Genomic DNA, 57,671 nt, shown 5'->3' with positions numbered 1-57,671 from the left:
CTGCCGCTTTCGCCTCATCGCCGACTGCCGCAAACTTCGGATGAAATTCCCGGATCTGCTGCTCAAGCAGTGTAATATTACTTCCGGCGCTGATGCCGACCACCTCAAGATCGCCGTTGGCACGCACGACATCGAGGGTCTGGGTTCCGATCGAACCGGTTGAACCAAGAATTGCTATTTTCTTCATATTCCAGTTTCTCCCATCTGCTTCCCGTTTATGCTGTAGGGGAAGCTTTTTTAATGAATCAGAAGCACCGACAGGAAATAGATGATCGGTGCGGTAAAGATCACGCTGTCGAAGCGGTCAAGAATACCGCCGTGGCCCGGAATCAGCTTTCCGTAATCCTTGATGCCCTGATTTCGTTTGATTGCGGATGCCGCAAGGTCTCCGACCATGGAGATCAGCGCGCCGACACCGCAGATGATGGCGTATTCCACCATGCCGCCCTTTGTCGCAGCCGCATAGATGATGCCGAGCAGAATCGCTCCGACGACACCGCCGACAGCTCCTTCTACGGATTTTTTCGGGCTTAAAACCGGCGCCATTTTATGTTTTCCAAAGAGTACGCCGACACAGTATGCACACGTATCGCAGCCCCAGGAGCACAGGAAAATCAGCCATACATGGAATTTTCCGCCGTCCAGCATACGGGTCTGATATACATAGGAAAGCATTACGCCGACATAGACAATCGCAAAGAACGCCGGCATCACCTGATTGGCGTTGTATTTCGGATAAGTAAATACGTATACTGCCATCAGAAGCACGAGATCCAGGATCAGCGCGAGCATCTGGTACATCGGGTCATGAAGCAGCAGGGACAGATAGAAAATCACAACGCCCGCATAGCCCGTAATTTCCAACAGATTCCATTTATCTTCTCTTACCTTCATCACGCGGAACAGCTCTCCTGCACCGATCAGCGACAGGCACAGAACCGTCATATAGAGCACAGTTCCGCCGCTGCAGATCGTAAGCAGCGCCACAAGGACGAGCACGATGCCGCTTAACAGTCTTGTCTTAAACATCTTTTTTATTCCTCCTTCACGCCGCCGTAACGCCGGTCTCTGTTATTATATTGTTCGATGGCTTTTCTCAATTCCTCTTCGTGGAAATCCGGCCACGGAACCTCGGTAAAGTAAAATTCCGTGTAGGCCAGCTGCCACATCAGGTAGTTGGAAAGGCGCTGCTCGCCGCTTGTACGGATCAGAAGATCTGGATCCGGGATTCCGGCGGTGTCGAGGTAGCTCTCAAAACACTGCTCCGTCAGTTTTCCGTTCTCATCAAACGCATTCTCTGCGAGAGTTCCGTTTTTCACATCCTCGATCATGCGGGTCATGCCGCGCAGAATCTCATCGCGGGAACCGTAGTTCATTGCGATCTGGAAGTACATGTGATCGTAATCTTTGGAGCACTCCTCCAGTTCATGAATGCTGTCCTGAATATCCTGCGGGAATGCGCTCGGATCTCCGATGATTTTGACGCGCATCTGATTTTTATGTGCTTTTTTGATGCATCGTTTCAGATACTGGCGGAACAGCTTTAAGAGGCCCTCCACCTCGGCGCGGGAGCGTTTCCAGTTCTCGGTTGAGAACGCATAGACGGTCAGATATTTGACACCCATGTCTTTAATCACGTCACACATTTTTTCCAGATTGTCGCATCCGACGATATGGCCGTAGCCGCGCGGCATATTGCGTTTTTTCGCCCATCTGCCGTTTCCGTCCAGGATGATGGCGATGTGATTCGGCACTTTTAATTCATTATCCATACTTTTTTCCTCCGTAAACGATAACAGGCTGCCTGCAAATGACAGGCAGCCCCTCGTTTTCTTTGTATTACACGGTCATAATTTCTTTGGATTTTACGTCCACCATCTGATCTACTTCTTTGATATATTTGTCTGTTAATTTCTGGGTCTGCTCCTCGAGCTCTTTGATTTCGTCCTCGGAAACGTCCTCTTTGGCAAGTTTCTTGAACGCATCATTGGCATCGCGGCGGATGTTGCGGATGGCTACCTTTGCGCCCTCTGCTTTTTTCTTTACCTCTTTTACCAGCTCTTTACGACGGTCCTCGGTAAGCTCCGGGAATACCAGACGGATGACTCTTCCGTCATCGGACGGGTTGATGCCAAGGTCAGACATCATGATCGCTTTCTCGATCTCTTTTACCAGGGATGCTTCCCACGGCTGGATCTGGATCATACGTGCTTCCGGAACAGAGATGTTTGCCACCTGCTGCAGCGGAGTCGGTGTTCCATAGTAATCTACAGTAATGCGGTCCAGTACGTGCGGGTTTGCACGGCCTGCGCGGATGGTTCCGAATTCGGAATCGAGGCTTGCAATGGATTTGCCCATTTTTACCTCAAACGGTTTTACTCTCTCGTCGATCTGATTTGCCATATTAAATTTGTCCTCCTGCTATCTCTTATACGGTCACAGTTCTGCGAACTGTGACATTCGCAGCTCTCATTTAAAGTTTTGCTTCGCAAAAGGAGAGCTGCTCACACCTGAATCATTTTCTTACGCAGTAAAACAGCAAGTGTTTTACTGCTGAATTTTTATTAATTATACCGTTACTCTTGTGCCGTTAATTTTTCCGTTTGCAGCATTTACAATGCTGTTCTCTTCATTTAAACCAAATACCAGCATCGGCATTTTGTTTTCCTTGCAAAGGATGGATGCGGTCATATCTACCACTTTCAGATCCTTTTCAATGACTTCCTGAATGGAAATCTCGTCAAATTTCTTTGCATCCGGGTTTGTTTTCGGATCGCTGTCGTAGACACCGTCTACTGCTTTTGCAAGCAGAATCTCGTCTGCCTCGATCTCAATCGCGCGAAGTACGGTTGCCGTATCGGTTGAGAAATATGGATGGCCTGTACCGCCGGCAAAGAATACAACCATGTTGTGCTGGAAATATTTGTTTGCACGGTCTTTGGAAAATCCTTTTGTGAACTCTCCGCATGGGAATGGAGTCAGAACTGCGGTCATCATTCCCTGGGAACGGAAGATTTCTGATACATAGATACAGTTCATAACGGTTGCCAGCATACCGATCTGGTCTGCTTTGGTACGGTCGATATTTTCGGAACTGCGTCCTCTCCAGAAGTTTCCTCCTCCGATTACGATGCCGACTTCAATCCCCTGGTCTACCAGAGTTTTTACCTGTTTTGCCACTTTTGTGACGGTCGGCTCGTCAAAACCGGTGTGTTTCTCTCCTGCAAGAGCTTCTCCGCTCAATTTCAGTAATACTCGTCGTTTCATCTTGCATCCTCGTTCCTTTATGATATTTTTTCACAAATGTCTTGCATTTATGAAATGATTATACCATCTGTTCCCAAAAACGACAAGGGCAAAATTCGTTTGTGTTCCGCAGATTGTCTGCCGCTGCGAGAATCCGTCTCCACTGCAGATATTCCATCGGCGTCCGGTGCAGATACGCTTTGAAAATCCGCTGACATTCCCGTGGAGAGAGGTGAACGCTTGCGGCGATTTCTTTTAAAGTGAGCGGCTCCGTCAGATGGCTTTCCACCCAGGACATCATCTCTTTGATGTGCATTTATACTCTTCGCCCTGTTTCTCGTCCCGTCGATCGGATACCGCGCCGTCTGCTTCTGCGAACCGACGACCTGGATCATCTGCTGTGTGGTAATCTGTATTTTTACATTCACCATTCGAAAAGAATCCCGCGATACGGCGGCATAAAAACCATAAAAAAATCTCTGTCGGAAGTTCAGACTCCTGACAGAGATTTTTTATAGATTCATTTTAGATCTGTGCTACGACAAAGATATCATAGATTGCTTTGATTGCCGTCTCAAAATCGCGATTCTCCACGCCGATGATGATGTTAAGCTCACTGGAACCCTGATCGATCATCTTAACGTTGACGTGTGCGTGTGCCAGTGCGGAGAAGATTCTTCCGGCAGTGCCTCTCGTTCTTCTCATGCCGCGGCCTACAACAGCGATCAGCGCCAGATCGGATTCAAGATCAATAGAATCCGGCTGTACGGCACGATGCAGTCCTGCGATAACCTGCTGTTCTTTTGCTGCAAACTCACTCTGATGAACAAATACCGTCATGGTATCGATGCCGGACGGCATATGCTCAAAGGAAAGATTGTTATCCTCAAAGACGCCAAGTACTTTTCTGCCAAAGCCAATCTCGGTATTCATCATGCTCTTCTCAATCGTGATGGATGCGAAGCCTTTCTTTCCTGCGATACCGGTGATTGTAAATTTCGGTTTACTGCAGGTATTCTCCACGATCATGGTTCCCGGATCCTGTGGTGCGTTGGTGTTCAGCACGTGGATCGGGATTCCCTCCTGACGGAGTGGGAAGATGGAGTCCTCATGAAGGACGGTAGCTCCCATGTAGGAAAGCTCACGCAGCTCACGATAGGTAATGGTGGAAATGACTTCCGGATCCTTGACGATACGCGGATCGGTTACCAGGAAACCGGAAACATCGGTCCAGTTCTCGTAGATGTCAGCGTGTACGGCCTTTGCCACGATGGAACCAGTGATATCGGATCCGCCGCGGGAGAAGGTTTTTACGCTTCCGTCCGGTTTTGCGCCGTAGAATCCAGGAACGACTGCGTTATCCAGATCTTTTAAACGCTCGGAGAGCACTTCGTCAGTCTTGTCTGCAAGGAAGTTTCCGTTCTCGTCGAAGCAGATCACTTCTGCAGAATCAATATACGTATATCCCAGATAATTTGCCATCACGATACCGTTCAGGTACTCTCCGCGGGATGCGGCGTAGTCCTCTCCGGCTGCTGCGGCAAAGTTTTCTGCGATTTTTTCAAATTCCGGGGAAAGATCCAGGCTGAGGTTCAGACCGTCGATGATCTCCTGATATCTCGCTTTGATGTTCTGCAGTTTCTTCTTGAAATCTCTTCCGGCAACTGCAGTGCGATAGCAGTCATACAGCATATCGGTTACTTTCGTATCAGCAGAATTTCGTTTTCCAGGAGCGGAAGGTACCACGTATCTTCTTCCCTCATCTGCGCGGATGATGTCTCCGACCTTCTTAAACTGCTCTGCGCTCGCGAGGGAGCTGCCGCCGAATTTTACTACTTTCTTCATAATAATCTCTCCTTGCGTTCTTTTCGGATATCTTTCGAAATCTCGTTTTTCAGCCCGTCACTTTAACGTTAGAAAGCTGTTACGTACTAGATTAGAACAAAATCCCGTATGCGTCAAGAACTTTTTTGGCTGATTCATTCATTCCACAGATAAATTTCCGGTTTTTTCTCCATTTTATAGGAGAATGTCTCTCCAAGCCCGTAAACCGCCTGGCTTAATACGTACTCGCCGTTGTTTGCATAAATTTCGATCATATTCGGATCCACGAAAATCTCAAGAAGATCGCCCTCTTTTAACTGCGGCGTCTCGGCATGAAGCCATCCTTTTGCACCGGATGGATAGACATCCGTGCGGTCTGCGCAGACTTTTCCGCTCTGCCGCCAGATCTTATAGCCGCCGATTTCCAGGCTCTCACCCTCTTTTAATTCGGCGCGGATCATGGCACACTCTCCGCATGCCGAAACGAGGGAATCCGTCTTTTTGCAGAATCCGTCGCGGATCGCAGGCAGAACACGGAAGTAAATATGATCGTTCTGTACATCCACCACACGCGGCAGGCAGAACATGCCTTGCCATATACCATCTACCGGTTCCGGCATCCGAAGCCATGCGATGGAAATCCGGTTTCCGTCCGCATCCGTCATGGTCTGCGGTGCATAGAGGTCACCGCCGCAGTCCAGAAGCTGCCAGTTCTCCGGAAATTTCATTGTGCAGGTTTTTTCATCAAACTCAGGCAGCATACAGATCGCCCGATCCGCATAGCCGTCGGGGTCCTCGATCAGTTCCATCGGGGAGAATACAAAAACGCTGCGTCCGTTTACGTTAAAGAGATCCGGGCACTCCCACATCCAGCCGAGCTTCTGTTTCGTCGTCGCCTGTCCGGCCAGATGCCAGTGGGAAAGATCCTCACTCTTATAGAATAATGCCTCGCCCTTGTGATCCTTCGTCGTGCTTCCAAGCACCATATACCATGCGTCGCTTCCCTTCCAGACTTTCGGGTCACGCGTGTGCGTATTGTCGCCGATTTCCGGATCGGTGAGTGCCGGGATAACAACCTCCTTATCCCCGAAGACATCAAAATGCATACCGTCCTTCGAAGTAAGGTGAAGCTGCGCCGAGGTAAAATCCTGATCAAGGCACTGATGAATATCCTTCGGATTTACCTGATTATAGTGAACACCCGTGTAAAAGAGATGCATCACGCCGTTCTCTTCTACTGCGCTTCCGGAAAAGCAGCCGTTCTGGTCCTCGGAAAGACTCGGGAACAGGGCAACGCCGACATGCTCCCAGTGAATCAGATCCGGACTCACCGCATGGCCCCAGTGCATGGTGCCCCAGCGCGGCGCGTACGGAAAATGCTGATAAAAAAGATGATACTGTCCCTTATAATAAATCATGCCGTTCGGGTCATTCACCCAGTTGCCCGGCGCTTTTACGTGTAATCTGTTTTTCATGTGTTTGATTTCCTTTCTGTCTCTTTCTTGTTGTCTCTGATAAGAAAAGCCGGAAAAAGAAAGCATTTTTAATTCCGCCCTCCTTTGCCCGGCTTGTTCTTGATTTCTATGATTTACTTATTTGACTGCTCCGGCTACGACACCGTTGATGATCTGTTTCTGCAGTGCCACGTACAGAATCAGGATCGGGATGACGCAGAGCAGAAGACCTGCCATGATGGTTCCGTAATCTGCGGAGTAAGTTCCGTAGAAGCTGTAGGTGGAAAGCGGCAGAGTCAGCAGCTTTTTGTCGGTCAGCACCAGGGACGGCAGCAGGAAGTCATTCCAGAATGCCATCGCATTCATGATTACCATGGTGGAAATGATCGGCTTTAACAGCGGGAACACGATGCGGAAGAAGGTCTGGGTGTGGGTACAGCCGTCGATGTAAGCGGCCTCCTCCAGCGCCAGCGGGATACTTCCGCGGATGAATCCGTGGAACATGAACACGGACATCGCCATGGAAAATCCGGTGTGCATGAAGATCAGGGTCAGTCTGTGGTTCAGAATGTTTAAGGTTCCGCCGTATACACTGACAAGCGGGATCATGATTGCCTGGAACGGAATGATCATGGATGCAACCATCAGTGCAAAGATGATATTGGAAAATACGTTGACATTACGCACGATGTAGTAAGCCAGCATGGCTGCGAGTACCGTAACCAGTACGGTTGCTGTTACGGTTACAACCAGAGAGTTCTTGAAGGCATTCAGGAAGTTCATCTGATTGAATGCTTTTACAAAGTTGTCAAACGAAAGACCTTTGATCGTAAACAGCCAGGAGAACGGGCTCTTGATGATATCACGTTTCTGTTTTAAGGAGTTGATGATAACCATGACAAACGGGAACATGAACGCACAGAAAACGATGATCATAAGGAGCATAGCCAGCGCGTCAGTTACTTTTTTCTTTGTTCCGCCAATTTTCTTCTGATTCATTATGCTTCAACCTCCCTCTTCTTGGTGGTGTATACCTGAATACCGCTGATGCAGGCTACAATGATAAACAGGATAAAGGCTTCTGCCTGGCCGACACCGAACTGTCTCGATGTGAATGCTTTCTCATATACGTGCATGGCTGCCATCTCGGTGGTTCCGTACGGAGCACCGCCGGTTAAGGACAGGTTGACATCGTATACCATGAACGCACGGGACAGGGTCAGGAAGAGGCAGATAGTAACGGAGGACATCATCAGCGGAAGGATAATGTTTTTCATTTTTACCCAGCCGGATGCACCGTCGATGCTTGCCGCCTCGAGCACGTCCTCGGAAAGTCCCATAAAGCCGGCAACGTAGATCAGGATCATATAGCCTGCCAGCTGCCATACTGAAACGAGCACCAGCGCTGCAAATGCTTTGTTCGGGGTAGAAAGCCAGGAAATTTCAAACAGGCTCCATCCTGTGGTCTCACCGATGCTGACGAAAACACGGGAGAATACGAACTGCCAGATGTATCCAAGTACGATACCGCCGATCAGGTTCGGGGTGAAAAATCCGGCGCGGAAGAAGTTCTGACCTTTGATGCCGCGGGTCAGGATGTAAGCCAGTAAAAAGGCGATCACATTGACGAGAACAACAACCGCAATGACATATTTAAAGGTTAACAGCAGGGATTTCCAGAACTGCGCGTCGCGCATAACGGCTGCAAAGTTGGAAAGTCCTACAAAGTTTTTCACGCTGGAAACACCGTTCCAGTCGGTTAAGGTCAGGTAAATACCGTAGATAAACGGTACCATGACGACTGCCAGGAAGCAGAACAGGCCCGGCAGCGCAAATACACAGAAATCTTTTCCCTTGTTGCTTGATTTCATTTTCGTTCCTCCTTCATATCCTCCGGCTTACTGCTCATCCCAGTATGCCTGGATGGAATCTATCAGTTCCTCGCGGTCACTTCTTCCGGCCAGATATTTCTGCATTGCCGCACCAAGGACAGACCAGTGATCGTTCGGCACGATCGCAGATGCGTTGAATGCTCCGCCGTTCTGTACTTTTTCGTAAATGTCGCGGCTTAACGGATCGCTTGGCTCGTTCGGGTTGTTTTTAAACGGAGGGATCAGGCTGCAGGTCTTTACAACCATCTGCTGTCCGATCTCACTGTAAACCAGCCAGTTCAGGAACTCTTTTGCTGCTGCTTTCTGCTCGTCGGTAGCCACGATATCATCCAGCATGATCTGTTTGGACGGGGATGCCTGGATTTTGCTGTTGACGAAGTCGTCCGGATCATTGTTCAGGAAGTATGGAAGGAAACCGTACTCGTCGGTCGTCTCGGCTCCTGCCTCCTCAAGGTTCGGCCATGCCCAGTTTCCGTTGAACCAGAAAGCGGTTTTTCCGTCTGCCAGGTCAATTGCCATCTCATCGTAATCTGCGCCGAGTGGATCGCCCTTTGCTACGTTGTACTCTTTTAACAGGTCAAAGGTATTCAGGAACTCGTTCATGCGGGTGTAGTCCGGCAGATATAAGGTTCCGTCCTTCAGCTCGTTGATGACTTCTGCTGCACCGTCGGAGGTTCCGTTGTATGTCTCGTAGATGTACTGCAGCTGGTGTGCTCCAAGGGACCAGTCTTCTTTTGCCATGGAGATCGGATTCTTCATTCCGTTGTCCCGCAGGCTCTGGAGAAGTGCTGCGAAATCGTCCTGGGTTTTGATATCGGATGGATCGAACTCGGTACCTAAGGTATCTTCAATCACGCTCTTGTTGTAGATAATACCGCGGCCCTCGATACAGAGCGGGAAGCTGTAAACCTTTCCGTTGATTTTGGTCAGGTACTCTTCTGCCTCACCGGTCCATGCTTCATTGCTTAAGTCGGCTGCTTTTTCTTCTGCCAGTGCAATGACATCGGTCGTATCCAGAATGGAAAGTGTCGGCGGGTTTCCGGAGTTGTAGAGGCTGACTACTTTGGTATAAGGAGAATCGCCGTCCGTTACCGGCATGATCTCAATATGTACGCCTGCTTTCTCCTCGAACACTTTTGCAATCTCTTCCAGTGCTGTCTGGATTTCTGCTTTTGTGTTCATGATGACGATACTCGTTCCGGAAAGCGACGTATCGTACTGGAAGGTATCGGTGGTCATGTCGATCGGCACTTCTTCTTTTACTGCGTTCGGGTCATCCGGATCGCTTGCGAAGCCGAAGGTGCATCCGGTCAGTGCAGAAGTAAGAAGCACGCCGGACATTCCAAGAGCTGCCGCCCTGGCACTAAATTTCTTTCTCATCACAATTCCTCCTGTTATCTCTGGACAGCTGGTCCTGTCCTTCGTTTTGTGTAACCGGTCAAGTAACCGGTTACTTTCGTTGTCTTTATCATAGCATTGACAGTGGGTTTCGTCAATATTTTCTTTACTTTTCGTGATTTTCCATAATTTTGTTTTTGGCTTTTGTGGAACTTTTACAAAACCGGTTACTTAACCGATTCCCGCTTGTTCCGGCGGGCGAGAAATGTTATACTATCTTCATATATTATTTGTTTTTTTCTGAAAGCTTACATGATTCACGCAACACTTTTGAAGGGAAGGACACTTGAACTTATGGCACGAAAAAAAAATGTAACCTTTAATGATATTGCACAGTACACGCATTTTTCCAAAACAACCATTTCCCGGTATTTCAACAACCCGGATTCCCTGACACCGGAAAATCAGCAGATCATTTCCGATGCACTGGATAAACTGAACTATAAAGAAAACAAAGTGGCAAAAATTCTCGCGAACGGACAGACCGAATTTGTCGGCGTCCTGATCCCGAGTCTCTCCATGAACTACTATTCCGAGATGCTGAATCAGATTCTTGCTTCTTATGAGAAATATGGCTATAAATTCCTCGTCTTCGCCGGAAACGGCCACGATGAGACGGAGCACCGCTACATTCAGGAGCTGATGTCGTACAAAATCGAGGGCCTCATCGTCCTCTCCCATACACTCTCCTCCCGCGAACTCTCCGATCTGCAAATCCCGGTCGTTGCAATTGAGCGCGAAGACCAGTTCGTCAGCAGTGTCAATACAGACAACTACCTCGGCGCGTACGAAGCGACTTCGCTTCTGATTCATAACCACTGTGATGTCCTGATTCATCTGAACTCACCGACCAAAGAAAATGTTCCTGCCTACCGCCGTCTCGCCGGTTTCCAGGATGCCTGTGTAAAGGCCGGTGTACCGCACAAGGTTATCATTCGGGATTTTGGACTCTCCTATCAGGAAGCCGCAGCACCGCTGCAGGAAATCTTTGACAACATCGAACAAAAATATGCCGGTCAGAAAAAGGGCATCTTCCTCTCCAACGATGATCATGCCAATATTCTTTTAAATCTTCTGATCCGCAAGTACCATACCCTGCCGGACGATTACGAACTCATCGGCTTCGACGGTGCGCCGATTTCCGAGCAGGCTATCTATCCGATCAGCACTGTCGGCCAGCAGATTGACCAGATTGCAGACGAGGCTGTTTCCCTTCTGGTCTCCCAGATGCAGGAACGGAAAAAACGCCACCCGGTGCCGCTTGCCGAGCCGGTTCACAAGACCGTTCCGCCGCTTCTGATCCGGCGTCAGACGACCACTTGATTTTAAAAGCAGATTTCTATCATAAAAATGTTTTTATCAAAAAAGTGTCATCCACCTGCGGGCTGTGTGCCCTGCAGCTTGTGGATGACACTTTTCTTATCTTCTTACTCTTTTTTAGTTCTGTCCGTAATAAGCATTTGCACCATGCTTACGGTAATAGTGTTTATCCTGCAGCTCCTGCGGTGCCGGCTGGATTCTCGGGTTGATGGTCTCGGCACGGTATGCCATTTTGGCAACCTCTTCGAGGACAACAGCATTGTGAACAGCCTCATGCGCATCTTTGCCCCAGGTGAACGGTCCGTGGTTCTTGCAAAGAACGGCCGGAACGGCTTTTACATCTTTTCCCATCCGTTTGAACTCATTGACGATCAGATGGCCGGTGTTTTCCTCGTATGCCTCGTCAATCTCTTCTTTTGTCAGGCAGCGCAGGCACGGTACTTCACCGTAGATGTAGTCTGCATGGGTTGTTCCGTAGCACGGAATGCTTCTTCCCGCCTGTGCCCAGCTTGTCGCATAGGAGGAATGGGTGTGAACAATGCCGCCGATCTCCGGAAATGCTTTGTACAGCTCCAGATGGGTCGGGGTGTCAGAAGACGGACGGTAGCGTCCTTCTACTTTGTTTCCGTTCAGATCCATGACAACCATATCGTCCGGTGTCAGCAGGTCGTAATCCACGCCGCTTGGTTTGATGACGAACAGACCGCTTTCCCGGTCAATCTCGCTGACATTCCCCCAGGTAAAGGTAACCAGTCCGTATTTTGGAAGAAGCATGTTGGCTTCGTATACTCTTTTTTTCAGTTCTTCTAACATTGTGTTGTCCTTTCTGTCTTTCCCAAACGATGGTTCATTTTAAGCTCTCTACTGCTGCACGCTCAATCGGCAGGCCTTTTTTGTAGCGCTCGGTGAATACTTCAAATCCAGCGACGTCTGCCGGGTCCGGATCCATCTTGGTTCCGGCATTTCCTGCGAAGACTTTTGCATCGAGGTAATCCTCGAGTGTTTCATTCTCTTCTTTGTTGATCATATAAGAAGCCAGCAGTGCGATGCCCCAGGCTCCGCCCTCTCCTGCTGTCTCCATAACGGAAACCGGTGCGTCGATGGCACCTGCGAGGATCTTCTGGCCGACACCTTTTGTCTTGAAGAGACCGCCGTGGCCGAGAATCTGGTCGACCTGCACATGCTCCTCTTTCATCAGGATATCAAGGCCGACTTTCAGGGCGCCAAGGGAAGTAAACAGGTTGACTCTCATAAAGTTTGCCAGATTGAATTTCGCATCCGGAGTACGTGCGAAGACAGGACGGCCCTCGTTGAAGCCGGTTACGTGCTCGCCGGAGAAGTAGTTGTAGGCAAGGAGTCCGCCGCAGTCTGCGTCGCCCTCCAGGGCTTTGTTGTACAGCTTGCCGAACAGATCATTCGTGCTGATTTCCATGCCGAAGGTCTGCGCAAATTCACGGAAGAGATTGACCCATGCATTCAGATCAGAAGTACAGTTCTGGCAGTGCACCATGGCAACCGGATGACCGGACGGGGTTGTTACCATATCGATCTCCGGGTATACTTTGGAGAGGTTCTTCTCCAGAACGATCATAGCAAAAACGGAAGTTCCGGCAGACACGTTTCCGGTTCTGACGCGGACGCTGTTTGTTGCTGCCATACCTGTTCCGGCATCTCCCTCCGGCGGGCAGAGCGGAATGCCTGCTTCCAGATTTCCGGACATGTCGAGAAGTGCGGCACCTTCTTTTGTCAGAACACCGGCATTGTCACCTGCGGTCAGAACGTGCGGCAGAACATCGAGTGCTTTCCATGAATATGCTTTATCTGCGACTGCCTCGTCAAATTTGGCAATCATGTCGGCAAAGTAAGTGTTGGTTTCAGAATCGATTGGAAAGATTCCAGATGCCTCGCCGACACCAACGACACGCTCGCCGGTCATTTTCCACTGAATGTATCCGGCAAGGGTTGTCACATAGTCGATATCTGCCACATGCGGCTCACCGTTTAAGATTGCCTGATACAGATGGGCGATAGTCCATCTCTGCGGGATGTGGAATCCGAAAAGATCGGTCAGCTTCTCGCTTGCTTCTTCTGTGATATTATTTCTCCAGGTGCGGAACGGCACGAGGAGGTTTCCTGCTTTGTCAAATGCCATATAGCCGTGCATCATGGCACTGAAGCCGATGGCTCCGACGCGGGTCAGGGTGATGTCGTATTTTTCTTTGACATCAGCTGCCATTTTGGTATATGCATCCTGCAGGCCCGTCCAGATGTCCTCGAGGGTGTAGGTCCACACGCCGTTGTCGTAGCGGTTTTCCCACTCGTGATCTCCAGATGCAATCGGGGCGTTGTCTGCGCCGATCAGGACGGCTTTGATTCTGGTTGAGCCGAACTCAATACCAAGTGCTGTTTTCTGTTCGAGGATTGCTGTTTTTGCATCCATTCCCATTGTTTTTTCCTCCCTTGGGTTCTTTTCTATTTTTTCGTCTCTGTTGACAGATTTTTTCCTGCAGTGGATTCTCTTACGATGAGTTCCGGGGAAATCAGGCGTTTGACGCTGCTTTCTTCTTCCGGGACTTTTCTGATTTTTTCGAGAATGAGCTCTGCTGCCATCTCACCGAGTTTTTCCTGCGGATGGGCAATGGTCGTGATCCCGATCGGACTGCTCTGGCCGATCAGCGAGTTGTCGTATCCGGTGACGGCGATGTCTTCCGGCACGGAGATTCCCTTTTCTTCCAGCATGGAGATGACGGCGAGCGCGATCTGGTCGTTGTAGCAGACGGCGGCATCGACGGACTTTTTGCTGTCGAGCAGCATGGAAAGCATCAGGGACGGTTTGGTTTTCCGGTCCTCGGTGTGAAACCAGATGACGTTTTCGGGATCATATGGGATTCCGCTTTCCTGCAGCGCCTGCACGTAGCCTTTATGGCGCTGGGCACCCTGGCTGTCGTCGGCCTTGAAGATGCCGATGATGTTTCGTCGGCCGGTCTCTAAAAGGTGCCGGGTCAGCAGATAGCCGCCTTTGCAGTCATCCATCAGAATGCAGGGCTTGTCTGCCATCTGGGGGTAGCAGCCCTGGATGAAGACATACGGGATCTGGTACTTGTCCAGCATTTCGTACAAGTTGATGTGGCGGCAGAGGATCTGGCTTTTGCTCGGCTCGATGATGAGGCCGTCGATGGGCTTGTCGAGGAGTTCTTTTAAGACTTTTTCTTCTTTGGAGCGGCTGTTGCAGGTGTTCTTTAAGATAATGCTGTAGCCGTTTTCGCTCAGCACTCGATCCATTCCCTGGATGAGGCGGGGGAAGATGTAGTCGGACAGGTAGGTGGTGGTAACGGCGATGTTTTTTGAATTATGACGCTGGATTACGCGCTCGGAGCAGAAGGTTCCTTTGCCGTGCTGGGCGGTGATATAGCCTTCATTTTCGAGAAGAGCGAGGGCCTTTCGGACAGTGTGGCGTGAGAGGGCGTATTCCCGGGTCAGTTCGTTTTCGGAGGGAAGCTTCTGGCCGGGTTTTATGGTTCCGGAGAGAATCTGCTCTTTTAGGGCTTCCATCAGGGTGTAGTATTTGGCTTTGCCGGTGGTTGGTTCCATGTGATTGGTGATTCCCCTTTCTGGAATTTATAATACAACTTGTACGGTTGTTGTAACAAGTTGTATTTTTGTTGTGGGAAAGGGACGCTCAGGAGTATCGGGAGGGCGGGTGGGTCCAATACCTTAATGAGTGGACGGGGACACTTTCTTGCGGATGGCCTCTTCGTAGACGGTGCATTCTTGAGGACAGTGCATTCGCGGGACGGGGTCACCTTTTAGGAAATGGTAGCGGATGTAATAGAGGGTATCGTCTTCGCCGCGTTCCGAGAGCATGCGCAGCAGAAATTCGAGCTGCGAGAGTGTCTCGGGATGGACGAACCAGAGGTGGCCGATTCCTTTTTTGAGATACTGGTACGGCGCCTGATCGGTATAAGCGTCTCCGAGGTAGACGCGGGACGCGCTGATGCGGTCCATAATCATCTCGGCGACGTAACGGCGCGGCATTGGGACGCCTTTGATGATGGTGTCACAATTGATACCGTAATCAATCCAGTATTCAAAATGATGTTTGTTGCGCCCTTTATGGTGCATCCAGGATTTTGACATGCCGGTGTCTTCGCGCTCGGCGTTATTGGGACTCCGGTCGCCCTGATAGTATTTCATGCCGACCAGAAATTCCGTCGGCGAATATTTCGAGAGGTCGTGGGTCAGTCCCTGCCAGTACAGTCCTATTTTGAAGCAGTACCGCATGACCCACATTTTGTGTGTGGTAATGGTTTTAAAGTGCTGCCATGCTTTCATCATTCTGCCTCTTCTCCTGCTTTCCTGTTAAAATTATGATACTGCGCGGCGGCACGATGACCGTTTTTGCGCTGACTTTTTTCTGATTTTCTTCTGTCAGGAAGACTTCCGGTGTGTTGGTGTCGGCCGTCAGATACCAGACCTTCTGCTCCGGGAGGGACGGCAGTGCCAGCTCATGCGGATTCCAGTGCATGTTGTAGGCAATATAGAGGTCGTCGTCCTTGTTGCCGTCTTTATCCTGGAAATAGCTTCCGCAGTACATGACGCCGATAAAACGGCATGTGTTTTCCATCTGGGAGAACCAGGCTCTCTGGCTGTGGAAGGACATATCCGGGCAGCCGTAGGATTTGTAGTCGATGAGGCGCGGCTCGCGTTCGCCGTGCAGCGCCGGATGCGCCTTTCGGAAGGCGATTGCTGCTTTTACAAAGGCGGCAAACTCCGGATTCCGAGCGGCTGCTTTCCAGTCGATCCAGCCGGTTTTGTTGTCCTGGCACCAGGCGTTGTTGTTGCCCTTCTGGCTGTTGCCGAATTCATCGCCGCCGTAAATCAGCGGTGTTCCCTGGCTTGTCATCAGCATGAGAACGGCATTTTTCAGCTGGCGGAGACGCAGCGCGCGCACAGCCAGTTTCCGGGTCACGCCTTCTGCGCCGCAGTTCCAGGTCAGGTTTTCGTTGGAACCATCCATATTGTCTTCGCCGTTGTCCAGATTGTGTTTCTGTTCGTAGGAAACGCTGTCATACAGGGTAAAACCGTCGTGATCCGCAAGATAATTGATCACACCGTGTGTCTCCGGGCTTCTTCTCAGATAATAGGTGAAGTCGGAAAGGCTGCCCTCATCGCCTTTTAAGAAGCGGCGGATATGGTACTGGTAGCCCTGATTGTGTTCCCCTAAATTCCGGAACCACGGGCGTTTTCCCTGATAGATCCGTGCGCCGTCAAAACCGAGGAAAATCAGTTTCGTCTTCCGAAGGAGTGCATCTTTGGACGCTTCTTCTGCCAGCGATGCATCGCCGACCAGATGGAAACCGTCGATCTGATAGCGGAGCTGCCAGTGGTGCAGAACCTGCAGGACAAAACCAGAAGGCGTTCCCGGGGCAAAACAGAATTCCATCAGGCATTCGATACCATTCTCATGCAGGGCATCGACCATCTCTGCGAACTCTGCGACGGCATCTGAGGATGCAGCATACGAAGCTTTCGGAGCAAAATACAGGGCCTTTGTGCCGTATCCCCAATAATTCACGCGCTTCTCTTCCGCCGGCGCCGGATATACATAGGCCGGCTCCGTAAGGGAGGTCCACTCAAAAAACTCGTAGGACGGCATCAGCTCTACTGCATTGATACCGAGTTCTTTTAAGTATGGAATTTTTTCGATCACGCCGCGGAACGTTCCCTTGTTCTTTACACGGGAGCTTCCGTCTTTGGTGAAGCCGCGCACATGGAGCTTATACAGAATCGTCTCCTCATACGGCCGGTGCAGTGAGGTGGTGCGCATTACCGGGTACTCCGGGAGAATGCAGCAGCAGGCGCCCTCTTCTTTTTCCATCGGTGCACCGAAGGTTTCTCTTCCTTCTACTGCTCCCGCATACGGATCCAAGCAGAAAACTTCATCCATCCGGTAGGCATACGAAAACTTTCCTACCGTCAGGCCTGTGATTTCCACGGAACTGATCACGCCAGTGCGCTCCTCTTCCGGAAGCGGCACGGTAAGAAACGGTTTCTGGTGACCTTTCCGGTACAGCAGAAGCTCTGCTTTTTTTCCATCTGATACTTCTACGGCAAAATTGTATCCGTCTTTCGTCGCCGATGCGCCCATTTTCTCCGGATTTCCCGGTAAAATTCGATATTTTCCTCTGTTTTTTGTCTGTATCATAATTCCCGCCCTTATTTTTTATAATTTGTTGCAATTGTCATACTATTAATGTAAATCATTTGAATAAAATTGTCAATTGACCAATGTTACCAATTGTTATACCTCTAAATCCAGTTCCACCGGGCAATGGTCGGAACCGAGAATTTCGGTATGGATTTTGGCATCTGCAACTGCATCTTTTAAGGACTCTGATACCATAAAGTAATCAAGCCGCCATCCTGCATTCCGCTGGCGTGCCTGGAAGCGGTATGACCACCAGGAATACGTCACGGTGTCCGGATACAGCATACGGAAGGAATCAACAAAGCCTTTTTCTTTGATCACAGCAAATTTTTCGCGCTCCTCTTTCGTAAAGCCGGCGTTTTTCTCATTTGCCTTTGCATTTTTGATATCCATCTCGGTCGCTGCGACGTTCAGATCTCCGCAGAAAATCACCGGTTTTTCCTGCTCCAGTCCTTTTAAGTAAGAAAGAAACGCATCCTCCCACTCCATCCGGTAGGCAAGGCGTTTTAATTCATCCTGCGAATTCGGTGTGTAGACGGTTACAACAAAGTATTCCGGAAACTCTGCCGTGATCACACGGCCTTCCATATCATGTTCTTCGATTCCGATACCATAGCGAACAGAAATCGGCTCCTCTTTGGTAAACAGGGCCGTGCCGGAATATCCTTTCTTTTCCGCATAATTCCAATACTGATGATAGCCGGGCAGCTCAAGGTCGATCTGTCCTTCCTGCAGCTTTGTCTCCTGCAGGCAGAAAATATCGGCATCTGCCGCCTCAAAGTATTCCTGAAAACCTTTTTTCATGCAGGCTCTCAGTCCATTTACGTTCCAGGATATCATTTTTTTCATACGCAATTCATCTCCTTTTCCTGACAGTCTGTTCTCTGCGGTTTCTGTTGCAAAACGCTTGGAACCGACTTCCGTTTTCTTTTATTCCTCTTTCAGAACATACAGCACTTCCAGCGACGCATCCGACGGTCCGTGAAATTCGCAGCCGTCTGCTTTATACTGGCGCATCAGTTCCAACATTTCTCTGCTGTACCGCTCGCCCGGGCAGATGAGCGGGATTCCCGGCGGATATGGGGCTGCCATCTCGGCTGCAATTCGTCCTTCCGCTTCTGCAAACGGAACGGCTTCCTTCTCCGCAAAATATGCCTCGCGCGGTGTCTTTACCATCTCCGGCAGGCTGCGGAACAGCCACTGCTTTTCTGTAAACTTCGTCCGCCCCGTCGTTTTCCCGCTCTCTGCTGCCGAAATTCCTGCCAGCGCATCGATCAGCCGTGTGATATCTTCCTCGCTGTTTGCCCAGGTAATAACGCAGACCACGTTCTCCTCGTCGGCAAGCTCTGTACTGACGCGGTATTCCTCGTACAGACGCACCTGCAGATCGTAGCCGGAAATACCAAGTTCTCTTGCCGAGAATACAAGACGCGTCGGGTCGATCTTCCATACGCCGCACGTTCCTTCCATCTCAGTCCCAAGAGCTTCGATTCCTTTGATCTTTGCAAGCTCCTGCCGCGCCCTCTGGCCGAGTTCCAGCGCGCGTTCCATTCGCTCTTTTCCGTGCAGCGCCATCCCGCGCCGCGCCGCATCGAGGGATACCATCAGAAGGTAGGACGGCGATGTACTCTGTACCATCTGCAGATTGGCGGCCACTCTTGCCTCATCGAGACGGCCAGAACCGAGTGATAAGAAGGAGCTCTGTGTAAAGGAACCCGCCGTTTTGTGGATACTCTGCGCGCAGGCATCCGCACCACTTTCCAGTGCGCCGAGAGGAAGCTGTTCGGAAAAATAGAGGTGCGATCCATGTGCTTCATCGACAAGAAGCGCTGCGTTGTGGCAGTGACAGATTTCTGCGATCGCCTGCAGATCACTGCAAAGACCGTAGTACGTCGGGCTGACCAGAAGTACGGCTTTCGCATCCGGCGTTTCCGCGAAGGCTTTTTCGATCGTCTCCGGCGTTACGCCGCCCCACATCTGCCATTTCGTGCTGTACTCCGGCATCACATAAACCGGTGTGGCTCCGCTTAAAATCAGGCCCATCAGCACCGATTTGTGCACGTTTCGCGGAACAATGATTTTTTCGCCCTCTTTCACAGACGAAAGCACCATCGCCTCGTTGCCGCATGTTGTGCCGTTGACAAGAAAAAAAGTTTTTTTTGCCTTCCACGTTTCCGCCGCCAGTTTCTGCGCCTCTGCAATCACGCCCTCCGCGTGATGCAGATCGTCAAGCCCTTCTGCCTCCGAGAGGTCATACGCCGCAAGCGACGCTCCGTTTAACGTCTCATCCAGCCCGCGCTCAAACCGGTGTCCCGGAATACGGAAATAGGCCGGTGCTTCCTCCCGGAACTGTTGTAACGCCTCCACAAGAGGCATTCGATTCTGATCCATTCTGCTTTGTTTCCTTTCAAACGATTTCTGAATCTTTTTCTGAAGCGAAAGAATCCTCCCCGCACCGCTGTGCGGGAAGGACCCCCTTATCTGCATTTTTCTGTTTTATATGGTTTATTCTACCGGAGTAGTCCAGCCATATTTATCTTCCAGTTTACCCCACTGGATACCGGTCAGGGTATCGTACAGTTTCTGGGTCAGCTCACCGATCTTGAAGTCATTTACAACAACAGAATCGTCCTTGTATACAAATTCACCAACCGGAGATACAACTGCTGCTGTACCAGTACCAAATGCTTCTTCCAGTGTGCCGTCATGACCTGCTTTCATCAGATCGTCAACCGACAGATGTGTTTCGTTTACTTTATATCCCCAGTCTCTTAAGATATGGATCAGGGAATCACGGGTTACGCCCGGAAGTACGGTTCCTTCCAGCGGTGCGGTGTAGATTTCGCCGGCAATCTTGAACATGATGTTCATGGTTCCAACTTCCTCTACATATTTACGATGTACGCCGTCCAGCCACAGAACCTGGGTGCATCCCATCTTCTCTGCTTTTACCTGGCCTGCGATGGAACTTGCATAGTTACCGCCGCATTTTGTAAATCCTGTGCCACCTTTGACTGCACGAACATATTCATCCTCAACCAGGATCTTAACCGGGTTGATGCCCTCTGCATAGTATGCTCCAACCGGAGTGGTGATGATAACGAATTTGTAGGATTTTGCCATATGTACGCCAAGGCTTGCCTCAGTAGCGAACATGAACGGACGGATGTAAAGAGATGTACCTGGCTCAGACGGTACCCAGTCTTCCTGTGCTTTAACCAGTGCTTTGACAGCCTCTACAAACATCTCCTCCGGTACGCCCGGCATGCAGAGTCTCTCGTTGGATTTAATCATACGGCGTGCGTTCATTTCCGGACGGAACAGCTGGATCTTTCCTTCTGCTGTTCTGTAGGCTTTCAGTCCCTCGAACGTTTCCTGTGCATAGTGAAGTACCATGGTTGCAGGATCCATCGGGATTCCGCCGTACGGTACGATTGCTGCATCATGCCATCCCTGCTCTTTGTCCCAGTCCATGACAAACATATAGTCTGTAAAGTGTTTTCCGAATCCAAGATTTTTCTGATCCGGTTTTTCCTGTAAATGTTCTCTTTTTTCAAATCTGATATCCATTTTTTGCCTCCCCGGCAGTTGAGGATAAGTTTGTTCAGCTGCCTGTATATTTAGATTCAATAGTGATAGTATAAAACTGTACCCGAAAACAGTCAATAGAAAATACGACTAATTTTTCATTTTTTCGTTCTTATTTATTGTATCTTTTCCGTATTTTCCTGTATCAGCCGCATTTTTTCTGCTTTCCCGGCACAGCCATTGTGTTTTTTTTTATTATCTGTTAGAATGTCAGTCAAGAACCTGATAAGACTTGAACACGAAAAAGGAAGGTAATACAAATGAGTGAAGAATTATTCAACAGCGCATCCTGCAGCGGAGACTGCGCAGACTGCGGCAGCGACTGCCAGGATCTGGATCAGCCGACTGTTACCCTGACACTGGACGACGATACCGAAGTAAAATGTGCCGTACTGACCATTTTCCCGGCTCCGAACCAGAAAGAGTACATCGCTCTTCTGCCGCTCGATGAAAACGGCGAGAACGAAGACGGCGAAGTTTATCTGTATCGTTACTACGAAGAAAACGGCCAGCCGAACCTCGACAACATCGATTCCGATGAAGAGTACGAAATTGCAGCAGACGCATTCGACGAGCTGATGGATACCGAGCAGTTCAACGAGATGGAAGAAAATTCCACCGAAGAGTAAGAATCACAGACTTTGAAACGATTGCAGAACCCGGCGGGAAACCTTATTTTCCTGCCGGGTTTTTCTCTCTTTTTCTCTCAAATTCCCATTATTTCTTATTTGTACAGCTTTTCTGCATCTCTCTTTAAGATCTGTTTCTATTCTTTTACAGACGTATAATATATGTGAGTAGCAATTTTCATGCCGCTACATTACATAGGAATACGAGGTATCTTTTTATGAGAGATAAAGATGTGATACAGCACATTCAGGATTTATGCCGCGAGCGCTCCTGGACTTATTACCGTCTTGCAAAAGAGGCGGACATTCCCTATTCTACCTTAAATAATATGGTAAACCGCACCAATATTCCAACCATCCCTACCCTGCAGAAGCTCTGCGACGCTTTCGGCATCACACTTGCCGATTTCTTTCTCGACGAGCCGGATGCCCTGCAGCTTACCGAAGGACAGCAGGAAATCATTACGCTTTACAATAATCTTTCGCTGGAAAAAAAGAAAATCTTAAAGGCTTATATGAAAGGTCTTCTGATGGAAGTCTGACTTTTCCGGCATCATAAGTATCACAGATAAAGAAAGTTCCGTTTTTTGTTTTTCCGAAACAGAGGCGGAACTTTTTTTCTGTCGATAAACTTTTCTTAAATTTTTCTAAAGCCCGGGACTTTTCCCGTATTTCGTTGTAGAATAAAGGACAACTGTTCACATATTAATCACAGAAGGAGTTACCCTTTCATGCTACAGATTCAGCATATCAAAAAAGAATACCGGACCGGGACGCTGGTACAGAAAGCGCTCGACGATGTGTCCTTAAATTTGCGCGACAACGAGTTTGTCGCTATTTTAGGGCCGAGCGGTTCCGGAAAGACGACGCTTCTGAATATCATCGGCGGCCTCGACCGCTACGACAGCGGCGATCTGATCATCAACGGCATTTCCACGAAAAAGTATAAGGACCGCGACTGGGATTCCTACCGGAACCACACGATCGGCTTTGTCTTCCAGAGCTACAACCTGATCCCGCACCAGACCGTCCTTGCAAACGTAGAGCTGGCGCTTACCATTTCCGGTGTTTCCAAAGAGGTGCGGCGCAAAAAAGCAATCGCGGCACTTGAAAAGGTCGGTCTTGGAAAACAGCTCCACAAGCGGCCGAGCCAGATGTCCGGCGGTCAGATGCAGCGTGTCGCCATCGCCCGCGCTCTTGTCAATGACCCGGAAATTCTGCTTGCCGATGAGCCGACCGGCGCGCTCGATTCCGACACCAGTATTCAGGTCATGGACCTGCTGCAGGAAGTTGCCAAAGAACGCCTTGTCGTCATGGTCACACACAATCCGGAGCTCGCCGAGCTTTACGCCAACCGGATCGTCACCCTGCGCGACGGTGTGATCTGCTCCGACACGAACCCGTTTGAGCCGGATTCCGAAACCCTGCTTCCTCCCAAACACAAAAACATGGGCAAATCGTCGATGTCCTTTCTGACGGCGCTCTCCTTAAGTTTTAATAACCTGCGCACCAAGAAAGCGCGGACCTTGCTCACCTCGTTTGCCGGCTCAATCGGCATCATCGGCATTGCACTGATTCTGGCACTCTCCTCTGGTGTCAACGAGTATATTCAGAATATGGAAGAGGAAACTCTCTCCGAATATCCGCTTCAGATCCAGAGCACCGGCTTTGACCTCACTTCGATGATGGTCGGCTCACAGAATGCCGGCAAAGACTCAAAAGATTCCGGCAAAAAGAATGAAATCAAAGTCCAGGAAGTCGTGACCAACATGTTCTCCACCATGAACTCCAACGATCTCGCTTCCCTGAAAAAGTACCTTGACGGCGGTGCGGACGGCATTTCCGACTACACAAATGCCATCGAATATTCCTACTCCGTCACGCCGCAGATCTACCGCGAAGACGGCGATTCCATCCGCCAGGTGCACCCGGACCAGTCATTCCACTCGCTCGGCCTTGGCGCAAACTCCAACAGCATCATGTCATCCATGATGAGCACCAACGTCTTTTACGAGATGCCGGACACCGCTTCCCTGTACGAGAACCAGTACGACTTAAAAGCCGGACACTGGCCGGAAAACTATAACGAATGTGTGCTTGTCCTCACTTCCGACGGCGGAATGAGTGATTTTCTGCTCTACACCCTGGGGCTCCGCGATGCACTCGAGCTGGATGAGATGGTCCGCCAGTTTTTAAATGAAGAAACCGTCGAGACCCCTTCCTCCATCGGCACGTATTCCTACGATGATATCCTCGGCACCACGTTCCGTCTTGTGAACAGCGCCGACTGCTACGAATACGACAGTCAGTATCAGGTCTGGAAAGATAAAAGCGACAACGAAGACTATATGAAAAAGCTCGTTGCCAACGGCGAAAAGCTCACAATCACCGGTATTGTCCAGCCGTCCCCTGACTCTGCCGCCTCTGCCCTGACCGCCGGCATCAATTACCCGGCATCGCTGACCCGCCACGTTGTGGAGGAAGCAAAGAAATCCGAGATTGTGAAACAGCAGATGGCGGACTCCTCCATCGATGTCTTTACGAATCAGGAATTCGGCACCGTGGATCAGAACAGCGGTCTTGATATGGATTCCTTTATCACTGTCGATGAGGACAAGCTGCAGAACGCTTTCCAGTTCGACGATTCCGCACTCTCCGGTGCTTTTTCCGGTGATTCCATGAACCTTGATTTTTCCAGCGCCTTTGCGGACGCCGGAAGCAGCATGGATCTCGCGGGTGCGATTGACCTCAGTCAGATCTCTCTTAATTTCGACGGACTGCCGCAGCTTGATCTTGGCCAGATTTTATCCGGACTTACTCTCAATGTCAGCGAAGACGGCATGCAGGAACTGGTTTCCAGCCTCATGGAGGGCTATCAGGGCTACGCCTCGGAGCACCCGGAGGCGGATTATTCCCATTTACAGGAGGATTTCGTCTCCTACATCAATTCCACGGAAGCACAGGAAATCCTGCGGCGCCACATCCAGACCATCATTGCAGGCGGCGGTGTTTCCATTACACAGGAACAGATCCAGGAACTCATTCAGCGGATCTTCAAAGGGTATCAGGCATACCTGATCAAGATGGGCTACACCGATCCGGAACAGTTTGATGCTTATCTTGCGGAGTATCTGCAGACCGAAGAAGCTGTTCAGATCATCAACGACTGGATTTCCGAGGTGATGCAGAACAACGGCAATATCGAAATTACATCCGACCAGCTCACTGCGCTTGCGACGGAGCTTTCCAACGGTTATCTCGCTTACGTGAAGGAGAACGGCCTGCCGGATCCGACGGAGATGGGCCAGCACTTTATCGCCTATCTGAACACGGCGGACGGCCAGCAGCGGCTGAACAGCGGTATCACAAAAATCGTCGATCTCAACGGACTGCAGTCCCAGGTTTCTTCTGCGCTCACAAACTACATGGCAGGCGTTATGGGAAGCTACTCCGCTTCTGTCGCCTCGGTTCTGCAGACACAGATCACTTCCGCGATGGAACAGATGATGACGCAGATGGCCTCTGCAATTCAGTCCGAGATGGAGCGCGCCATGACGCAGGTCGGTAATTCTCTGCAGGATTCGATGGGCGATGCCATGAAGATTGACACCGATGCCTTTGCAAGTGCCTTCCAGATGAATATGACTGAGGATGATATGAAGGAGCTCTTCGCTTCTCTTAGTTCTTCCGGCTCTTCCACCTATGAGGGCAATCTGCAGAAACTGGGCTACGCTGATTTTGACGAACCTTCTTCGATCAGCATTTACCCGAAAAACTTTGAGAGCAAGGAACACGTTGTCTCCATCCTCGACGGTTACAATGACACGATGGAAAAAGAAGACAAAAACGAGCAGGTAATCTCGTACACCGATGTGGTCGGCACTCTGATGTCCTCCGTCACGGATATCGTCAACATCATCAGCTACGTGCTGATCGCTTTTGTCGGCATTTCCCTCGTGGTTTCCTCGATTATGATCGGCGTCATCACCTATATCAGTGTTCTGGAACGTAAGAAAGAGATCGGTATCCTGCGCGCGATCGGTGCTTCGAAACGCAATATTTCGCAGGTCTTCAATGCCGAAACCTTCATCATCGGACTCTGTGCAGGACTGATCGGCATCGGGCTCTCGCTGCTTCTGATGATTCCGGGCAACCTTCTGATCCACCATCTGGCGGATACGACGAAGGTCAGTGCTTCTCTTCCGCTCGTCCCTGCGCTTGTTCTGATTGCACTCAGCGTCGTTCTGACCTTGATCGGCGGTCTGATTCCGTCGAAGAAAGCGGCAAAAAGCGATCCGGTTACGGCACTCCGGACAGAATAATCTGATCCTTAAAACACACTTTGCAAGTACACAAAAAGCGGCCGGCAGAGGCTTTTCAAAAGTCCCGCCGGCCGCTTTTTTCTATCTTAAACTTTTATTTTTCTTCCAGAGAAAATCCATGCTCTGTCCGCACCAGTGTCGTCTCATAGAAGGTCTTTGCGAACTGCACCAGATAAGCAGTATCTTTGGCGCCTGCCGTCTCATACGGGGAATGCATCGCAAGCTGAGCCATTCCGATATCCACGCTTGTTACCGAGACAAGAGAGTTCAGAATTGCACCGAGCGTGCTTCCGCCCGGAATGTCGGCGTGGTTTGCGAATACCTGGCACGGTACGCCTGCCTTCTCGCAAATCATCTTTGTTACGGCTTCCGAAACAGCATCGGTCGTGTATTTCTGGTTTGCACTCTGTTTGATGACAACGCCGCCGTTCATGTAGACGCGGCTCTTCGGATCGTATTTCTCCGCATGCGCCGGGTGGAAGGCATGTGCATTGTCAGCAGAAACAAGGAAGCTTCCCGCAAGATCTCTGTGATATGCAATCGTGTCTTTTCCACAGGCTGCATTGATATGCTGCAGTGTCTCTGTCAGGAACGAAGAATCCGCACCCTGCTTTGTGAGGCTTCCTACCTCCTCATTGTCAAAGATTGCGCAGACATTGACCTGGCCTGTTGCCTTTGCAACAAGAAAGCCCTTTAAGGAGCCAAACGCGCTCTGCAGGTCATCCAGACGCCCACTGGATAAAAACTCCCTGCCGGCACCCCAGATGGATCCTTCCACTCGGTTATACAGATAAAGCTCCATGGAGAGAATATCCTCTTTTGCGGTATCCGGCAGAAACAGCTCGTAAAAATGATCTTTCGCTGTCTCATCACCGAGAATCGGGAGCATGTCGGTCTGCACACTGTATTTGATTCCGTTGTTGATGTCACGATTCAGATGAATCGGCAGATTCGGGATCGTCACCAGATCTCGTCCGGCATCAACCAGCACGGATTTCACGCTGTTTCCGTCACGTACCACCATGCGGCCCGCCAGGGAAAGCGGACGGTCAAACCATGGGGAACGGATCATTCCGCCGTAGCCCTCCACGTTCAGGCGGGTGTAATGACCATCCGTCACGAATGGATCCTCTCCCTTTACTTTAAACGTCGGACAGTCGCTGTGGCTTGCGATGATCTGGTAGCTGGAAAATGCGCTCTCAGGGATCTGGAACGCAATCACCGAGGATTCATTTCTCGTCACATAATATTTTCCGCCCGGAACGAGACTCCATTCTTTTGTCTCCTCCAGTTTTGTATATCCATTTTCGTTCAGCAGATCGCCGGCTTCTTTTACCACATGAAACGGGCTTTTGCACCGCATGATAAAATCGAGCAGCTCCTGCGCTGTATTCAGGTATTCCATAGTTTTTCTCCTTTGCATATATTCAAACGCTTCTTCTATTTTATAAAATCCCGCTGTCTTTTTCAAGACCCAAAAACCTGTGGGAACTTACTGTATCACTCGCAATCATCATTTCGAAGCGGATATTCGCAATCCGCTTCGCTACTCGCACATAAAACCAGCCGCTGCTTCGCAAAAAAATCCCGCACAGACAGATTTTTATTTTCTGTCGTGCGGGACTTACTTTTTCCGTTTTTTCTGCTATGCGGAAACCTGATTTCCGGTATACAGCTGGTAATATTTTCCTTTCTGTTCCATCAGCTGATCATGGGTACCGCGTTCAATAATTTGTCCCTGCTCAAGAACCATGATACAATCGGCGTTTCGTACGGTAGACAGACGATGTGCGATAACAAAGGTTGTTCTTCCGCTCATCAGCTTATCCATACCATCCTGAACAATGCGCTCGGTACGGGTATCGATGGAGCTTGTCGCCTCATCGAGAATCAGTACCGGCGGATCTGCAATGGCTGCACGCGCGATCGCAAGAAGCTGCCGCTGACCCTGGGACAGATTCGCACCGTCTCCGGTCAGCATTGTGTCATAGCCCTGCGGCAGACGCATAATGAATCCGTGCGCATTCGCCAGTTTTGCTGCTGCTACAACCTCATCCTCCGTCGCATCGAGCTTTCCGAAGGCAATATTTTCTCTTACCGTTCCCGTAAACAGATGTGTATCCTGCAAAACAATGCCAAGCGATCTTCTCAGGTCATCTTTTTTGATCTTTCCAATGTTGATCTCATCGTAACGGATCTTACCTTTCTGAATATCATAGAAGCGGTTGATCAGATTGGTAATGGTTGTCTTTCCGGCTCCGGTAGAACCGACAAACGCGATCTTCTGACCCGGCTCTGCAAACAGCGATACATCGTGCAAAACAATTTTATCCGGGTTGTAGCCGAAATCAACATGTTCGAATACCACACGGCCCTGCAGCTCGCGGTAATCCACAGATCCATCTGCCTGGTGCGTATGCTTCCATGCCCATTTTCCGGTACGCTCTTTCGTCTCGGTGAGTTTTCCGTTTTCTTCCTTCGCATTGACAAGCGTTACATACCCCTCGTCCAGCTCCGGCTCTTCATCCATCAGTCGGAAAATACGTTCCGCTCCTGCAAGTGCCATAACAATTGCGTTCAGCTGCTGGCTGACCTGGTTGATCGGCATGTTAAAACTCTTGTTGAAGGTCAGAAAGCTTGCTAGACCACCGAGCGTAAAGCCACCGACGCTGCCAAGGGCAAGTGCACCGCCGACAATTGCACAGACAACATAGCTCATATTTCCAAGCTGTGCATTGATCGGTCCGATAACATTTGCAAACGCATTGGCATTGTAAGCACTCTCATACAGATTGTTATTAATTTCTTTGAATTTTTCGATATTCTCCTCTTCATGACAGAATACCTTGACAACCTTCTGGCCATCCATCATCTCTTCGATAAAGCCGTTGACTTTACCAAGATCCCTCTGCTGTTTTACAAAGAAATTTCCGGAAAATCCGGCCACCTTTTTTGTCACTCCCAGCATGATAGATACCATAACCAGCGTTGTAATCGTCAGCGGGATGTTCAGAATCAGCATACTGACAAAGACACTGACAATCGTGATTGCACTGTTGATGATCTGCGGGATACTCTGACTGATCATCTGACGCAGGGTATCAATATCATTTGTATAAATCGACATGATGTCGCCGTGCGCATGGGTATCAAAATATTTAATCGGCAGCTTTTCCATATTGCCGAACAGATCATTTCTCAGATTCCGCAGGGTTCCCTGGGATACATAAATCATGGTACGGTTCTGAACGAACGCAGCCACAATACCGATTCCGTAAAATCCGGCCACCCGCAAAATTGCGTGGAGCAGCGGGCCAAAATCCGGATCCGGCTGGGTCAGCATCGGCGTGATATAGCCGTCAATCAGCGTTTTCATAAACATCGTTCCCTGTACATTTGCCAGGACGTTGACAAAAATCGCAATGACAACAGCGATGCAGTGTACCGTATAATCCTTTAATACATATTTCATAATTCTGGTAAAGATCTTCATCGGATTCTTGACCTGCGGTTTCACCCCTCTTGGAGGTCTTGCTCCCGGCCCCTTTACCTGCTGTACTCTCTCTGCCATTCCTTACTCACCTCTCTTTTCGTCAAAGTCTCCGTCGCCACCGGTCTGAGACTCATATACTTCGCGGTAAATTTCATTGGTTTTCAGTAATTCCTCATGGCTTCCAAAACCATTTACTTTTCCGTTCTCCATGACAATGATGCGGTCTGCGTCCTGCACACTGGAAATACGCTGTGCAATGATCAGCTTTGTCGTTTCAGGGATCTCGGTCAGGAATGCCTTCCGGATTTTCGCGTCGGTTGCGGTATCGACAGCACTTGTACTGTCATCCAGAATCAGCACCTTTGGTTTTTTCAGCAGTGCTCTTGCGATACAGAGACGCTGTTTCTGACCGCCGGATACGTTCGATCCGCCCTGCTCTATGTAGGTGTTGTAGCCATCCGGCATCCGGTCGATAAATTCATCGGCGCAGGCAAGACGGCAGACACGCTTGCACTCTTCTTCCGAAGCATTTTTATCACCCCATCGGAGGTTGTCGAGAATAGTACCGGAAAACAGCACATTTTTCTGCAGAACAACGGCTACTTCATTTCGCAGAGTTTCCATATCGTAGGAACGGACATCCTTTCCGCCGACTTTGATGGAGCCATCTGTTACATCATACAGACGGCTGATCAGGTTGACAAGACTTGTTTTCGCACTTCCGGTTCCACCGATAATACCGATTGTCTCACCCGATTGGATGGAAAGATTGATATCCGAAAGAACCGGCTCGCCGGCTCCTTTTTTGTAGTTGAAATAGACATGATCGAAGGTAATGCTTCCATCCGGAATCGAAAAGTCCGGATTCTCCGGATTATCGAGATCACTCTTCTCATTCAGGACTTCTGAAATACGGCGCGCACTTGCAAGGCTCATTGTGATCATAACGAATACCATGGAAAGCATCATAAGGCTCATCAGAATGTTCATGCAATAGGTCAGAAGGCTCATCAGTTCTCCGGTCGAAAGACTGCTTCCGACAATCATTTTGGCGCCGAGCCAGCTGATCAGAAGAATACAGCTGTACACGGTCAGCTGCATCAGCGGTGCATTAAAGGAAAGATTTTCTTCTGCTTTACAGAAAATTTTATAAATATTTTCGGACGCTTTGTGAAATTTTCCTGTCTCATAATCTTCGCGCACATACGCTTTTACCACACGGATTGCGGATACGTTTTCCTGCACACTCGCATTTAATTCATCATATTTTGGAAATGCCTGCTCGAAATATTTGGTTGCAGACCGCATGATCAGAAACAGACACGTTCCAAGAAGAATAACGGCCACCAGATAAATGCTCGCAAGGCGTGCATTGATGTAAAACGACATAATCATTGCAATGATCATACTCGCCGGTGCACGCATGCACATACGAAGAATCATCTGATAGGCATTCTGCAGGTTGGTGACGTCTGTCGTCAGGCGGGTGACAAGACCTGCGGTGCTGAATTTGTCGATATTCGAAAATGAATATTCCTGAATGTTTTCAAACATGGCCTGACGCAGATTTCTTGCAAATCCGGCAGACGCTTTTGCTCCATATTTTCCGCCCATGATACCTGCAAACAGACCGATGGCTGCTGCTGCCACCATGAACGCTCCCACCACGTAGATGTGATGGAGATCGCCTTTTTCTACACCATCATCGATAATGGATGCCATCATAAGAGGAATGATCATCTCCATGATAACTTCCAGAATCATGAAAAGCGGAGTGGCAATGGAGGCTTTTTTAAACTCTTTTACCTGTGCTCCAAGTGTTTTTAACATGATGTCTCTCCTAACATATTTTTTACATTGCTTTTGAGCTGGTCGATGACACGATAGAAAGTCTCAAGATCTTCTTTTGAAATTCCCGCAACCGTCTGTTCTTCCAGAATATCGATCATATCTTTCGTCTTCTCGTGAAGCTCTCTTCCGGTATCGGTCAGCACCAGTTTCTTCAGACGCGCGTCATAGGGAACGGACTCCCGTCGGATGTAGCCCTTTTTCTCCATGAGCTTTAAAATATTCGTCACGGTGGACCGGCAGATCTTAAACTCCGCCTCGATATCCTTCTGGAAAATATCTTTGTCTTCGTTCCGGCACAGATACCCTAAAATCCATCCGTGCATGGCGGTCAGTTCATCGACCCCCCGCTCTCTGGCGGCTGCCATCAGGTTCCGTGACATCATATTGTCCAGCGTCCGCAGTTCGTGGCCGATTTTTCTTTTTTTACAACACACGCTGCTTTTTTCCTCCTTTCCCCTTTGCTGCCGTCCCCATCTGTTCGTTATAAAACTGTTTGAACAAGGACTGTTCTATAAGCAACTGTTCTATAGATGACTGTTTCATATTAAACAGTTCGCTATGGAACATTCTAGAAGGTTTTGTGAGAAATGTCAACCTGTTTGCGTAAAAAATTTGAAAAAAATGCTCCGGATAAAAGTTTTTCACTTTCCGCCCGGAGCATTCCGCTCATTTATTCTTCGATTTTTCTTCTTAAATAGCTTCCCACCATATGGGAAAAGTTGCGGATGTCGCGCGCATATGCGAAATCCTTGCCGAAAATCTTCTGCTCCGCCATAAGCTCCGTCTCCTCGCCTACAAAGACCCCAAGCACCGAGACACCCTGCTGCCTGAGGCGCCGCACCTCAGTTGCCGTGTCATGCAGCGCATAGTCATCCCGGTACGGCTTTGGATTTCTCGCATTCGGCCGGTTCACCAGCACATCGTACGGCTTTCCGTCGCTTAAGAGAATCAGCAGCTTCCGGTCCTCCTGGCGTTTTAAAAGATCCATCCCCGCCGCCTTGACAGCAAGCCCATCGCGGTTGTTTGAGGATGTGATATACTCAAAAATATTGCTGTTCTTCTCCCGCGGATCGTCGTAATCGCGCATCCGGTGCAGGATCGTGTAATCCCAGAACGTACAGAAGCTCATCACGCGGAACGGGATGTGCAGGCGGCTTAAGGTCTCCGCCAGAATGTACGTCTGCAGTGTCACATTCTCCTGGCGCGGCCGCTGGGAACCGCTCGCATCCACAAGAATATCCACGACAAAATCCAGCGAATTCCGCCGCTGCTCCAGCCGGAACAGATCCGCATTCTGGCTCCGTCCCACCTTCCACATCCGCGCGGGCTGTAAAATTCCGTGGTCTGCATCCGCAAACGACTGATCCTCCTGCAGCAGCATCGCTTTTTTCAGTTCCTGATACAGCAGCGAAATGTTCTGCCGCACCGCGCGGTGCTGGTCGTAATAGGCATGAAGATTTTTATCCTTCTGCTTCTGCGCGTAGGAGAGCTGATAATACTTTCCGACCGGATTTTTCAGCACACCCTCCGTGTAATAGAGGCTGCAGTCGCTGTGGATGCCGCGGCAGAGCTGGTAATTCCGGCTTTTCTCCTCACTCTCCGAGAGCCACGTTTTTCCGTAATTGCGCTGAATGTACTGATACATCCGTGCCAGCGCTTTCTCATCGACGACAACGACCTTTTTGGTATCGCTTCCCGCTGTTTTTTCTTTCTTCTCTTCCGCCTCTTTTGATGTGAAATTTGTCATATCAAGCGAAACTCGCTCCAGATATGTCTCGAGCCCGTCCTCGTACAGTTCCTCCGAAAGGAAATCCTTCCAGGAATACTCGGTGAGCTCCTCGATCGTTACCGCAAGAACCGAGGCAAGATCACCGTGCTTTTTCACAAATGCGGGATCGACGACCTTATTGTACAGCTCGTCCGTCACCCGAATCAGTTCCATTGTATCCGCTGTTTCGGATGCGTGCTTCAGCAGCTCCATCCACTCCCGCGTTTTTCCCGAGTATGAAGGGCTTTTCCCCTCGTCCTCTTCTCTTCTTCCGCGCAGATACTCCAGTTTCAGGCGGCCTGTCTCATTTCTGGATAGAGTTTCAAAAGAGTGGTCCAGTATTTCCTCCGCTGCTCTCCTTCGAAAGCCCTTGACACCGGGGCGCTCGCTTTCGAGCCGCTTCGATACGGCCTCCTCCGTCACCAGCTGGGCGAGCATCATCAGTTCTCCCTCCGCTGCGCCGCTGTAAACCTTCTTCACCAGATACAGGCTGTAGGCTTCCCGATCAAAGTAACACGAAAAGGCACCCTGGCGGATCGTATCGTACAGCACCGTATCCGGCTCTTTCGCATACCGCTCCACGTCCGGGTTCAGCTTCAGCGTATAGTCGCCGCTGACAGTCCAGACGAGATTGCGGATCCGGCTTTCCAGCTCCATCTCATGCGTTTTTAATGTTTCCTCTGTCACCATACGTATTTCCTCTAAAAAACATCCTGCGGCGTCCACTCTTCCGGAATCCGCGTGCGCACGACATCCCGCACGATCTCTTTTTCAAACAGGTCAAAGCATTTATTGACAATGCCGATCTGCACCGCAAGATACGGGGACAGCCCCTGGCGCATCGTGCCGATCGCTCCGAACAGGCCGCGGAGGTCGAGCGCGCGCGTGGTGATTTCCGCCTGTTTTGCCTTTTTCTGCAGATCGAGGTAAAGGCCGGCCAGCGCTTCGCGTGCCGCCGGTTTCAGATCCGGGAATTTTGACTGCATCAGATAAAACAGTGTCTCTTCTGTAAGCGGCGGCATGTCAATCACCAGAAAGCGGGACACCAGCGCTTCATTCAGCTCCCTCGTTCCCGCATAGCCGTAATTCATCGTTCCGATCATCCGCGCCGCCGGGTGAAGCGGAATTTTATCGTAGCCCGGCACATCGATGATGCGGCGGTAGTCGAGCGCGGCGTGAAGAACACTGACCGCATCGTTTTTCGCCATGTTGATCTCATCGAGAATACCAAAGCCGCCTTCCTCGGCACAACGGTAAATGCTGCCCTTCCGGAGTGTGACCTCCTGGTTCTGGAACGTATCGGTTCCGATCAGCTCGGCGCTTCCTGTGTTTACATGGAAGGAAACGTTGTACGTCGGTCTTCCGAAAACATACGCCAGTGTCTCTGCCAGCACGTTTTTTCCCGTTGCCTTCTCGCCGGTCAGCAGCAGATTTTCGCCCTGCAGCAGCGCGGCAATTGCCATCTCCAGAATCTCTTTTCCGAAAAACGGGATTTCCGGCGTGCTCATGCGGTTCTCTAAGCCCTCCGCCACCGGATAGCTCTCGCGGAATTTCTGCACACTCTCAATTAACGCCCCGCTTACGCCCTGTTTCTGTAAAAATGAATCGTTCATCTTCTATTTTTTAATCCTCTCTGTCGTTAAAATATCGCTTTGCTTCTCTATAGTATACGGGATCCGGTCACTTTCTGCAAGACCGGACTTTGGCTCACTGCCCGCACAAAAAGACACCGGAAAACAGGTTTTCGTCCCATTTTCCGGTGTCTTGCTTCTATTTTATCTTCGATTCATCGATCGCATTATCCGCGGATTCCGGAAAGAATCTCCTCTGTGGAAGCTTTTGCCTCCTCGTCCAGGTTCTCTTTCTTATAGTTCTCATATCTCTGTTTGTGATGCGGATTCTCTGCCCACAGCTCGTCTGCGGCTTTTTTCCACTCAGCAGCATACAGATCACATTTTCCGCACAGATGCTCTGCGCTCTCCGGAGACTGCAGGTCGGTTGACTTCGCGCCGGTCTTCTCTACCATCTCACGCAGCAGTTCCGGATTTTCGAGCATCGGACATGGACGCAGGTGGTTGCGGTTGAACGGCTGTCCATCGCGGTATGCCTGGAACAGCGGCTGCTGCAGTGCTTCGATCAGGGAAACTTCGTTGATGTTGGCGCCGGAGTAATGGATGAAAACACACGGCTCCACATCGCCGTTTGCATTGATATGGCAGTAGTTTCTTCCTCCTGCGATACAGCCTCCGACGAACTCACCGTCGTTCTGGAAGTCCATAACAAAGATCTGTTTGTCGCTCTTATCGGAACGGATCTCACGCAGTCTGTGATAGATATATTTTCTCTGCTCAACCGTCGGCATCAGCTCCGGTGCAGCGTCCATGCCAACCGGCATGAAGTGGAAATACCAGCTGTAACGGCATCCGTGCTCGATCAAAAGATCCAGGAACTCGTCACTTGTAACGGTCTCGAGGTTTGCTCTTGTGTAGCAGATGGAAGTACCAAAAAGCAGACCGTGTTTTTTCATCAGATCCATGGCTGCCAGAACTTTATCAAAAATACCCTCGCCGCGGCGTCCGTCGTTGACCTCCTCGAAGCCTTCCAGAGACAGGGAGAAGGAGATATTGCCGAGCTTCTGAACCGCCTCACAGAACTCCTCGTCGATCAGGGTTCCATTGGTGAAGCAGTGGAATTCACAGTCATGATGCTCTTCTGCCAGACGCAGGATGTCTTTTTTGCGCACAAGCGGTTCGCCGCCGGTGAACATGTAGAAGTAGGTTCCCAGCTCTTTTCCCTGGCTTATGATATCAGAAAGTTTCTCATAGGAAAGATTCAGCTTGTGGCCGTATTCTGCTGCCCAGCATCCGGTGCAGTGCAGGTTACAGGCACTTGTCGGGTCCATCAGCATCGTCCATGGAATGTTGCAGTTGTATTTTTCACGGTTCATACGGATCTGTTTCGTTCCGACGAAAGCTGCCTGGAATCCCAGGTTTAAAGCGGTCATTTTGATCACCTGCGGATCCAGCTCGTCCAGTCCGCGGTTGACATACTGTACCCATTTGTTGTCCGGATTCTGCAGCATGGTGCGGATATTGTCGAACGTTTTCTCCGCAAACATATTTCCGGTAAATTTCTGTACAAAATCCGTCAGATTCAGCAGTGCTTTTGTTCTGTCATCTCCGTGGTTCACATATTTTAAAACACCATCGATCGCAGCGCCTGCAGCGGCTCTTTCTACTTTCATTTTTGCATCCATTGTTCACGATCTCCTTTGTAATAGTTTAATATTTTCGCCCGGAATTGATCTGGTTTTGAATACCACATCCTGGCTTTTTCCCATTATATTCTCCATATTTGGAAAATACAACCCAAAATTTCCTCGTTTTGGACATATCAAAAAAAGTGTCCCACGAGGGAACACTTTTTCCTGTTTTTCTCTTTCTGTTATGTTTCACATTGCATTTTCGGATTCACACAGGGCATTTCCTAATTTTCGATCAGAACCGCACGGATCGGGCCGCCGTATTGGTGTTTCTTTTGGATCGGCGCAGCCACGAGAAAATAATGACCAGAGGTCACTTTCTCCAGATTCAGATTTTCAACAATCACCGTGCCTTTTTTCAGTAACTGCTGATGAACATCATTCCCTGATGTCTCATTTCCGACGGTTTCCTGCTCCACACCGAGCAGCACCAGTTTTTTCTCTGCCAGGTAATCTGCCCCATCGCGTGTAATCTGCGCATCGCCGCGGATCAGGAGACGTTCACAGTCTTCTTCCATGACCTCCTCGAGCACTTCTCTTGTCACTTTTCCCTCAAGCTCCGCCACCTGACAGATGCCAAGTGACCGGTCGAGCGTCGTCTGCGCCGTTCCTTCCTCCGTCATCAGATGACGCGGCGCGTCCATTGCGGAAAACTGCTCTCCGGAAATGTCATATAATTTCATATTTTCCTATCCTCAAACCGGGAAACTCCCGTCTTTCTTTTTTCCAATATTTGCCGATACTGCCAGATTCTGCCGGCAGCCAAACCTTGTTTAGTATAGCCTATTTTCGGACGCTTTACAAGGCTCATTTCTGCAAAAATTCTGACTTTTATACAGCAATCCTGTCTGCAATAAACAATTTGTCATTTTCACTCCCCTGATGTATAACAGAAATATCCAAACGGTTACGCTATCTTTCAAAAGGGAGGGAAATCTTATGAAACTCCGGCTAAGCCCGTGGATCTGCGCCACGGCTTCGCCGGAGTTTTTTACACTCTTCTGGTTTACGGAATCAGACGGTGAATGTCTCTTGGAAACAGGGATGCGTTCCGCACATTTTCAAATCCGAGAAGCCGTGCCGTAAACCGCTCCAGCCCAAGACCGAGGCCGCCGTGCGGGGGCATGCCGCAGCGGTGCATCATTAGATAGCTCTCAAACGCTTCAACATGCATGCCGCGGCTTTCGAGCTTTTCCACCTGCTCCCGGTAATTGTGGATGCGCTGGCCGCCGGTCGTCACTTCAAGGCCGCGGAACAGAAGGTCAAAGCTTTCCGTCTCTGCCGGATTTTCTCTGCTGTCCATCGCGTAGAACGGGCGCTTGGCGCTTGGATAATGTGTCACAAATACGAAGTCACTGCCTGTCGTTTTCTTCACGTATTCGCACAGCAGTTTTTCCTCCTCCGGTTCAAAGTCCAGTTTCTCCGAAAAGGCTCTTTTGTATACGCGGCTCACCAGCTCTTTCGCCTCGGAAAAACGGATTCTCGGAATCTCCGTGATCACCGGCACCTCTGCTTTTAAAAGCGAAAGCTCCGCTCCGCATGTCTCCTGCAGCCGTCCAAATGTGTACCGCAGCATTTCCTGCTCCATCGCCATGATGTCCTCAAAATTCTCGATATAGCCCATCTCAAAGTCCACGCTTGTATATTCGTTCAGATGACGCGCCGTGTCGTGCTTCTCCGCCCGGAAGACCGGTGCGATCTCGTAGACACGCTCGAAGACGCCGACCATCATCTGCTTGTAAAACTGCGGGCTCTGCGCCAGATATGCCTCTTCGCCGAAATACGACAGGGAGAAGATATTAGCTCCGCCCTCGGCTCCCGCTGCTACGAGCTTCGGTGTGTGGATTTCGGTGAAGTGCTGTCCATCCAGAAATTCGCGGAACGCCTGACAGATCCTGGCCTGAATCTGGAAAACCGCGCGCTCTTTTTCATTTCGCAGCGTGATAGGCCGGTAGTCCAGCAGGTTCTCGATGGAAGTGTTGACCCGCTTCTGGTTGATGACAACCGGCGGTACTTCTTCCGGCTCGGAGAGGATTTCCACGTCTAACAGATGCAGGTCATACCCGCTTCTGGAACGCTCTTCACGGATCACCTCCGCGGTAAACCGGACACACGCCTCTTCTTTTAATTCCTCCAATGCAAACCGGGCATACGCCGGCTCGTACACGCACTGTACCATCTGCCGTTTCGTCCGAAGCAGCACAAATGCAAATGAGCTCATTTTTCGGATTTTGTAAATGCTTCCATGCAGCCGCACGATTTCGCCGATGTGTGCTCCTAACTGCTCTGCTTCGAGTTCCTCTGTTTTTCTTACTTTTACGGTATTCATTTCTGTCTTCATAGTCTTTTCTGCCTTTCTGTTCTGATTTTTCTTTATCGCCGCAAAATCAGCAGAAAATCCATATGGACATAATCTGTATGTCCCATACGATCACAACCCTTCTCTGATGTAAATTTCAAGTCATTCCCGCATGGATAAAAAATGGCAAAGAAAAACCACACGGGGTATTTCTTTTTCTCCCGGTGTGGTTTCCCTTTGCCTTATCTTCCACACAGGTACAACACAATCAGCGCCTGTACCTGTGAAGTATAGTAGTCTTCACTTTGATACAAGCGCTATCAATCGTCGTCCCTGTGCATCTGTACGCTGTGCATCTCGTTCATCGTTGATAACCTCTGTTTCGTAGTTTTGTTGTATTATAATTCTGCGTTCCGGTTTTGTCAACCCTTATTTTCCGTAATCGATGATCACCACTTCCGCTTTCGTCCCGATCCGCATCGGCGGTCCCCAGAGACCCACGCCGGATGTGACGATGCTGTACATGTCTCCGACTTTCTTCATCCCGCAGGCATTCTCCCACATCAGGCCGGTAAGGATATTGCCTGGGAAGAGCTGTCCGTCGTGCGTATGGCCGCCAAGATCAAGGTCTGCGCCTGCCTCTGCCAGCTCGGTCAGCTCCGACGGCTGGTGGTCAATCACAAAAACTGGAAGCGACTGGTCCAGTCCGGTAAGCAGTTCGGACGGCGTGTCGCGTGTCTCCTGCGTTTTGCGGATCCGGTCGGGATCTTTTCGGCCCGCCAGATAAAAGGCATCATCGATACAGACCACATCATCCTCCAGCAGATGAATCTTCGCGCGGTCCAGAAACTCACCGAACCGGCGGTCGGCGATGCGCTCCTCCTTCGTCTCAAACGTAAAGCCCGCGAGAATCTTCTCATCGAGATCGTGGTTGCCGTAGCAGGCGTACGTGCCGTACCGGCTCTTTAAGCCCGCCAGAAGATCCGCCACGCGGTCCGGCTCATAGATGGCATCGTACTCATTATCAAAAATATCCCCGGCAATCACAACGACATCCGGCTCCTCAGCATTAATTTTTTCCACCATCTCTTCCATCTGATGACTGCCGATGCTGTACCCCAGATGAAGATCTGCGACGAGAGCAATTTTCAGATGTGCATCCTTTTTCGATGGAACCTCATATCGTGTCGTGTAAATATGGACTGCATGCACCATTCCGTAGATGCACATTCCCGTCACAAAAAGGATCGCGCCAAGGCCGACCGCTTTCAATCCCATCGGAGAATACAGCCAAGTTTTCGTCAGTGCCGTATGCGCAAAAATGAAGCGCAGCAGCACCAGAATCGCGGTGAAGCCAAGAAAATACAGATACATGCCAAGCCAGCAGTTGCTGATGACCTTTAAAATCCGGTGAACGGGATCTCTTTTGATCAGAAAGCTCGTCAGCAGGGAAAGTGCAAAAAATGCATACAGCACCAAAATGACACCCAGCACGGCCGGATGGCGGAACAAAGGATGCACCTCCTTCATCCACCGCAGCAGCCAGTAGGCGGTAAATACATTTGCCAGTATGTAGACCGGCGCAAGAAATATTGCAAGCATACGTATGTTTCCTCTCTTTTTCGATTCAAATACAGGGCAGGAAAAAGCGTGCCGAACGAAACGTTTCCGGCACGCTTTTTTGCCAGGCATTCATCAGAGTTTTTTCTCTATGATATCAAACAGCTCACGTCTCCGCTTCCGCCAACGCCAGCCATTTGCAAGTTTGTTGTAGAAATAGAACGAATCCACAAGCACCATGTTCAGGCGGCCGATCCGGTCTTTCGTCGTTCCGTTGTAATGTTCGCCGCCGCATTCGATCTGCGGGCACGTTTTTACGTAGGCGATCAGATCATCCTCACTTCTGATAGTATCCGGCAGCTCGGTATACGCTTTTCCGATGCAGTCCAGCCGGTGCGCATCGCTTCCGCCAAAGCCGGGCTTATTGAATTTCTCCGCCAGCCGTTTCGCTTTTGCGTTCGTCTCCGCGCTCTCACACGCATTGAAAATTTCAACAAAATCGAACTGCGGGAGAAGCTGGGCAATCCGCTGCTGATACTTTTTCTTCCGTTCATTCGTGCTGATCATGCTCATAAATTTTTCGCCGTACGGATGCGCCGGTCCTAAAATTCCGCCGTACGCATGGACGATCTTGACAAGGATCGATCCCGGCAGACCGCGCAGCTCCAGAATTTTTAATTTTACGCCGAACGGCATAATCACAAGAATGTGGCCGCAGTCGCACGTATCGTACTCAACACCTTTTAATACCACAAAATCCTGGTGTGCTCTTCCCTTGATGGCATTCTTCCACTCGCGGTATCCGTCATAGGAATCGTGGTCGGATACCAACATTCCTCCAAATCCTTTTCGTTTCAGTGTTCGGATGTACTCCTCAATCATGACTTTTCCATCCATCGAACCCTCTTTTGTGTGGCAGTGCATATCAAATTTCATGCAAAACGCCTCCTTTTATCTTCCATGTTCGAAAACCATTTCGTTTTTCCTATTTTTCTGGAATCGTTTCGGATGGTTCCGCCGCGTTTTTGGCGCGGCAGAATCGATAGTTTGTACCATCTAACTTTATTTTACCACTTTTTCCACAAAAGAAAAAGAAATTTCTTCTGAAGATCTGGTAAATTTTCCTTAAGGAATGGAGTTTTTAGACAATTCCTGTTCTTTGTCCCTGTTTTTACCGTGTTCTTTTTGCTATGATAAAAACAGCTTATTTTACTTGATCGGAGGAACACATTATGAATTCACAGGACATCACCCGCGCACTGATCGACACAACAGTTGCACGCGCGATGGTGGAGATGGACGCAGATCCGAAACGCAGCGTCCGCAAGCTCTGCGATCTTGGCCGCCAATTTTCCCGCGGCCGCTTTCAGAATCAGATTTTTGCCATTTTTCAGGATCTTCTGCGCAACGATGAAAGCCCGTATTATCAGGCGATCGACTTTCTGCTGCGCAGCAACGATCCGGAAGCGCTTCGTCAGTTCGGCATCAACATCGGCTACAACAGTTTTACCTACGGTGCGCAGATTCTGCGCCAGAAGCAGAAAGAACTTTCCTTTGCTGTTCCCTGGGTTGTCAAGCTCCGTCTCGACAGCCGCATCCCGGACACTTATGATTCCTCGTTTTTTGCATCCGTGGTCAGAACCGGTCTGACATACGGCATCTACTCTTATCAGCTCCGCTCCATGGATCATCATGAGGATATGGAATCCTACCTTGCCGTCATCCAGTCGCATCCGGAATGCGCGTTTCTCTGGTTTCTTTCCGATACGCCGCTTACCGAAAAACAGCAGAAACTGCTTTTATCCTGCCCGAACCTGATGGTTTCTCTTCCAATTGATGCCCCCTCAACGGCTTCCATGGCAAAAGCCCTGCGCCGTCAGAAAACGCTGTTCGGTATGCACAAAGTCTATCAGGATGCAGATGCTACCGCTTATCTGCTCTCTTTTGACCACCTGTATTCCCAGATGGAACAGAGTGTCTTTTTCTTTCTGGTCGCAGATGATTCGTGCTCAAAAGAAAGTATCCGGGCTGTTTCCGATGTTGTTCAACAGTACCGCTTCACCCCCATACAGCCATTCTTCCCGATTGAAGTGCAGGAAGACTCCCGCAAAATTGAGCAGATTATCACCACCAATCCGGCGTATCTGCTGCTTCTGCCGGATCGCATGGCCCGCACACTCGATACGCCCACCGTTTCCTTTAAAGAGTTGTCTCTTCGGAATATATTTTACCGTGAACTGCTCGCAGATGCATAAAAGTACAGCCAAAGCGGAATTTTATTTCTTTGGTTCCGCTTTGGCTGCTATTTTTTCTGATGATCTGCATATCACTTCTTTCAGTTCTTCGACAAACGTTTCCGGTTCCAGCTCGCTTTCCATGGAAAACCAGCGCAGAACCGCGGTCAGGAAGGCATCACAGAAGAACGTTACAAACAGTTTCTGATTCTGCACCTGAAAGAGATCCTGTACAAAAAACGCCATGACCGGCTCGAGCATCTCGTAAAAGTAATCCCTAAAACTGTTCTGCCCTTCGATCCTCAGGGCACTCTGGTAAAATGCTTTATTCTGATAGAAAATATTGCAGACCGCCACCAGCACATCCCATTCATTCTCAAAGTTCTTTCCGCCCATGTTTGTCAGAAAGTCCACATAAAAGATCCAGTTTACCAGATCGTATTTATCTTTAAAATGATAATAAAAGCTTTTCCGGTTCAGACCGCATTCCTCGCAGAGATCTGAAATACTGATTTTCGCAAAAGACTTGCATACCATCAATTTTTTCATCGCATCTGCAAGCGCACTCTTTGTACTGTTGGAATCCGCCATCTCTTCTCTCCCTCTCTTTTCGACCGTTTGTGCTATTATTCTACACCATCTTTTTCCTTTATGCAAGAAAAGCGTACCAGGAAAAGGCTGTATTTCCTTTTTCTGGCACGCTTTTTGCAATCATGCTTCTTCCGTTTTTCCATCTGCCTCCAGTGTGAACCAGAATGCCACACCGTTGTCGTAATTCTGGCAGCCGCACTGCTGCTGGAAGGAATCCATAATGGCTTTTACGATGGAAAGGCCGATGCCGCTTCCGCCGTATTCCCTTGTTCTCGCTTTGTCCACCTTGAAGAATTTCACCCATACCTTGTCGAGATCCTCCTCCGGGATCGGGTCCCCGGTATTGAAAACGGTTGTCTTTACGACATTCCCTTCTTTTTTGCAGGTGATCTCAATCGTGTGGTCGTAGTCCAGATGGTTGAGGGCATTCGTTAGATAGTTAGTGATAACCTCCTCGACTTTGAATTCATCGCCCCAGACATAGAGCGGGTCGCCGCCGGTAAAGAGCACTTTTGCCTCTTTCTGGCGGATCAGGATGTCGGAGGACTGCAGCACGCCTTTGATCACGGCGTTCAGATCGAACCGTTCCATATTGACCTGATCCTCACCGAACTCGAGTTGGTTCAGGTTCAGGAGTTTTTTGACCATCTCGTTCATCTTTGCCGCCTCGTCGATGATGACATCACAGTAGAACTCGCGGCTTTCCTCATCGTCGTTGATGTTGTCTTTCAGGCCTTCCGCATAACCCTGAATCAGAGCGATCGGGGTTTTCAGCTCATGTGTGACATTTGAGAGGAACTCGCGGCGCATTTCATCAATCTGCGTTTTTTTGTCAATATCTTTCTGCAGCTCAACGTTCGCACTTTTCAGCTCGGAAATCGCCTGCTCAAGCTGTTCGGACATGACATTGAAGTTGTTTCCAAGCTCGCCGATCTCGTCTTTTCCGCCGCTCACGTAGCGGGCATCGAAGTCAAGGGCTGCCATTTTTTTCGAAATTTCGGTCAGCTCCTGCACCGGACGGACGATCTGGCGGGTGATGATCCAGATCACAATGGCACCGATGATGATGATCGGAATGCCGATAAAGAGGTAAAACTGGTTGGAAAGGCCGACCGCATCCGTGATGCTCTCCAGCGGGCATCTTGCAAAGTAGCAATTTCCATTGTCAAACCAGCCGATGATCTGCAGATACTCGGCATCGGCGTGGCTGTCGTAGAATTTCTGGATCTGATAGTTGTCTTTGCTGTCAACGACTTTGGTATTTGCCTGCTCGTTTCCGCTGATCAGGCCGAAGATCAGGGTCTGGAGGCTCTGGCGGTCGGTTGCGTTGGAATAGACGAAGCTACTGAGCTCCGGTCCGGTAATAATGACTTTCAGGTTGTTGGTAGCGCAGAACTGCTCGAAGGTATCAGGGATATTGTCGCTGTCTCCGCCTGTCGCATTCAGTTTCTGAAAGCTCTCTGCCAGAATGTGTTCTTTATCCCGGATATAAAAGGACCCGAGAAAGAAGTAATTGATCAGGCCGATGATAAGCAGGGTAGCTGCCATGGTCGCAATAAAAGTGTAGGCAATTCGTTTTTTGACGGAGTGTTTTCTTCCCTTTTGTGGCATTTTCAAATGAAACCGGTGCTTTTTCTCCGTCTGATTTCCCATTGTCACACGGGAATCTTCTGCAGACATCTCCATGGAAGTCTCATTTTGTTTTTCTGTCCCGTTCATGATTCGTCCGCCTCGAATTTATAGCCCATGCCCCAGATGGTCTTGATTAAATCGCCTTTGTCGCCCATTTTGCTGCGAAGTTTTTTGACGTGGGTGTCGATGGTGCGGGCGTCGCCGTAGTAGTCGTAGTTCCAGACGTTGTTCAGGATTTTTTCTCTGGAGAGGGCGATTCCCTGGTTTTCGAGGAAGTAGGTGAGGAGTTCGAATTCTTTATAGCTTAACTCCATTGGTTTTCCGTCGATGGATGCCATGTGGGCGGCTTTGTCGATGCGGATGCCGCCGGCTTCTAATACGTCGTCTTCGCCGGTTTTGCCGCTGCGGCGCAGGATGGCTTCGACGCGGGCGACGAGGATTTTCGGGGAGAATGGTTTTGAGATGTATTCGTCTACGCCGAGCTCAAAGCCGAGGAGTTCATCGCGTTCTTCGCTTTTGGCGGTGAGCATGATGATCGGGACTTTGGAGTTCTGGCGGATTTCGCGGCAGACCTGCCAGCCGTCCATTTTGGGCATCATGACGTCGAGGATGATGAGGGCGATGTCTTTCTGGGCGTAGAAGGTGTCTACAGCCTGTTCGCCGTCACCGGCTTCGATGACGTCGTATCCGGCTTTTACTAAGAAATCTTTGACGAGTTTGCGCATGCGGCTTTCGTCGTCTACTACTAGGATTTTTAATTTTTCCATGAGTTTTGTCTCCTTTATATGACGGACGGAAAACGCCCGGCTGCCCGCCCGCTCGTGCTTTTTCCTGATCTCGTTGCGTTTTTATGTTTGATATTTTTACCATTTTACTTTAACATGGGTTTATGTTTTTTCTGTGAAATGGGGTGAGTTTATTTTAACATATAGGAAGGGAGTTGGAAACTTCTATTTTTTGTATTGACTAAATTTGGGTATGAAAAAAGATCTCCTGGGGTTGGCAGGAGATCTTTTTTCATACGGGTTATTCTTCTTCGTCGAGATAGTATCTACCGTAGGCGTCGGCTGCTTTAATGGCGGCGAAGACGGTCTCCGGGGTTACTTCGAATGGCATGTTGTGGAGGGTGTCGGTCTCTGCGCATGCGGTTTTGGCTACTTCCATGAGCTGGTCGTCGGTTACGTTTCCGGCACCGAGTTCAGCCAAGGTGACTGGGAGACCGACTTCGATGCACCATAAGATGATGTCTTCGAGTTCATCGAGCGGTACGTTTTCCAGGACGAGCTGAGTCAGGGTTCCGAAGGCTACTTTTTCACCGTGGTACATGTGATGGCATTCCTCGAGTACGGTGAAGCCGTTGTGGATGGCGTGGGCTCCTGCGAGGCCTGCGCTTTCAAAACCGATTCCGGAAAGGAGGGTGTTGGCCTCGATGACTTTCTCGACTGCCGGGGTGCATACGCCGGCTTCAAGAGCGATTTTGGCTTTTACGCCTTCTTCCATCAGAGTGTCAAAGCAGAGTTTCGCGAGTGCCATCGCTGCCTCGGTTGTTTTTCCACCGGCGCAGGAAGTAGCTCCGCTTCTCTGGCAGGCTCTTGCTTCAAAATAGGTGGCAAGTGCATCACCCATTCCGGCTACGGTCAGGCGGACTGGAGATTTTACGATGATGTCAGTGTCCATCAGAACCAGGTTCGGGTTTGCCGGAAGGAAGAGGTATCTCTCGAATACACCCTCTTCTGTGTATACAACAGACAGTGCGCTGCACGGTGCATCGGTCGATGCAATGGTCGGGCAGATGAATACTGGTGTTTCTGCGTAGTAGGCAACTGCTTTTGCGGTATCAAAAATTTTGCCTCCGCCGACACCGATAACCAGATCACAGCCTTTTTCTTTCACGATAGCAACCAGACGGTTGATCTCACTCTCACAGCACTCGCCGTTGAAATAATCAAAAACAACGTCGCAGTCGCTTCCCGCAAAGCTTTCTTCGATCATTGCTCCGATTCGTCTGTAGCCTCCCTGGCTGATCAGAACCAGTGCTTTCTTTCCGCATTTTGCCGCATATGTTCCGATGTTTTTCATTTCCCCTGCGCCCTGTAAATATTTAGAAGGGCTAATTAAAATTTTTGCCATTTCTCTTACGCTCCTTTTTTGTTTTTTGAACGTCAGCCTCCGCTTCTGGCGTTTTCTGCGAAAAATGAGTTTACCGCAGAACTTGTCTTTATTATAATAACTGCGCTGTAAAATTGCAAGAATATTTCCATTCAAAATGAACCCCGGAAGTTCACATATTTCCCCGGGATTTTTCGGTTTATTCTGCCTGATCGTAAATGATTTTACAACGCAGCAGTCCTGTGCGTCGTTTGGGTAGGTATACGGTGCAAACAGATAGACAACTGTCGGGGCATCGTAAAAAGCATTCTGGATTGTGCTGTCATCAGCGATACTGTCGGCTTCGAGAATTTTGTCCAGTTCTTCCTTTTTGATCTGCTCCGGCTGGTAAAACGGGTGGAATGTCTGGCTTTGATTAAAGTAACCGCCCCTCTGATACGTTTTCACATAAATTGGCTAAGGGTTGGCTGTGTTGACGATCGCATCGGCATGAACTTTTGTGATGTCGTTTCGGATGATTTTAAATGGCATGGGGATCACCTTCTTTCGTGGGATTTATAGCTGTTTTAATTTATAAGTTGCAAACAGCGTATAATGGTATATTTACCATCCACTCCTGCTCTTTATACTTCAATGTTGAAAATCGAACTGCTTCTTCCGGCTGGAACTTTTCGCAATATGTTTTAAGACTATGGGATCGAATGTTCTGTTCCGCCTTTACTTCAATCGGCACAATACTCTTTGCCTTCTGAATCAGAAAATCCTGCTCGAAAGTTGCTTTTTCATTTCCATAATAATATGGCGTATAAGGGGTATCTGAAATCAACTGCTGCAGAACGTACTGTTCTGTAAGCGCGCCTTTAAATTCAACAAAAATATCGTTACCCTCCAATATGGATTCTGCTGGCAGTTCACTCATTGCTCCGAGCAGTCCTACATCCAGTACGAATAATTTATATGCATTCATATTTTTATACGCCTTCAGCGGCATATGAGGCTCATTTACCCGGTTGACTTTATATACTAATCCACAATCCAGAAGCCACTGAATTGCTATTTCAAATTCGCTGCTTCTGGCTCCTTTCTTTATCTGTCCAAAGAAAAATTTTTTATTCTCCTTCGCCAGCTGCATCGGAATAGAATCCCATACCATTCGTATTCTTGGGAGAACTTTTGCTTTAATATGCTTTCCAAAATCACCCTCATACTGCCGTACAATATCACTCTGTATCTGTCGTACTTCTGCATAATCTTTATTCAAGCGAAATGCATCTACAACTGCTGGCATGCCGCCTGTATAATAATAATTTTTCAGCCAGAACAAATATTTATCCGCAAAATTGTCAATTAAATTGTAATCCTTTGTTTCCAATGCACTTTCCAGCCCTTCTTCGTCCATAGCGCACAGGAATTCTCTAAAATTGAATGGATATAAATCCAGTAAATCTACTTTTCCCACCGGATAGGATATTCCCTCATGAAGCGCCACGCCAAGAAGTGAACCTGCTGCTATTACATGATATTCCGGTGCTTCTTCGCAAAAATATTTCAAAGATTCCAACGCTTTCGGTGCATTTTGAATTTCATCCAGAACAATCAATGTATTCTCTGGGGTGATCGTTACGCCTGATTCAATATTGAGGTTCATAATAATACGTTTTATATCGAAATCCGTATCGAAAACCGCCTGCATTCTCTGATTATTGTAAAAAGAAATGTAGGCGGTTTTTTCATAATATGTCTTACCAAATTCTTTCATTAACCACGTTTTACCAACCTGCCGGGCTCCCATTAAAATCAGTGGTTTTCTGTTACTTTTTTTCTTCCAGTCTAATAGTTTATCCATTGCAAATCGACGCATGCTGATCTTCCTCCATTTCTCTTTTTTATTATTTCACATTTTTCCCGTGTTATTCTTACCCTAATTTAACATTTTTCCCGACCTAATTCAATATAAAATTAACATTTTTCCCGACTTCACCGGAACAGAATCTGCTGTGAAACCTTCTCTTAAGACAAACATAATCTCTCCACGGAAAAATACGACGGCCAGCCACCGTCGTATTTTTCGTTATCAAATATTTTTATTTTTCTTCTCTGATCAGTCTGAGTCCGTCTTTTTCCAGCAGATACTCCTTCCCGCACACCTCTCCGATATACTTTCTGTCATGCGAAATGCTGATGATGGCGCCTGGAAATTCGCGGAGCATTTTTCTTATGACCGGTCCCGATAAGGGTGAAAAGTTTCGGGTTGGTTCATCCAGAATCAGCACATTGGCATTGCCAAGGCTCATTTTCAGAAGCAATACTTTTGCCTTCTGGCCGCCGGACAGTTCGCGGATGGGGTGATCCATCTCGTCTGCCGTGTACTTCAGCGATCCGAGATACGTCCGAATCTTCGTCCTCTCACTCTTCTCCCCGGTGGAATCCAGAAAATCGACCGGCGTCATGGAAAGATCCAGCTGATCCTCATAATTCTGCGGCATATAATCTACGCGGAGATCCTCCCGTTCTTTCAGCTCTGCCGCAATCTTTTTCAGCAGTGTCGTTTTACCTGCCCCGTTCGGGCCGACAATGCATATTTTTTCCGGTCCTCTTATCTTTAAGGTGATATTTTCCGCCAGAACCCGCTCTCCATCCGGCGTTTCCAGTTTCGGAAGCTGATATTCGATGACCGTTTTCCCGGCCGGCATGGCTGCCTCTGCTCCTCCAAGCTGGAAGTAAATCGCTTCCTCCTGCTCCGGCATTTCTGTCATGCGGGCATCTTCTTTTTCAAATCTGCGGTTCATCGCCTTTACGGTATGCATTTTGTCCTTCAGATTTTTCGCCACGGACGGTGCCTGACGGGAACAGTTGCTCAAGGCGTTCTGCACGCTCTGGTATACCTTTCGGTATTTCTCATCGCGCAGCGCTTTCTCTCTCCTGTCACTCTGCGCCTTCTGTTCCTGGCGCTCGAAATTCTGCAGGCGCTCCTCTACATACGTCCGATAGGGAAGTTTCGCAACCGTGTATCTCGATTTTGTCTTCCGCACAATCTGTTCAATATGAATGACCATATTTGCCGTGTTTTCAATCAGCGTTTCATCGTGCGAAATGAAAACAACAATATGCTCCCATTCGCGGATCAGTTTCTCCAGAAGTTCCAGTGTCGCAAGATCAATATCATTTGACGGCTCATCCAGCAGAAGGACTGTGACATCCTCCATGAGAAGACGCATCATCTGCGCTTTCACCTTCTCGCCGCCGGAGAGCTCACTCATCTGCTGATCCCGGTAGAAAAACTCTTCCGTCAGACCAAATTTTCTTGCCAGCACCGCCAGATCCTTCGGTGTCTGATCCCAGAACTTTTCTTTTTCATAGAAATACTCATACACCGTCTTCGTTTTCTCCGCCTCCGGAAGTTCCTGCGGCAGATACCCAAGCCGCTCCTTTCCGATGATGCGCTCGCCTGTGGATTCGATGTAATCTTCCGTCAGTGCGGGATCGTACATCCACTTCAGCAGCGTCGATTTTCCGTTTCCCTCCTCTCCAATGATAACGGCCTTATCACCGTCATTCAGTACAAGCTGAAAATCTTCGAGAATCACCCGCAGATCTTTTTTATGTGTTAGTGTTAATTTTTTTATCTGCATCATACAGAAGCCCCCTTTGCTCCGGCAGCCTCTTTTCTGCTTTTTTACGCAAAACGAGCCTGTCCTGCGTACGCAAAACAGACCCGCAAAAAAATATCCCTGTTCTATTCTCATAAAAAGGGAAATGATTCAGCGATTCTCGTCTTTAAGCGTACACGAAAAACAGGCCTGTTTTCCAGGCTGTCCATTCTTTGTGTTTTTCTTAAAGTCGATTATCGCAGAAACATTTCCTCACCTTTACACCAATGGTGCTCTTTCTTTTTATTTTCCGTTCCCTATTATAGGACAACTTACAGATAAATGCAATCCGTTTTTTTACAAATTGAGAAGTTCCTCTGCCAGCGCCTGTGCATGCTCCAGATACCAGCCGTCTTCGTCCTCTTCTGCTTCCACAAACTCGATATACTCATTCAGCGTGGCCAGCTTCACATCCAGATTGAACTGTTCGCGTGAAATCTTTGTCTTTAACGCTTCATACATCCGATCCAGAAACAGCTCTTTCTGTGCATCGTTCATGTAGAACGGGAAAGTACTCCGTGTCTCGGTCGCATGTGCCAGGAATCTTGCAATGTCCAGACAATACGGCATCATTCCACCAAATCCCCAGTCAATCATGACAACATTTTCGCCGTCATAGATCACATTCCACTGCAGGAAATCACCGTTTGACATCGTACATGGACAAGTCAGCTGGCGGTCCAGGAACATCTGATACGCTTTCCGCAGAATTGGATCATCCGCTACGGACGATGCTCGGCGCAGAACGCGTTTCCAGTATTCGACAAATCTCTGCTCCACTTCATTTTCCGGCGCTTTGTCCATCGACGGTGTCCAGAAATACGACTGAATTTTACTTAAGGTTTCTGCCGCTTTTTCTGTTGTCTCGTCCGTCATATCCCGCATGTCGTTTCCTTCTACATACTTCATGCAGATCCAGTCCGCATCCTCTGCCTGCCGCATGCCGACATACTGCGGTACGTGAAACTCTCCTTTTGACAGATACTGCGCATAAATCTGCGCTTCTTTGCTGCCGGTTTTCTTCAGTGTATATTTTCCTGCATCTGTCTCGATCACATACACATCGTACTCCCGCACTTCATCTTCCGCCTCGCCCCACTGCTCGCAGATGCGGGAAACTGCTTTTACCGGTTCTCCGATGATTTCAAATGCCATTGTTTTGATTTCATCTGAATCTACTGATTTCTGAAAATTTCCTAACTCCATCTCTTTTGTCAAATCCTTCTCTTTTTCACATTATTCTACTACTATATCACATCTGTGACACTTTTGTCATTCTATCTTTCTGGCTTTTAAAAGCTTTGGAAAGTTTTTTCACAAAAAAGCAGGCGCACCAGACATTGCCGTCTGATGCGCCCGTATCTGTCAATTTTATGATCCAATCGAGTATTCCATCGATGCCACGCTTAAGATAACGGTTGCGCTTTCATCCCCTTCCGTAAAAGCCGTCAGCTGCAGAACCGTATCCTGCTCCCCCTGCCACTGATAAATCTGATTTCCGAGTCCAGTTGCAATTCCTCCGCCGTATAAAGAATTCAGTTCGTCTACTTCTTTCTGAATCCATGTATTGGCATCCTGTTCGATGTCAAAAGTAAAGGAAACCTGACTCAGCTGACCGTCCGAAAATTCCAGATCCATGTTAGATTCTGCATTTTCCAGGGAAAATTTTTCTTTGCTCTCGTATGTCTTTGTGCTGCTCTCATCACCCTGTCCCAGATCTTTTTCATCAAACTTCAGGAAGCTCTGTTTGAAAAGCTGTTCCGAATCCGTTCCCCATTCAAAATCCGCATACTGGAAAACCTGCTCCTCTGTACAGAGTTCCTTTAAATCCAGATCTCTGCTCTGTGATCCTCCTGCAGATGCGCAGCCCGCCAGCAAAAACAAAGGTAATAAAAAGATTGTCTGTCTTATCTTCATAAACTTCCCCTCTTCTGTTTCCTGATTTTTTAATTAATACTGAATATTCTATTGTTTCTTTATTTTTTCTGTAAATTTATGGTATCATACTTTATTCTGCTGCGCAATACTTTTATCATGTTTCTATTTGCATCAAAGGAATGGCCGCCTCATGATATGCATAGAAAAAGACCGGTAACCCGATCTTTTTCCATACACCTTTTATCCAATTACACTCGTGCCAAATGGCATAAACGAAAGCCTTGCCATCTTGAAAAACTGCCGTCCAAACGGAATTCCAACAATCGTAATACACCAGATGCATCCTGCAAAAATCCATGCAAGTCCGCCGAACATGCCTCCAAATATAAACCACAGAATATTTCCCAAAGTTCTCATATCCGCATCTCCCCTGACGCCATTCCAGACACCACCAGCTATCCATTATTTTGTGAACAGTTTGCCGCATCGATCGCCAGCACCAGTAATAATGCCGGAATTTCATTGCTCGGATTATCATATTCGATGACATACGTGTCACCCCAGCTCAGAAGTTTTTTATGTACGTGGACGACTGCACTGCAGGCTTCATATACATCGTAATCCCATCCCATGAAGTCACCTTCTGCACGCCATCCCATGAAATCTACATCGTATTTGGGGCGGAACAGTGCAAAACGTTTTTCGATATGTCCCATTAACTGCCCGTTCCATTCAATTTCAAAAGTCGGAAGAAAGCAAAATAATTTCTGTTTGATAAACCCAATTTCATTATGCGCCGCATCGTACACATGCAGACGGTGTCCCAGCGAGATAAATTCATTTTTCACAAAATACTTTTGGTTCCCCTGCTCGTCATAGATATCATACGTGTCTGACCAGGAAAATACACGTTGTTTGATTAGTAACTGCATATCTGCTCCCCTTTTCATTTTTCTATCCGACAATCAACTTTTTTATGGAAAATTTTTCCTTTTCCCCTTAATTTTCGACCGCGATTTTGACCCCATTTTTTTCGGTCTGAAACGGTCTATAGCAAAACCTCCATATATCGCAGCACCTTGGGCTTCACACGAAGCTGATCTGCGTACTGCATCAGTCTGTGAATGTTCTTATCCTTGGATGCTGCATAGCGTTTCATAGCTTCTCCGACAATCTGTATATCACTGCCGCTGCCGCGCAGGATGTCACACAGCGTCCGTTCCAAATTGTAAACACGAATTGGATTGCCGGATGGGGATTTCATTTCAATTCTGCCAAGTTCATAGTTCTCCGGCACAACGCGCTTGACAATTAGATTTTCCCGTTTCAAGGATAAAGCATTGTAGCCTTTGGGAAAGGTCATCGTATATTTTGCCGGGGTACGATCCGAATAGCCCCGCAGATACAAAGCAGTATCGTGCGAATAAATTCCGCGCCCATACTTTCGCTGTAAAAGGTAGAAATCATCCTCCCATACGTCGCTCCACACATACAGGCCACGCCCGAAGCGGTATATCTCGCCGCTCTTGACAAACTTCTGTAAAACGCTGCGGTGCAGTCCGGCTTCTGTTACTTGCGCTGCGGTAATCGTACCGTCCTCTGACGCTTCTCGCAGTTCTTTGATTTTCTCCTTAACATTCATGTTTCTCACCCCTCTTTGACAATCACACATTATATTATATTGAAATAATGTGTGATTGTCAACTGTAAAGCGACGAACACACATTAAATTACGTAAAAATAATGTGTGATTGTCAGATACCAGGGAATTTCTAACATGTACTTAAGTAAAAAACAAAGAACGGCATAGCCGTTAAGCTATATCGTTCCTTGTTTCCATATTTTTTAAATTACCACCGCATTACTGGCGTTTTTTCTGCGGACGGTTTCTTCCAGCACACCGAAAAATCCTGCCACCAGCGCCATTAAAATGCCGGTCAAGGTCGCATCTCCTGTTTCTATGCTTCCGGCTTTGGTGATAGTCGTACATTTTTCATTGTCATTCACAATGTTTCCAGTTCTTACGATTAGGACCGTAGTTCTTATGAAGCGGTTATGGCATAATCAATATATAGAAGCAAATGCAATTGATAAGTTACGGAATATATTGGGCTACAATGCGAAAGGTATCATGACGCATTATTCGGATGATAATGTGTTTTAAAGCCTGTATAAATCGGCACATGCATAGAACATAATGAAACAGCCTCACCCCTGAAAGTCCCGGTAGTGAGGCTGTATTCTTTTCCTTAATCTTTTTCTGTTAATTTCACCCGTTCTCCATTTGTCAGTTCTGATGTGCTTACGACCATCGGTTCGTCTACTTCTGATAAAAGTACCACGAAATCTGAATTTCTATTTGGAAAACATGTCACAGCTTTTTCTTCCAGAATATTTTCATACCCCCAGGCTCCCTTCTGACGCTTAATATAATAGACACACGTTTTTCCAAAGTCTCCTTCATGAATCGCCTGCCGTGTGATCACTTTTGGAAAAACATCTTCAGAAGTGATTTCGATTTTTCCCTCAACGTTTTCACCAATCGAATGTTTTTCATACAGATCTACCGTAAGCTCATACAAATCATCCTTTCGAATGACAGAACACACTTTTCCAACCAGAAGATCTCTGCCCTCCTGCAGCAAAGATTCCGGAACGTTATCATACACGCTGATATAGCCAATTGCCTGATCAGCTGCGCTTACTTCCAAATCAACTGGAAATTCATACTCAATGCTGCCTTCCTGTGCCTCCTCTGTCCAGACGGAAGGAAGCGTTTTGTTCTCTTCTTTGACCGACCAAAACGTTGCGGCAGTTAAAAACAGAAACCACAGAGCGATTAACCCTATACTTATTTTTTTGAACTTCATCGTACTTTCTTCCCCTCTACGCTTTCACACCGGACATACTGATTCCCTGTATCAAATAGTCCTGTCCCATTAAGAATATCAATAAAACTGGTACTGCGTAAAAAACGGACGCTGCATAAAAGATATCCGGCTGTTCCTCTAAAATCTGGCAAAGATACACGGATAACGGCTGCTGATATGGCTCTCTCAAAAAAATGACCGCCTGGTCTACAATATTCCAATTGTCAATAAAAATCAAGATTAATGCAGCAGCAATGGCTGAACTCAAATTAGGCTTTACAATGGAACGATAAATTCTGTATTCGCTGGCTCCGTCCAGTCTGGCTGCTTCTAACGTTTCCTGCGGAAAATCCTGTATCTGCTGACGAATCAGAAATACCCCCAATGGCTGAAACATTGCCGGAAGAATAATTGCCAAGGACGAATTTTGAATGCCCAGCCAATTCGCCACTAAATAATTTGGCACTAAAGTCAGCTGCAGCGGCATAAGCATGACAATCATGTAAAGATAGAACAAAATCTCCTTGTATTTCCACCTGCATTGCCAAAAGCCGTATGCGGCAAGCGGTGCAAGCAAAAGCTGTCCAATCAAAACCGGAATAGTAATAATCAGGGAATTCCACATCATCCGCAAATACAAAGGTCTCTTAAAGAGCAATATAAGATACTCTTCTGGAACTTGTACCGACTTTCCAGCCACAAACAACAACGGAATGACTGCCAAAATGACAGCTCCCATGCAGATCAGCTTTTCGAAAAAATTCGAATATCTCTTTTTCATAAAATCACCCACAAAAGATCTTTACAAATAATCCAGATTCTTCCTCTGGACCCGATAAATGATGCCCAGAAAAATTCCCAGTATGAGAAACATACACCATGCTGCAGCAGACAGTTTCTGCATATTAAGTGACAAAAACTGGTTATTCATATAGTGCTGCAGCATATAAACATACGGTGATGGATAGGCCCCATACAGCATATAGATCTCTTTAAAAACCTTAAAAGAATTCACGATCGACATCAACAGCACAACTAACGTCGTTGGTTTTAATAAGATCCATGTAATATATTGGAATTCCTGCCGCCCTGTAGCTCCATCCAGCTGGCACTGCTCATGATAGATCTGCGGAATCCAGTTTATCCCGGACCAGAAAAGGACAATCGAAAAACTGATATTTTTCCATAGATACATCAGGATAATAATCAAAATGGCCCATCTAGAATTCTCAATATCGAACATGTTTTTTCCAAAAAGCTGTAAAAACCCATCCAGAAAACCATTTCTCTCAAACAGATATTTCCAGAAAGCAATCACCGTTCCAGATGGAACGATTAATGGGATCAGGAGCAGGATAAGAAGAATTCGACCTCTCCTCTGCTTTTTCAAAACCAGTACCAGAAGCAAAGCAATCGCCATTCCCAGCGGTATTGCAATCCCGCAAAAAATTCCGGTATTACGGAGTGCTGAAAGGAATAACTCATTTTCGAATAACAGTTTAAAGTTTTTAAGACCCACCCATTCCTTGTTCATCATGTTGTCAATCACTGCAAAATACAAGGACAGAAGAAACGGCACGATGTAAAAAGCCATGATCCCGATAAAACTTGGAAGGATAAAACACATATAAATAAAATTTCGTTTTTTCATTTCATATACCTGATTCCATGGATTAAGGACAGCTTCTACTCATTAACATAAAGCTCTGCTCTTTGCTGAAAAAGCTTCGCACATTCCTCTGGGGTGATTTTCTGCTCCATACATTCGTTTCGAATTTCAGTCAAAATACTGTCTAACTGTAAATCCCGAAAAGCTTTTGCAGAAACTTTTTCATTGTATGCTTCCCATTTTTCTGCTGTGTCGTCATCATTTTCCAATTGATACGCAACAAGCTGCCGTGTGTTTTCTTTGTTCAGTATACTGCCATAGGTAAAGAAATTTCTGTAGTAAGAATCACTGTTTGCATCTTCGAACTCAAATTGTTTCTGACCAATGCAGAATTTGATAAATTCCCATGCAAGCGCTTTATCTTTGCAGCCTGAACTCATGGAAAAGTCCTCACCAATTCTCCAGAAAGGAATTTTTCCATCCGTTGATTTCAACAGGATCGGTTTTGTTGCCGTATCGGTTTCTTCAAACATTCCGCTCGGAGAACCTTCGAGTAAATTTGTAAATGTATTCAGCAGGACACTCTTTCCGGAAAAGCTTTTAATATCCGTGAATTCATGGGTCGCATAGGATGGTTGATATTGATACAGTTCCTGCATTTTTCTCAGAAAATCCACATAATTTTCTGAATCAAAATTTACTTCTTCCTTCTTCAAATAAGCTCTGTCCTCTGTCATCGGCAGAAACACGTAAATATTGTTTTGTACATCAATCGTAAAATCATCATCTGCAATTGGCTTGGCCTGCTGATATAACTCATATAAATCATTGATATCCATTTCGTCCGGAACTTCATAATTCAGTTCATCCGTTATGTTTCTATTCAACCGAAGCATAACATAATAAAAACCTTCCGGAATTTGATACAGTTTTCCATCGACTTCTGCTGCTCGCAGGATATTATCGTAATAATCATCTCTGTTA

At 48.3% G+C, this 57,671-nt stretch carries 51 protein-coding genes (2 of these 51 only partly in view); 5 read left to right on the top strand and 46 right to left on the bottom strand.

Annotation, left to right across the window (positions count from 1 at the left end):
- The 11 genes from DWZ44_RS00830 to DWZ44_RS00780 form a co-directional block, all read right to left on the bottom strand.
- Positions 1 to 187: the beginning of a 1-deoxy-D-xylulose-5-phosphate reductoisomerase gene (locus DWZ44_RS00830; RefSeq protein WP_117760369.1), read on the bottom strand. 968 nt of this gene lie to the left of the window's left edge; the window shows 187 of its 1,155 coding nt (coding positions 1-187); the start codon lies at positions 185 to 187; its stop codon lies off the left edge, out of view.
- A 50-nt stretch (positions 188 to 237) separates the two neighbouring features.
- Positions 238 to 1,029, bottom strand: a complete 792-nt coding sequence (locus DWZ44_RS00825) for a phosphatidate cytidylyltransferase (protein ID WP_022461500.1) — start codon at positions 1,027 to 1,029, stop codon at positions 238 to 240.
- A 5-nt stretch (positions 1,030 to 1,034) separates the two neighbouring features.
- Entirely contained in the window at positions 1,035 to 1,772 is a 738-nt protein-coding gene (gene uppS, locus DWZ44_RS00820) for a polyprenyl diphosphate synthase (RefSeq protein WP_022461499.1), read from the bottom strand.
- Between the two features lie 67 nt (positions 1,773 to 1,839).
- The gene (gene frr / locus DWZ44_RS00815; protein WP_373141022.1) at positions 1,840 to 2,358 is read right to left on the bottom strand and encodes a ribosome recycling factor; all 519 of its coding nucleotides are present in this window, start codon (positions 2,356 to 2,358) and stop codon (positions 1,840 to 1,842) included.
- Positions 2,359 to 2,568: 210 nt separating this feature from the next.
- On the bottom strand, positions 2,569 to 3,267 hold the full coding sequence (gene pyrH / locus DWZ44_RS00810) for a UMP kinase (protein ID WP_022461497.1): 699 nt from the start codon (positions 3,265 to 3,267) through the stop codon (positions 2,569 to 2,571).
- 58 nt (positions 3,268 to 3,325) lie between these two features.
- Positions 3,326 to 3,562, bottom strand: coding sequence for a helix-turn-helix domain-containing protein (locus DWZ44_RS00805; RefSeq protein ID WP_117760370.1), 237 nt, complete (start codon positions 3,560 to 3,562; stop codon positions 3,326 to 3,328).
- A gap of 209 nt (positions 3,563 to 3,771) precedes the next feature.
- Positions 3,772 to 5,091, bottom strand: a complete 1,320-nt coding sequence (locus DWZ44_RS00800; protein WP_117509063.1) for an aspartate kinase — start codon at positions 5,089 to 5,091, stop codon at positions 3,772 to 3,774.
- A 134-nt stretch (positions 5,092 to 5,225) separates the two neighbouring features.
- The gene (locus DWZ44_RS00795; RefSeq protein ID WP_117801219.1) at positions 5,226 to 6,545 is read right to left on the bottom strand and encodes a glycoside hydrolase family 32 protein; all 1,320 of its coding nucleotides are present in this window, start codon (positions 6,543 to 6,545) and stop codon (positions 5,226 to 5,228) included.
- A 117-nt stretch (positions 6,546 to 6,662) separates the two neighbouring features.
- Entirely contained in the window at positions 6,663 to 7,523 is an 861-nt protein-coding gene (locus DWZ44_RS00790; protein ID WP_022461494.1) for a carbohydrate ABC transporter permease, read from the bottom strand.
- Positions 7,523 to 8,395 (bottom strand): carbohydrate ABC transporter permease, encoded by an 873-nt coding sequence (locus tag DWZ44_RS00785; RefSeq protein ID WP_022461493.1) that lies wholly within the window; start codon positions 8,393 to 8,395, stop codon positions 7,523 to 7,525. Before DWZ44_RS00785 ends, DWZ44_RS00790 begins: the two co-directional genes overlap by 1 nt.
- A 27-nt stretch (positions 8,396 to 8,422) precedes the next feature.
- On the bottom strand, positions 8,423 to 9,796 hold the full coding sequence (locus tag DWZ44_RS00780; protein ID WP_117760371.1) for an ABC transporter substrate-binding protein: 1,374 nt from the start codon (positions 9,794 to 9,796) through the stop codon (positions 8,423 to 8,425).
- Positions 9,797 to 10,108: 312 nt separating this feature from the next.
- On the opposite strand from DWZ44_RS00780, the gene DWZ44_RS00775 reads away from it, so the two are divergent.
- Positions 10,109 to 11,137 (top strand): LacI family DNA-binding transcriptional regulator, encoded by a 1,029-nt coding sequence (locus tag DWZ44_RS00775; RefSeq protein ID WP_055266684.1) that lies wholly within the window; start codon positions 10,109 to 10,111, stop codon positions 11,135 to 11,137.
- Between the two features lie 114 nt (positions 11,138 to 11,251).
- On the opposite strand, the gene DWZ44_RS00770 is transcribed toward DWZ44_RS00775, so the two are convergent.
- The 8 genes from DWZ44_RS00770 to DWZ44_RS00735 form a co-directional block, all read right to left on the bottom strand.
- On the bottom strand, positions 11,252 to 11,947 hold the full coding sequence (locus DWZ44_RS00770; protein ID WP_022461490.1) for an L-ribulose-5-phosphate 4-epimerase: 696 nt from the start codon (positions 11,945 to 11,947) through the stop codon (positions 11,252 to 11,254).
- Between the two features lie 34 nt (positions 11,948 to 11,981).
- Positions 11,982 to 13,574, bottom strand: a complete 1,593-nt coding sequence (locus DWZ44_RS00765; RefSeq protein WP_334291837.1) for a xylulokinase — start codon at positions 13,572 to 13,574, stop codon at positions 11,982 to 11,984.
- A 32-nt stretch (positions 13,575 to 13,606) separates the two neighbouring features.
- The gene (locus DWZ44_RS00760; RefSeq protein ID WP_117760372.1) at positions 13,607 to 14,725 is read right to left on the bottom strand and encodes a GntR family transcriptional regulator; all 1,119 of its coding nucleotides are present in this window, start codon (positions 14,723 to 14,725) and stop codon (positions 13,607 to 13,609) included.
- Positions 14,726 to 14,848: 123 nt separating this feature from the next.
- Positions 14,849 to 15,466 (bottom strand): DUF5662 family protein, encoded by a 618-nt coding sequence (locus DWZ44_RS00755; RefSeq protein WP_226906316.1) that lies wholly within the window; start codon positions 15,464 to 15,466, stop codon positions 14,849 to 14,851.
- Positions 15,444 to 17,339: an alpha-amylase family glycosyl hydrolase gene (locus tag DWZ44_RS00750; protein ID WP_117804038.1), complete on the bottom strand. Its 1,896-nt coding sequence runs from the start codon at positions 17,337 to 17,339 to the stop codon at positions 15,444 to 15,446. The genes DWZ44_RS00755 and DWZ44_RS00750 overlap by 23 nt, the downstream gene beginning before the upstream one ends.
- Positions 17,340 to 17,435: 96 nt before the next feature.
- Positions 17,436 to 18,191 (bottom strand): exodeoxyribonuclease III, encoded by a 756-nt coding sequence (locus DWZ44_RS00745; RefSeq protein WP_117509068.1) that lies wholly within the window; start codon positions 18,189 to 18,191, stop codon positions 17,436 to 17,438.
- Between the two features lie 81 nt (positions 18,192 to 18,272).
- On the bottom strand, positions 18,273 to 19,733 hold the full coding sequence (locus tag DWZ44_RS00740) for an aminotransferase class I/II-fold pyridoxal phosphate-dependent enzyme (protein ID WP_158565808.1): 1,461 nt from the start codon (positions 19,731 to 19,733) through the stop codon (positions 18,273 to 18,275).
- A 114-nt stretch (positions 19,734 to 19,847) separates the two neighbouring features.
- The gene (locus DWZ44_RS00735; RefSeq protein WP_117509070.1) at positions 19,848 to 20,912 is read right to left on the bottom strand and encodes a branched-chain amino acid aminotransferase; all 1,065 of its coding nucleotides are present in this window, start codon (positions 20,910 to 20,912) and stop codon (positions 19,848 to 19,850) included.
- Positions 20,913 to 21,190: 278 nt separating this feature from the next.
- Between DWZ44_RS00735 and DWZ44_RS00730 the strand changes: the two genes are divergently transcribed.
- The 3 genes from DWZ44_RS00730 (at position 21,191) to DWZ44_RS00720 (ending at position 25,881) form a co-directional block, all read left to right on the top strand.
- Positions 21,191 to 21,559 (top strand): DUF1292 domain-containing protein, encoded by a 369-nt coding sequence (locus DWZ44_RS00730; protein ID WP_117509071.1) that lies wholly within the window; start codon positions 21,191 to 21,193, stop codon positions 21,557 to 21,559.
- 218 nt (positions 21,560 to 21,777) lie between these two features.
- Positions 21,778 to 22,101: a helix-turn-helix domain-containing protein gene (locus DWZ44_RS00725; protein ID WP_117800904.1), complete on the top strand. Its 324-nt coding sequence runs from the start codon at positions 21,778 to 21,780 to the stop codon at positions 22,099 to 22,101.
- 189 nt (positions 22,102 to 22,290) lie between these two features.
- On the top strand, positions 22,291 to 25,881 hold the full coding sequence (locus DWZ44_RS00720; protein WP_117804036.1) for an ABC transporter ATP-binding protein/permease: 3,591 nt from the start codon (positions 22,291 to 22,293) through the stop codon (positions 25,879 to 25,881).
- 94 nt (positions 25,882 to 25,975) lie between these two features.
- Here DWZ44_RS00720 and DWZ44_RS00715 read toward each other — a convergent pair whose 3' ends face one another.
- The 11 genes from DWZ44_RS00715 to DWZ44_RS00665 form a co-directional block, all read right to left on the bottom strand.
- The gene (locus DWZ44_RS00715; protein WP_117804035.1) at positions 25,976 to 27,286 is read right to left on the bottom strand and encodes a M18 family aminopeptidase; all 1,311 of its coding nucleotides are present in this window, start codon (positions 27,284 to 27,286) and stop codon (positions 25,976 to 25,978) included.
- Positions 27,287 to 27,526: 240 nt separating this feature from the next.
- Complete coding sequence (locus DWZ44_RS00710; protein ID WP_117509074.1) at positions 27,527 to 29,452, bottom strand: ABC transporter ATP-binding protein; 1,926 nt, start codon at positions 29,450 to 29,452, stop codon at positions 27,527 to 27,529.
- 3 nt (positions 29,453 to 29,455) lie between these two features.
- Entirely contained in the window at positions 29,456 to 31,204 is a 1,749-nt protein-coding gene (locus tag DWZ44_RS00705; protein ID WP_117804034.1) for an ABC transporter ATP-binding protein, read from the bottom strand.
- Entirely contained in the window at positions 31,198 to 31,659 is a 462-nt protein-coding gene (locus tag DWZ44_RS00700; RefSeq protein WP_243002015.1) for a MarR family winged helix-turn-helix transcriptional regulator, read from the bottom strand. The genes DWZ44_RS00705 and DWZ44_RS00700 overlap by 7 nt, the downstream gene beginning before the upstream one ends.
- 236 nt (positions 31,660 to 31,895) lie before the next feature.
- Entirely contained in the window at positions 31,896 to 33,683 is a 1,788-nt protein-coding gene (locus tag DWZ44_RS00695) for a cobaltochelatase CobT-related protein (protein WP_055218171.1), read from the bottom strand.
- A gap of 11 nt (positions 33,684 to 33,694) precedes the next feature.
- A complete protein-coding gene (locus DWZ44_RS00690; protein WP_117804033.1) occupies positions 33,695 to 34,606 on the bottom strand; it encodes an AAA family ATPase in 912 nt (303 codons plus the stop codon).
- 185 nt (positions 34,607 to 34,791) lie between these two features.
- Complete coding sequence (locus tag DWZ44_RS00685; protein WP_055226489.1) at positions 34,792 to 36,249, bottom strand: radical SAM protein; 1,458 nt, start codon at positions 36,247 to 36,249, stop codon at positions 34,792 to 34,794.
- 230 nt (positions 36,250 to 36,479) lie between these two features.
- A complete protein-coding gene (locus DWZ44_RS00680) occupies positions 36,480 to 36,938 on the bottom strand; it encodes a hypothetical protein (RefSeq protein ID WP_117800885.1) in 459 nt (152 codons plus the stop codon).
- A gap of 323 nt (positions 36,939 to 37,261) precedes the next feature.
- A complete protein-coding gene (gene aspS / locus DWZ44_RS00675; RefSeq protein ID WP_330411317.1) occupies positions 37,262 to 38,596 on the bottom strand; it encodes an aspartate--tRNA(Asn) ligase in 1,335 nt (444 codons plus the stop codon).
- A 387-nt stretch (positions 38,597 to 38,983) separates the two neighbouring features.
- Entirely contained in the window at positions 38,984 to 40,156 is a 1,173-nt protein-coding gene (locus DWZ44_RS00670) for a metallophosphoesterase (protein WP_022463295.1), read from the bottom strand.
- 93 nt (positions 40,157 to 40,249) lie between these two features.
- Complete coding sequence (locus DWZ44_RS00665; protein WP_055218178.1) at positions 40,250 to 41,050, bottom strand: PHP-associated domain-containing protein; 801 nt, start codon at positions 41,048 to 41,050, stop codon at positions 40,250 to 40,252.
- 296 nt (positions 41,051 to 41,346) lie between these two features.
- Between DWZ44_RS00665 and DWZ44_RS00660 the strand changes: the two genes are divergently transcribed.
- Positions 41,347 to 42,369: a hypothetical protein gene (locus tag DWZ44_RS00660; protein ID WP_117804032.1), complete on the top strand. Its 1,023-nt coding sequence runs from the start codon at positions 41,347 to 41,349 to the stop codon at positions 42,367 to 42,369.
- A 21-nt stretch (positions 42,370 to 42,390) separates the two neighbouring features.
- Here DWZ44_RS00660 and DWZ44_RS00655 read toward each other — a convergent pair whose 3' ends face one another.
- From DWZ44_RS00655 to DWZ44_RS00580, 16 genes are all read right to left on the bottom strand, one after another.
- Positions 42,391 to 42,939, bottom strand: coding sequence for a TetR/AcrR family transcriptional regulator C-terminal domain-containing protein (locus DWZ44_RS00655; protein WP_117804031.1), 549 nt, complete (start codon positions 42,937 to 42,939; stop codon positions 42,391 to 42,393).
- Positions 42,940 to 43,059: 120 nt separating this feature from the next.
- Positions 43,060 to 44,658 (bottom strand): sensor histidine kinase, encoded by a 1,599-nt coding sequence (locus DWZ44_RS00650; RefSeq protein ID WP_243002014.1) that lies wholly within the window; start codon positions 44,656 to 44,658, stop codon positions 43,060 to 43,062.
- The gene (locus DWZ44_RS00645; protein ID WP_117804030.1) at positions 44,655 to 45,338 is read right to left on the bottom strand and encodes a response regulator transcription factor; all 684 of its coding nucleotides are present in this window, start codon (positions 45,336 to 45,338) and stop codon (positions 44,655 to 44,657) included. The genes DWZ44_RS00650 and DWZ44_RS00645 overlap by 4 nt, the downstream gene beginning before the upstream one ends.
- A 259-nt stretch (positions 45,339 to 45,597) precedes the next feature.
- Positions 45,598 to 46,701, bottom strand: coding sequence for a glycerol dehydrogenase (locus DWZ44_RS00640; RefSeq protein WP_055218377.1), 1,104 nt, complete (start codon positions 46,699 to 46,701; stop codon positions 45,598 to 45,600).
- A gap of 550 nt (positions 46,702 to 47,251) precedes the next feature.
- Entirely contained in the window at positions 47,252 to 48,541 is a 1,290-nt protein-coding gene (locus DWZ44_RS00630) for an ATP-binding protein (RefSeq protein ID WP_022463302.1), read from the bottom strand.
- A 223-nt stretch (positions 48,542 to 48,764) separates the two neighbouring features.
- Entirely contained in the window at positions 48,765 to 50,315 is a 1,551-nt protein-coding gene (locus tag DWZ44_RS00625) for an ATP-binding cassette domain-containing protein (protein ID WP_117804029.1), read from the bottom strand.
- Between the two features lie 312 nt (positions 50,316 to 50,627).
- Complete coding sequence (locus tag DWZ44_RS00620; RefSeq protein ID WP_117804028.1) at positions 50,628 to 51,548, bottom strand: aminoglycoside phosphotransferase family protein; 921 nt, start codon at positions 51,546 to 51,548, stop codon at positions 50,628 to 50,630.
- Between the two features lie 153 nt (positions 51,549 to 51,701).
- Positions 51,702 to 52,247, bottom strand: a complete 546-nt coding sequence (locus tag DWZ44_RS00615; protein ID WP_117509083.1) for a hypothetical protein — start codon at positions 52,245 to 52,247, stop codon at positions 51,702 to 51,704.
- A gap of 201 nt (positions 52,248 to 52,448) precedes the next feature.
- Positions 52,449 to 52,625 carry a YccF domain-containing protein gene (locus tag DWZ44_RS00610; protein ID WP_082424435.1) on the bottom strand — a complete coding sequence of 59 codons (177 nt, stop codon included), beginning with the start codon at positions 52,623 to 52,625 and terminating at the stop codon, positions 52,449 to 52,451.
- Between the two features lie 38 nt (positions 52,626 to 52,663).
- Positions 52,664 to 53,140, bottom strand: coding sequence for an LURP-one-related/scramblase family protein (locus DWZ44_RS00605; protein ID WP_022463307.1), 477 nt, complete (start codon positions 53,138 to 53,140; stop codon positions 52,664 to 52,666).
- 116 nt (positions 53,141 to 53,256) lie between these two features.
- A complete protein-coding gene (locus tag DWZ44_RS00600; RefSeq protein ID WP_117804027.1) occupies positions 53,257 to 53,850 on the bottom strand; it encodes a type IV toxin-antitoxin system AbiEi family antitoxin domain-containing protein in 594 nt (197 codons plus the stop codon).
- Between the two features lie 203 nt (positions 53,851 to 54,053).
- Positions 54,054 to 54,215 (bottom strand): hypothetical protein, encoded by a 162-nt coding sequence (locus tag DWZ44_RS18105; RefSeq protein ID WP_158565807.1) that lies wholly within the window; start codon positions 54,213 to 54,215, stop codon positions 54,054 to 54,056.
- A 242-nt stretch (positions 54,216 to 54,457) separates the two neighbouring features.
- A complete protein-coding gene (locus tag DWZ44_RS00595) occupies positions 54,458 to 55,078 on the bottom strand; it encodes a hypothetical protein (protein ID WP_022463309.1) in 621 nt (206 codons plus the stop codon).
- A gap of 16 nt (positions 55,079 to 55,094) precedes the next feature.
- Positions 55,095 to 55,859 carry a carbohydrate ABC transporter permease gene (locus tag DWZ44_RS00590; RefSeq protein ID WP_147326093.1) on the bottom strand — a complete coding sequence of 255 codons (765 nt, stop codon included), beginning with the start codon at positions 55,857 to 55,859 and terminating at the stop codon, positions 55,095 to 55,097.
- Between the two features lie 21 nt (positions 55,860 to 55,880).
- Positions 55,881 to 56,729 (bottom strand): carbohydrate ABC transporter permease, encoded by an 849-nt coding sequence (locus DWZ44_RS00585; RefSeq protein WP_055266562.1) that lies wholly within the window; start codon positions 56,727 to 56,729, stop codon positions 55,881 to 55,883.
- Positions 56,730 to 56,764: 35 nt separating this feature from the next.
- On the bottom strand, positions 56,765 to 57,671 hold the 3' portion of the coding sequence (locus DWZ44_RS00580) for an ABC transporter substrate-binding protein (protein ID WP_117804026.1). The gene runs 446 nt beyond the window's last position; the window shows 907 of its 1,353 coding nt (coding positions 447-1,353); the start codon falls outside the window, past its right edge; the stop codon is at positions 56,765 to 56,767.

It is taken from the genome of Blautia sp. AF32-4BH, from assembly GCF_003460565.1.
Taxonomy (GTDB): domain Bacteria; phylum Bacillota; class Clostridia; order Lachnospirales; family Lachnospiraceae; genus Fusicatenibacter; species Fusicatenibacter saccharivorans.
The sequence above is the reverse complement of the archived record's forward strand: the minus strand, read 5'-3'. Positions and strand labels throughout refer to the sequence as shown.

Bases quoted from the DNA above. Each gene is read 5' to 3' on its own strand.
- DWZ44_RS00705 (WP_117804034.1), bottom strand. From the start codon at position 31,204: ATGTTAAAAACACTTGGAGCACAGGTAAAAGAGTTTAAAAAAGCCTCC.
- DWZ44_RS00745 (WP_117509068.1), bottom strand. From the start codon at position 18,191: ATGAAAAAAATGATATCCTGGAACGTAAATGGACTGAGAGCCTGCATG.
- aspS (WP_330411317.1), bottom strand. From the start codon at position 38,596: ATGAAGACAGAAATGAATACCGTAAAAGTAAGAAAAACAGAGGAACTC.
- DWZ44_RS00715 (WP_117804035.1), bottom strand. From the start codon at position 27,286: ATGGAATACCTGAATACAGCGCAGGAGCTGCTCGATTTTATCATGCGG.
- DWZ44_RS00800 (WP_117509063.1), bottom strand. From the start codon at position 5,091: ATGAAGAAAGTAGTAAAATTCGGCGGCAGCTCCCTCGCGAGCGCAGAG.
- DWZ44_RS00730 (WP_117509071.1), top strand. From the start codon at position 21,191: ATGAGTGAAGAATTATTCAACAGCGCATCCTGCAGCGGAGACTGCGCA.
- DWZ44_RS00775 (WP_055266684.1), top strand. From the start codon at position 10,109: ATGGCACGAAAAAAAAATGTAACCTTTAATGATATTGCACAGTACACG.
- frr (WP_373141022.1), bottom strand. From the start codon at position 2,358: ATGGGCAAATCCATTGCAAGCCTCGATTCCGAATTCGGAACCATCCGC.
- DWZ44_RS00650 (WP_243002014.1), bottom strand. From the start codon at position 44,658: ATGAACGGGACAGAAAAACAAAATGAGACTTCCATGGAGATGTCTGCA.
- DWZ44_RS00795 (WP_117801219.1), bottom strand. From the start codon at position 6,545: ATGAAAAACAGATTACACGTAAAAGCGCCGGGCAACTGGGTGAATGAC.
- DWZ44_RS00805 (WP_117760370.1), bottom strand. From the start codon at position 3,562: ATGCACATCAAAGAGATGATGTCCTGGGTGGAAAGCCATCTGACGGAG.
- DWZ44_RS00640 (WP_055218377.1), bottom strand. From the start codon at position 46,701: ATGGCAAAAATTTTAATTAGCCCTTCTAAATATTTACAGGGCGCAGGG.
- DWZ44_RS00825 (WP_022461500.1), bottom strand. From the start codon at position 1,029: ATGTTTAAGACAAGACTGTTAAGCGGCATCGTGCTCGTCCTTGTGGCG.
- DWZ44_RS00780 (WP_117760371.1), bottom strand. From the start codon at position 9,796: ATGAGAAAGAAATTTAGTGCCAGGGCGGCAGCTCTTGGAATGTCCGGC.
- DWZ44_RS00750 (WP_117804038.1), bottom strand. From the start codon at position 17,339: ATGATACAGACAAAAAACAGAGGAAAATATCGAATTTTACCGGGAAAT.
- DWZ44_RS00665 (WP_055218178.1), bottom strand. From the start codon at position 41,050: ATGAAATTTGATATGCACTGCCACACAAAAGAGGGTTCGATGGATGGA.
- DWZ44_RS00690 (WP_117804033.1), bottom strand. From the start codon at position 34,606: ATGAACGATTCATTTTTACAGAAACAGGGCGTAAGCGGGGCGTTAATT.
- uppS (WP_022461499.1), bottom strand. From the start codon at position 1,772: ATGGATAATGAATTAAAAGTGCCGAATCACATCGCCATCATCCTGGAC.
- DWZ44_RS00760 (WP_117760372.1), bottom strand. From the start codon at position 14,725: ATGGAACCAACCACCGGCAAAGCCAAATACTACACCCTGATGGAAGCC.
- DWZ44_RS00755 (WP_226906316.1), bottom strand. From the start codon at position 15,466: ATGAAAGCATGGCAGCACTTTAAAACCATTACCACACACAAAATGTGG.
- DWZ44_RS00790 (WP_022461494.1), bottom strand. From the start codon at position 7,523: ATGAATCAGAAGAAAATTGGCGGAACAAAGAAAAAAGTAACTGACGCG.
- DWZ44_RS00685 (WP_055226489.1), bottom strand. From the start codon at position 36,249: ATGGATGCAAAAATGAAAGTAGAAAGAGCCGCTGCAGGCGCTGCGATC.
- DWZ44_RS00770 (WP_022461490.1), bottom strand. From the start codon at position 11,947: ATGTTAGAAGAACTGAAAAAAAGAGTATACGAAGCCAACATGCTTCTT.
- DWZ44_RS00585 (WP_055266562.1), bottom strand. From the start codon at position 56,729: ATGAAAAAACGAAATTTTATTTATATGTGTTTTATCCTTCCAAGTTTT.
- DWZ44_RS00610 (WP_082424435.1), bottom strand. From the start codon at position 52,625: ATGAGAACTTTGGGAAATATTCTGTGGTTTATATTTGGAGGCATGTTC.
- DWZ44_RS00625 (WP_117804029.1), bottom strand. From the start codon at position 50,315: ATGATGCAGATAAAAAAATTAACACTAACACATAAAAAAGATCTGCGG.
- DWZ44_RS00735 (WP_117509070.1), bottom strand. From the start codon at position 20,912: ATGGATATCAGATTTGAAAAAAGAGAACATTTACAGGAAAAACCGGAT.
- DWZ44_RS00660 (WP_117804032.1), top strand. From the start codon at position 41,347: ATGAATTCACAGGACATCACCCGCGCACTGATCGACACAACAGTTGCA.
- DWZ44_RS00680 (WP_117800885.1), bottom strand. From the start codon at position 36,938: ATGAAATTATATGACATTTCCGGAGAGCAGTTTTCCGCAATGGACGCG.
- DWZ44_RS00615 (WP_117509083.1), bottom strand. From the start codon at position 52,247: ATGAAGATAAGACAGACAATCTTTTTATTACCTTTGTTTTTGCTGGCG.
- DWZ44_RS00740 (WP_158565808.1), bottom strand. From the start codon at position 19,733: ATGGATCAGAATCGAATGCCTCTTGTGGAGGCGTTACAACAGTTCCGG.
- DWZ44_RS00725 (WP_117800904.1), top strand. From the start codon at position 21,778: ATGAGAGATAAAGATGTGATACAGCACATTCAGGATTTATGCCGCGAG.
- DWZ44_RS00590 (WP_147326093.1), bottom strand. From the start codon at position 55,859: ATGAAAAAGAGATATTCGAATTTTTTCGAAAAGCTGATCTGCATGGGA.
- DWZ44_RS00600 (WP_117804027.1), bottom strand. From the start codon at position 53,850: ATGAATGTTAAGGAGAAAATCAAAGAACTGCGAGAAGCGTCAGAGGAC.
- DWZ44_RS00605 (WP_022463307.1), bottom strand. From the start codon at position 53,140: ATGCAGTTACTAATCAAACAACGTGTATTTTCCTGGTCAGACACGTAT.
- DWZ44_RS00710 (WP_117509074.1), bottom strand. From the start codon at position 29,452: ATGGCAGAGAGAGTACAGCAGGTAAAGGGGCCGGGAGCAAGACCTCCA.
- DWZ44_RS00595 (WP_022463309.1), bottom strand. From the start codon at position 55,078: ATGAAGTTCAAAAAAATAAGTATAGGGTTAATCGCTCTGTGGTTTCTG.
- pyrH (WP_022461497.1), bottom strand. From the start codon at position 3,267: ATGAAACGACGAGTATTACTGAAATTGAGCGGAGAAGCTCTTGCAGGA.
- DWZ44_RS00695 (WP_055218171.1), bottom strand. From the start codon at position 33,683: ATGGTGACAGAGGAAACATTAAAAACGCATGAGATGGAGCTGGAAAGC.
- DWZ44_RS00670 (WP_022463295.1), bottom strand. From the start codon at position 40,156: ATGCTTGCAATATTTCTTGCGCCGGTCTACATACTGGCAAATGTATTT.
- DWZ44_RS00720 (WP_117804036.1), top strand. From the start codon at position 22,291: ATGCTACAGATTCAGCATATCAAAAAAGAATACCGGACCGGGACGCTG.
- DWZ44_RS00645 (WP_117804030.1), bottom strand. From the start codon at position 45,338: ATGGAAAAATTAAAAATCCTAGTAGTAGACGACGAAAGCCGCATGCGC.
- DWZ44_RS00785 (WP_022461493.1), bottom strand. From the start codon at position 8,395: ATGAAATCAAGCAACAAGGGAAAAGATTTCTGTGTATTTGCGCTGCCG.
- DWZ44_RS00630 (WP_022463302.1), bottom strand. From the start codon at position 48,541: ATGCGTCGATTTGCAATGGATAAACTATTAGACTGGAAGAAAAAAAGT.
- DWZ44_RS00655 (WP_117804031.1), bottom strand. From the start codon at position 42,939: ATGGCGGATTCCAACAGTACAAAGAGTGCGCTTGCAGATGCGATGAAA.
- DWZ44_RS00765 (WP_334291837.1), bottom strand. From the start codon at position 13,574: ATGGATGCAAAAACAGCAATCCTCGAACAGAAAACAGCACTTGGTATT.